This is a genomic window from Altererythrobacter sp. MTPC7 (assembly GCF_042851395.1).
Classification (GTDB): Bacteria; Pseudomonadota; Alphaproteobacteria; order Sphingomonadales; family Sphingomonadaceae; genus CAJXSN01.
The window spans coordinates 169,495-214,462 of the sequence record NZ_BTGS01000005.1; the positions used below are offsets into that span (position 1 = coordinate 169,495).

At 63.9% G+C, this 44,968-nt stretch carries 49 protein-coding genes, 1 tRNA gene and 1 pseudogene (1 of these 51 cut by a window edge); 32 read left to right on the top strand and 19 right to left on the bottom strand.

Features of this window, described 5'->3' with window-relative positions:
* Nucleotides 1-403, bottom strand: the 5' portion of a protein-coding gene (locus ACGHJ7_RS06260; RefSeq protein WP_390475500.1) for a sensor histidine kinase. It extends 1,136 nt beyond the left edge of the window; the window shows 403 of its 1,539 coding nt (coding positions 1-403); the start codon lies at nucleotides 401-403; the stop codon falls past the left edge of the window.
* A 184-nt stretch (nucleotides 404-587) separates the two neighbouring features.
* Between ACGHJ7_RS06260 and ACGHJ7_RS06265 the strand changes: the two genes are divergently transcribed.
* From ACGHJ7_RS06265 to ACGHJ7_RS06290, 6 genes are all read left to right on the top strand, one after another.
* A complete protein-coding gene (locus ACGHJ7_RS06265; protein ID WP_390475501.1) occupies nucleotides 588-1,754 on the top strand; it encodes an isovaleryl-CoA dehydrogenase in 1,167 nt (388 codons plus the stop codon).
* Complete coding sequence (locus ACGHJ7_RS06270; protein WP_390475503.1) at nucleotides 1,751-3,361, top strand: carboxyl transferase domain-containing protein; 1,611 nt, start codon at nucleotides 1,751-1,753, stop codon at nucleotides 3,359-3,361. The genes ACGHJ7_RS06265 and ACGHJ7_RS06270 overlap by 4 nt, the downstream gene beginning before the upstream one ends.
* A gap of 584 nt (nucleotides 3,362-3,945) precedes the next feature.
* A complete protein-coding gene (locus tag ACGHJ7_RS06275) occupies nucleotides 3,946-4,572 on the top strand; it encodes a 1-acyl-sn-glycerol-3-phosphate acyltransferase (protein WP_390475505.1) in 627 nt (208 codons plus the stop codon).
* Nucleotides 4,569-5,375 (top strand): DUF1295 domain-containing protein, encoded by an 807-nt coding sequence (locus ACGHJ7_RS06280; protein WP_390475507.1) that lies wholly within the window; start codon nucleotides 4,569-4,571, stop codon nucleotides 5,373-5,375. The genes ACGHJ7_RS06275 and ACGHJ7_RS06280 overlap by 4 nt, the downstream gene beginning before the upstream one ends.
* 95 nt (nucleotides 5,376-5,470) lie before the next feature.
* Entirely contained in the window at nucleotides 5,471-5,926 is a 456-nt protein-coding gene (locus tag ACGHJ7_RS06285) for a hypothetical protein (RefSeq protein ID WP_390475509.1), read from the top strand.
* A gap of 112 nt (nucleotides 5,927-6,038) precedes the next feature.
* Complete coding sequence (locus ACGHJ7_RS06290) at nucleotides 6,039-6,671, top strand: hypothetical protein (protein ID WP_390475511.1); 633 nt, start codon at nucleotides 6,039-6,041, stop codon at nucleotides 6,669-6,671.
* A gap of 26 nt (nucleotides 6,672-6,697) precedes the next feature.
* On the opposite strand, the gene ACGHJ7_RS06295 is transcribed toward ACGHJ7_RS06290, so the two are convergent.
* Genes ACGHJ7_RS06295 through gyrB form a run of 4 tightly spaced genes read right to left on the bottom strand, consistent with a single transcriptional unit; the run spans nucleotide 6,698 to nucleotide 12,343 of the window.
* Nucleotides 6,698-7,891: an NAD(P)/FAD-dependent oxidoreductase gene (locus ACGHJ7_RS06295; protein WP_390475512.1), complete on the bottom strand. Its 1,194-nt coding sequence runs from the start codon at nucleotides 7,889-7,891 to the stop codon at nucleotides 6,698-6,700.
* Nucleotides 7,892-7,904: 13 nt separating this feature from the next.
* The gene (locus tag ACGHJ7_RS06300; protein ID WP_390475514.1) at nucleotides 7,905-9,011 is read right to left on the bottom strand and encodes an AI-2E family transporter; all 1,107 of its coding nucleotides are present in this window, start codon (nucleotides 9,009-9,011) and stop codon (nucleotides 7,905-7,907) included.
* Nucleotides 9,008-9,772, bottom strand: a complete 765-nt coding sequence (locus tag ACGHJ7_RS06305; protein ID WP_390475517.1) for a M50 family metallopeptidase — start codon at nucleotides 9,770-9,772, stop codon at nucleotides 9,008-9,010. The genes ACGHJ7_RS06300 and ACGHJ7_RS06305 overlap by 4 nt, the downstream gene beginning before the upstream one ends.
* 15 nt (nucleotides 9,773-9,787) lie before the next feature.
* On the bottom strand, nucleotides 9,788-12,343 hold the full coding sequence (gyrB, locus tag ACGHJ7_RS06310; protein WP_390475518.1) for a DNA topoisomerase (ATP-hydrolyzing) subunit B: 2,556 nt from the start codon (nucleotides 12,341-12,343) through the stop codon (nucleotides 9,788-9,790).
* 123 nt (nucleotides 12,344-12,466) lie between these two features.
* Here gyrB and ACGHJ7_RS06315 point away from each other — a divergent pair, with 123 nt between their 5' ends.
* The 5 genes from ACGHJ7_RS06315 to nth (ACGHJ7_RS06335) all read left to right on the top strand — a co-directional run bounded on the left by ACGHJ7_RS06315 (nucleotide 12,467) and on the right by nth (ACGHJ7_RS06335) (nucleotide 18,242).
* The gene (locus ACGHJ7_RS06315; protein WP_390475520.1) at nucleotides 12,467-13,171 is read left to right on the top strand and encodes a ZIP family metal transporter; all 705 of its coding nucleotides are present in this window, start codon (nucleotides 12,467-12,469) and stop codon (nucleotides 13,169-13,171) included.
* Between the two features lie 58 nt (nucleotides 13,172-13,229).
* A complete protein-coding gene (locus ACGHJ7_RS06320) occupies nucleotides 13,230-14,789 on the top strand; it encodes a class I adenylate-forming enzyme family protein (protein ID WP_390475523.1) in 1,560 nt (519 codons plus the stop codon).
* Between the two features lie 642 nt (nucleotides 14,790-15,431).
* A complete protein-coding gene (guaA, locus tag ACGHJ7_RS06325; protein ID WP_390475618.1) occupies nucleotides 15,432-17,006 on the top strand; it encodes a glutamine-hydrolyzing GMP synthase in 1,575 nt (524 codons plus the stop codon).
* A 73-nt stretch (nucleotides 17,007-17,079) separates the two neighbouring features.
* Entirely contained in the window at nucleotides 17,080-17,523 is a 444-nt protein-coding gene (locus tag ACGHJ7_RS06330; RefSeq protein ID WP_390475525.1) for a CHRD domain-containing protein, read from the top strand.
* 11 nt (nucleotides 17,524-17,534) lie between these two features.
* Nucleotides 17,535-18,242, top strand: a complete 708-nt coding sequence (nth, locus tag ACGHJ7_RS06335) for an endonuclease III domain-containing protein (protein ID WP_390475526.1) — start codon at nucleotides 17,535-17,537, stop codon at nucleotides 18,240-18,242.
* Here the strand turns inward: nth (ACGHJ7_RS06335) and gloA are convergent.
* Nucleotides 18,239-18,727: a lactoylglutathione lyase gene (gloA, locus tag ACGHJ7_RS06340; RefSeq protein WP_390475528.1), complete on the bottom strand. Its 489-nt coding sequence runs from the start codon at nucleotides 18,725-18,727 to the stop codon at nucleotides 18,239-18,241. The two genes, nth (ACGHJ7_RS06335) and gloA, sit on opposite strands and share 4 nt — an antisense overlap.
* A gap of 62 nt (nucleotides 18,728-18,789) precedes the next feature.
* Here gloA and nth (ACGHJ7_RS06345) point away from each other — a divergent pair, with 62 nt between their 5' ends.
* Entirely contained in the window at nucleotides 18,790-19,446 is a 657-nt protein-coding gene (gene nth, locus ACGHJ7_RS06345) for an endonuclease III domain-containing protein (RefSeq protein WP_390475529.1), read from the top strand.
* Between the two features lie 3 nt (nucleotides 19,447-19,449).
* Here nth (ACGHJ7_RS06345) and ACGHJ7_RS06350 read toward each other — a convergent pair whose 3' ends face one another.
* The 5 genes from ACGHJ7_RS06350 to ACGHJ7_RS06370 all read right to left on the bottom strand — a co-directional run bounded on the left by ACGHJ7_RS06350 (nucleotide 19,450) and on the right by ACGHJ7_RS06370 (nucleotide 22,258).
* On the bottom strand, nucleotides 19,450-20,001 hold the full coding sequence (locus ACGHJ7_RS06350) for a DUF924 family protein (RefSeq protein ID WP_390475531.1): 552 nt from the start codon (nucleotides 19,999-20,001) through the stop codon (nucleotides 19,450-19,452).
* 8 nt (nucleotides 20,002-20,009) lie between these two features.
* Complete coding sequence (locus tag ACGHJ7_RS06355) at nucleotides 20,010-20,456, bottom strand: hypothetical protein (RefSeq protein WP_390475534.1); 447 nt, start codon at nucleotides 20,454-20,456, stop codon at nucleotides 20,010-20,012.
* Between the two features lie 89 nt (nucleotides 20,457-20,545).
* Nucleotides 20,546-20,806 carry a zinc-finger domain-containing protein gene (locus tag ACGHJ7_RS06360; RefSeq protein ID WP_390475537.1) on the bottom strand — a complete coding sequence of 87 codons (261 nt, stop codon included), beginning with the start codon at nucleotides 20,804-20,806 and terminating at the stop codon, nucleotides 20,546-20,548.
* A 52-nt stretch (nucleotides 20,807-20,858) separates the two neighbouring features.
* Complete coding sequence (locus tag ACGHJ7_RS06365) at nucleotides 20,859-21,416, bottom strand: DUF4402 domain-containing protein (RefSeq protein ID WP_390475543.1); 558 nt, start codon at nucleotides 21,414-21,416, stop codon at nucleotides 20,859-20,861.
* Between the two features lie 167 nt (nucleotides 21,417-21,583).
* On the bottom strand, nucleotides 21,584-22,258 hold the full coding sequence (locus ACGHJ7_RS06370) for a DUF4402 domain-containing protein (protein ID WP_390475546.1): 675 nt from the start codon (nucleotides 22,256-22,258) through the stop codon (nucleotides 21,584-21,586).
* 116 nt (nucleotides 22,259-22,374) lie between these two features.
* On the opposite strand from ACGHJ7_RS06370, the gene ACGHJ7_RS06375 reads away from it, so the two are divergent.
* From ACGHJ7_RS06375 to ACGHJ7_RS06410, 8 genes are all read left to right on the top strand, one after another.
* Nucleotides 22,375-23,313, top strand: coding sequence for an ABC transporter ATP-binding protein (locus ACGHJ7_RS06375; RefSeq protein ID WP_390475548.1), 939 nt, complete (start codon nucleotides 22,375-22,377; stop codon nucleotides 23,311-23,313).
* 4 nt (nucleotides 23,314-23,317) lie between these two features.
* Entirely contained in the window at nucleotides 23,318-24,895 is a 1,578-nt protein-coding gene (gene nadB / locus ACGHJ7_RS06380; protein WP_390475551.1) for an L-aspartate oxidase, read from the top strand.
* A 40-nt stretch (nucleotides 24,896-24,935) separates the two neighbouring features.
* Entirely contained in the window at nucleotides 24,936-25,823 is an 888-nt protein-coding gene (locus tag ACGHJ7_RS06385) for an alpha/beta fold hydrolase (protein ID WP_390475553.1), read from the top strand.
* A 365-nt stretch (nucleotides 25,824-26,188) separates the two neighbouring features.
* Entirely contained in the window at nucleotides 26,189-26,362 is a 174-nt protein-coding gene (locus ACGHJ7_RS06390) for a hypothetical protein (protein WP_390475555.1), read from the top strand.
* A gap of 241 nt (nucleotides 26,363-26,603) precedes the next feature.
* Nucleotides 26,604-28,646, top strand: a complete 2,043-nt coding sequence (locus tag ACGHJ7_RS06395) for a ribonucleoside-diphosphate reductase subunit alpha (protein WP_390475620.1) — start codon at nucleotides 26,604-26,606, stop codon at nucleotides 28,644-28,646.
* Nucleotides 28,647-28,658: 12 nt separating this feature from the next.
* Nucleotides 28,659-28,922 (top strand): hypothetical protein, encoded by a 264-nt coding sequence (locus tag ACGHJ7_RS06400; protein WP_390475556.1) that lies wholly within the window; start codon nucleotides 28,659-28,661, stop codon nucleotides 28,920-28,922.
* Nucleotides 28,919-29,092: a hypothetical protein gene (locus ACGHJ7_RS06405; protein ID WP_390475558.1), complete on the top strand. Its 174-nt coding sequence runs from the start codon at nucleotides 28,919-28,921 to the stop codon at nucleotides 29,090-29,092. Before ACGHJ7_RS06400 ends, ACGHJ7_RS06405 begins: the two co-directional genes overlap by 4 nt.
* A 110-nt stretch (nucleotides 29,093-29,202) precedes the next feature.
* Nucleotides 29,203-30,561, top strand: coding sequence for a GntP family permease (locus tag ACGHJ7_RS06410; RefSeq protein WP_390475560.1), 1,359 nt, complete (start codon nucleotides 29,203-29,205; stop codon nucleotides 30,559-30,561).
* 114 nt (nucleotides 30,562-30,675) lie between these two features.
* Here ACGHJ7_RS06410 and ACGHJ7_RS06415 read toward each other — a convergent pair whose 3' ends face one another.
* Together ACGHJ7_RS06415 and ACGHJ7_RS06420 are read right to left on the bottom strand one after the other, a co-directional pair.
* The gene (locus ACGHJ7_RS06415) at nucleotides 30,676-30,918 is read right to left on the bottom strand and encodes a DUF2171 domain-containing protein (RefSeq protein WP_390475562.1); all 243 of its coding nucleotides are present in this window, start codon (nucleotides 30,916-30,918) and stop codon (nucleotides 30,676-30,678) included.
* 131 nt (nucleotides 30,919-31,049) lie between these two features.
* Complete coding sequence (locus ACGHJ7_RS06420; protein WP_390475564.1) at nucleotides 31,050-31,292, bottom strand: hypothetical protein; 243 nt, start codon at nucleotides 31,290-31,292, stop codon at nucleotides 31,050-31,052.
* 188 nt (nucleotides 31,293-31,480) lie between these two features.
* On the opposite strand from ACGHJ7_RS06420, the gene ACGHJ7_RS06425 reads away from it, so the two are divergent.
* Nucleotides 31,481-32,545 carry a ribonucleotide-diphosphate reductase subunit beta gene (locus tag ACGHJ7_RS06425; RefSeq protein ID WP_390475566.1) on the top strand — a complete coding sequence of 355 codons (1,065 nt, stop codon included), beginning with the start codon at nucleotides 31,481-31,483 and terminating at the stop codon, nucleotides 32,543-32,545.
* Complete coding sequence (locus tag ACGHJ7_RS06430; protein WP_390475568.1) at nucleotides 32,545-33,927, top strand: hypothetical protein; 1,383 nt, start codon at nucleotides 32,545-32,547, stop codon at nucleotides 33,925-33,927. The genes ACGHJ7_RS06425 and ACGHJ7_RS06430 overlap by 1 nt, the downstream gene beginning before the upstream one ends.
* A 137-nt stretch (nucleotides 33,928-34,064) precedes the next feature.
* On the opposite strand, the gene ACGHJ7_RS06435 is transcribed toward ACGHJ7_RS06430, so the two are convergent.
* Entirely contained in the window at nucleotides 34,065-34,652 is a 588-nt protein-coding gene (locus ACGHJ7_RS06435) for a thermonuclease family protein (protein WP_390475570.1), read from the bottom strand.
* A 255-nt stretch (nucleotides 34,653-34,907) separates the two neighbouring features.
* On the opposite strand from ACGHJ7_RS06435, the gene ACGHJ7_RS06440 reads away from it, so the two are divergent.
* The 3 genes from ACGHJ7_RS06440 to ACGHJ7_RS06450 all read left to right on the top strand — a co-directional run bounded on the left by ACGHJ7_RS06440 (nucleotide 34,908) and on the right by ACGHJ7_RS06450 (nucleotide 36,406).
* On the top strand, nucleotides 34,908-35,483 hold the full coding sequence (locus ACGHJ7_RS06440) for a hypothetical protein (RefSeq protein WP_390475571.1): 576 nt from the start codon (nucleotides 34,908-34,910) through the stop codon (nucleotides 35,481-35,483).
* Nucleotides 35,480-35,770 carry a PRC-barrel domain-containing protein gene (locus ACGHJ7_RS06445; RefSeq protein WP_390475573.1) on the top strand — a complete coding sequence of 97 codons (291 nt, stop codon included), beginning with the start codon at nucleotides 35,480-35,482 and terminating at the stop codon, nucleotides 35,768-35,770. The genes ACGHJ7_RS06440 and ACGHJ7_RS06445 overlap by 4 nt, the downstream gene beginning before the upstream one ends.
* A gap of 222 nt (nucleotides 35,771-35,992) precedes the next feature.
* Entirely contained in the window at nucleotides 35,993-36,406 is a 414-nt protein-coding gene (locus ACGHJ7_RS06450; protein WP_390475575.1) for a hypothetical protein, read from the top strand.
* A 277-nt stretch (nucleotides 36,407-36,683) separates the two neighbouring features.
* Here ACGHJ7_RS06450 and ACGHJ7_RS06455 read toward each other — a convergent pair whose 3' ends face one another.
* Both ACGHJ7_RS06455 and ACGHJ7_RS06460 read right to left on the bottom strand, forming a co-directional pair.
* Complete coding sequence (locus ACGHJ7_RS06455) at nucleotides 36,684-37,163, bottom strand: thermonuclease family protein (protein ID WP_390475577.1); 480 nt, start codon at nucleotides 37,161-37,163, stop codon at nucleotides 36,684-36,686.
* Between the two features lie 79 nt (nucleotides 37,164-37,242).
* Nucleotides 37,243-37,911, bottom strand: coding sequence for a hypothetical protein (locus ACGHJ7_RS06460; protein ID WP_390475579.1), 669 nt, complete (start codon nucleotides 37,909-37,911; stop codon nucleotides 37,243-37,245).
* Nucleotides 37,912-38,071: 160 nt separating this feature from the next.
* On the opposite strand from ACGHJ7_RS06460, the gene ACGHJ7_RS06465 reads away from it, so the two are divergent.
* The 6 genes from ACGHJ7_RS06465 to ACGHJ7_RS06490 all read left to right on the top strand — a co-directional run bounded on the left by ACGHJ7_RS06465 (nucleotide 38,072) and on the right by ACGHJ7_RS06490 (nucleotide 41,981).
* A complete protein-coding gene (locus ACGHJ7_RS06465) occupies nucleotides 38,072-38,347 on the top strand; it encodes a hypothetical protein (RefSeq protein ID WP_390475581.1) in 276 nt (91 codons plus the stop codon).
* 53 nt (nucleotides 38,348-38,400) lie between these two features.
* Complete coding sequence (gene argB / locus ACGHJ7_RS06470; RefSeq protein WP_390475583.1) at nucleotides 38,401-39,327, top strand: acetylglutamate kinase; 927 nt, start codon at nucleotides 38,401-38,403, stop codon at nucleotides 39,325-39,327.
* A 92-nt stretch (nucleotides 39,328-39,419) separates the two neighbouring features.
* A complete protein-coding gene (locus ACGHJ7_RS06475; RefSeq protein WP_390475584.1) occupies nucleotides 39,420-39,719 on the top strand; it encodes a YggT family protein in 300 nt (99 codons plus the stop codon).
* Nucleotides 39,716-40,609, top strand: coding sequence for a bifunctional methylenetetrahydrofolate dehydrogenase/methenyltetrahydrofolate cyclohydrolase FolD (gene folD / locus ACGHJ7_RS06480; RefSeq protein WP_390475586.1), 894 nt, complete (start codon nucleotides 39,716-39,718; stop codon nucleotides 40,607-40,609). Before ACGHJ7_RS06475 ends, folD begins: the two co-directional genes overlap by 4 nt.
* A 17-nt stretch (nucleotides 40,610-40,626) precedes the next feature.
* Complete coding sequence (locus tag ACGHJ7_RS06485; protein ID WP_390475588.1) at nucleotides 40,627-41,352, top strand: hypothetical protein; 726 nt, start codon at nucleotides 40,627-40,629, stop codon at nucleotides 41,350-41,352.
* 5 nt (nucleotides 41,353-41,357) lie between these two features.
* On the top strand, nucleotides 41,358-41,981 hold the full coding sequence (locus ACGHJ7_RS06490; protein WP_390475590.1) for a MarC family protein: 624 nt from the start codon (nucleotides 41,358-41,360) through the stop codon (nucleotides 41,979-41,981).
* Nucleotides 41,982-41,989: 8 nt separating this feature from the next.
* Here the strand turns inward: ACGHJ7_RS06490 and ACGHJ7_RS06495 are convergent, their stop codons facing one another.
* A complete protein-coding gene (locus ACGHJ7_RS06495; protein WP_390475592.1) occupies nucleotides 41,990-42,595 on the bottom strand; it encodes an LON peptidase substrate-binding domain-containing protein in 606 nt (201 codons plus the stop codon).
* 15 nt (nucleotides 42,596-42,610) lie between these two features.
* On the bottom strand, nucleotides 42,611-43,522 hold the full coding sequence (locus tag ACGHJ7_RS06500; protein WP_390475622.1) for a tetratricopeptide repeat protein: 912 nt from the start codon (nucleotides 43,520-43,522) through the stop codon (nucleotides 42,611-42,613).
* Nucleotides 43,523-43,779: 257 nt separating this feature from the next.
* Here ACGHJ7_RS06500 and ACGHJ7_RS06505 point away from each other — a divergent pair.
* A tRNA-Gly gene (locus tag ACGHJ7_RS06505) sits at nucleotides 43,780-43,854 on the top strand.
* A 378-nt stretch (nucleotides 43,855-44,232) separates the two neighbouring features.
* On the opposite strand, the pseudogene ACGHJ7_RS06510 reads toward ACGHJ7_RS06505, so the two are convergent.
* Nucleotides 44,233-44,961: pseudogene (locus ACGHJ7_RS06510) on the bottom strand (aspartate/glutamate racemase family protein).
* Nucleotides 44,962-44,968 lie beyond the last annotated feature (7 nt).

The following is a 44,968-nucleotide window of genomic DNA, read 5'->3' on the forward strand; positions in this document are numbered from 1 at the left end:
GAGCGCCTGCGTAGAACCGGATCTTCGGCGCGCCTGTGACCAGCGCGTTGTCGGCGAAGCGGGGATCTTCCTTCGCATCTGGCACGACCATGATCGTATCGCCCAGCATGGCATGACCGCAGAAGCTGACCGAGCGATCCGTTTCGCGTTCCTCTATCCCGTCGCGGGCGAGGAACCACTGTCGCCGTTCCTCCAGGATGGAGACGGTGGATGTGGGGGCATCGCACAGTTTTGCGGCAAACCGCACGATTCGCTGAAGCTCGTCGTCATCCTCCAGCACGTCGAGCCCGAACCCCGCCAGGAGCGGCAGGCGCACGGCATCCTCCTGTTTTGCAGGATCGGGCGCCGTATCTTGCGGCCACGGTGCGGTCGGTATCATCATCACGCCTGAAGAATCCTTCATTCATCGCGGCATACAGGATTGGCGGTAATGGGCAAGATGCCCCGATTGATCCTTATAAAAAGCTTCGCGATTTTAACAAGTTATCCTTTGATAATGGCGCGAGGTTTGCGCGCGCTGCGTGCCTTGCTATGCGCAGGCGCAACAAACACGGCCATCGTCATGGCCGGTATCCCCAGGAGAGACCATGCGCGCGACCCCCGATTTCGATTTCCAGCTCGGCGAAACCGCCGACATGATCCGCGAGACCACAGGCCGCTTCGCCGACGAGGTCATCGCCCCGCTGGCGGAGAAGATCGACCGCGAGGACTGGTTCCCGCGCGAATTGTGGGAGCAGATGGGCGAGCTGGGCCTGCACGGCATCACGGTCGAGGAAGAGTTCGGAGGGCTTGGGCTCGGCTATCTCGAGCACGTGATCGCGTGCGAGGAAATCGGCCGCGTCAGCGCGTCGGTCGCGCTCAGCTACGGCGCGCATTCCAACCTGTGCATCAACCAGATCCGCCGTTGGGGCAATGACGAGCAGAAGCGCAAATACCTGCCCAAACTCATCAGCGGCGAACATGTCGGCAGCCTCGCCATGTCGGAAGCGGCTGCAGGGTCCGACGTAGTCTCGATGAAGCTGAAGGCGCAAGGCGTGCAGGGCGGCTACCTCCTGAATGGTACCAAGTTCTGGATCACCAATGCGCCCGAGGCGGACACGCTGGTCGTCTATGCCAAGACCGATCCCGAGGGCGGGTCGAAAGGCATCACGGCCTTCCTGATCGAGAAGGGCATGAAGGGCTTCTCCATCGGCCAGAAGATCGAGAAAATGGGCAATCGCGGCTCTCCCACGGCAGAGCTGGTGTTCGACGATTGCGAGGTGCCGGAGGAGAACGTGATGGGCCCGCTGCATGGCGGCGTCGCGGTGCTGATGAGTGGTCTCGATTACGAGCGCATCGTGCTGTCGGGCGGCCCGCTGGGGCTGATGCAGGGCTGCCTCGACACAGTCCTGCCCTATGTCCGCGAGCGCAAGCAGTTCGGCAAGCCCATCGGCAGCTTCCAGCTGATGCAGGCCAAGGTGGCGGACATGTATGTCAGCCTCCAGCAGGCGCGCAGCTATGTCTATAACGTCGCGAAGGCAGCGGATGCCGGGCAGACGACGCGGTTCGATGCGGCAGGCGCGCTGCTCAACGCGTCGGAACGCGCGGTCGAGCTGTCGAACCAGGCGGTGCAGGCGCTGGGCGGGGCGGGCTACACCACCGACTGGCCGGTCGAACGGTTCTATCGCGATGCAAAGCTGCTCGACATCGGCGCGGGCACGAACGAGATCCGCCGCATGCTGATCGGCCGCGAACTGATCGGGGCGGCGGGGTGAGCGCACCCGTTCTCACCTCGACGCTCGATCGCGAGGCACCCGATGCCAAGGCGCGTTTCGAGCACAATAAGTCGCTGGCAGCCGACCTGCGCTTCACCGTCGCAGCTGCGGCTCTGGGTGGCTCGGAAGGCAGCCGTGAGCGGCATGTCGGGCGAGGCAAGCTGTTGCCGCGCGAGCGCGTCGAGCGGTTGCTCGATCCTGGCAGTCCTTTCCTCGAGATCGGCCAGCTTGCCGCAAATGGCATGTACGGCAAGGACGAGATCAACGGTGCGGGGCTGATCGCGGGGGTCGGGCGCGTGTCGGGGCGGCAGGTCATGATCGTGTGCAACGATGCCACGGTGAAGGGCGGCACCTACTATCCGATGACGGTCAAGAAGCATCTGCGCGCACAGGAGATTGCGCAGGAGAACCGGCTGCCCTGCATCTATCTCGTCGACAGTGGCGGGGCGAACCTGCCGCACCAGGCCGAGGTCTTTCCCGACCGCGACCATTTCGGGCGCATCTTCTTCAACCAGGCCAATATGAGCGCGCTCGGCATCCCGCAGATCGCCTGCGTGATGGGCAGCTGCACGGCGGGCGGGGCCTATGTGCCTGCCATGTCCGACGAGACGGTGATCGTGCGTAACCAGGGCACCATCTTCCTTGCCGGACCGCCACTGGTAAAGGCCGCGACGGGCGAGGAAATCAGCGCCGAGGACCTCGGCGGCGGCGACCTCCATGCCAAGAAATCGGGCGTGGTCGATCACCTCGCCGAGAACGACGAGCACGCGCTCACCATCGTGCGCGATATCGTCAGCCATCTAGGCGACAACCACGCGGCGGCGAAGGACATCGACCTGCACGACCCACGCCCGCCTAGGTTCGATGCCGACGACCTCTATGCGATCGTGCCCGAAGACGTGCGTGCGCCTTACGACGTGAAGGAAATCATCGCGCGGCTGGTCGACGGCAGCGAGTTTCACGAGTTCAAGCAGCATTACGGCAGCACGCTGGTCTGCGGCTTCGCCCACATCTGGGGCATGCCGGTGGCGATCCTCGCCAATAATGGCGTGCTGTTTTCCGAGAGCGCACAGAAGGGCGCGCATTTCATCGAGCTCGCGCAGCAACGCCGCATCCCGCTGCTGTTCCTGCAGAACATCTCGGGCTTCATGGTCGGCGGGAAATACGAGGCGGAAGGCATCGCCAAGCACGGCGCGAAGCTGGTGACGGCAGTGGCCACCGCCACCGTGCCCAAGGTCACCGTGGTGATCGGCGGCAGCTTCGGCGCGGGCAATTACGGCATGTGCGGCCGCGCCTATTCCCCGCGCTTCCTGTTCACCTGGCCCAATGCGCGGATCAGCGTGATGGGCGGCGAGCAGGCGGCATCCGTCCTCGCCACCGTCCACCGCGACGCGGATAGCTGGACCGAGGAGCAGGCCGAGGAGTTCAAGGCCCCGATCCGCCAGAAATACGAGGACGAGGGCAACCCCTATTACGCCACCGCCCGCCTGTGGGACGACGGCGTGATCGACCCGGCGCAGACCCGCGACGTGCTGGGACTCGCCTTCGCCGCGACGCTTGAGGCCCCCATTCCGGAGCGTCCGCAATTCGGCGTCTTCCGGATGTGATGGTCACTATTGTTGATTTTTTCGCGTCTAAAACGATAGTCGCGCTCGCTACGTTTGGAACGCTGTTCGCTCTCGGCCTTCAAGTTGCACGATACCTCTCGCGGCGAATCGATTGGATCTTCGCCAGAAGTTCGATCCTATTTGCCAATCGGTCTCGTAAGAATCTTTACTACTCGGCTATTGTTGGTCGTCGCTATCTCTATGACTCTTCCGGCCTCGCAAAGGCTTTGCATCACTATGTGAATATAGTGATGTTTGGATTGTTACCTACCTTCATGGGAGCGGCGTACCCTTTTTTGACTAGCTTGACTGTAAAGGTGATGGGGCCAAATCTATACTTGGATACACTGGAAGGGTTGCTTGCCGTTGGGCTGTTTTTTTCAGGGATGTGGATAATTTCGCGAGCCACTCTTACGCTCGTTACTCAACTTGAATGGATGGCGTACCCTGAGACAACCAGAAGTGAGTTTCTGCGTCGAGCATCGATTCTTCGAAGAAGGCTCCGCAAAAAATAGTTCGGCAGCTTGGACAAATTTTCGCATTCCCTATCGTAACTGCTAGGGCAGTGTTTCGGGGGAGAGAGAATGTCTGACAGGCCGCGCCGAAAGCCGTCGATCCTGTCGCGTATCGTGCGGCGCATTATCTGGTGGATCTATCGTTTCCAGGGCTGGAAAATCGATAGCGGGCTGCCCGATATTCCGAAATTCGTGATCGCGGGCGCGCCCCATACCTCGAACTGGGACTTCGTGTTCTTCACGGGCGCCACGGCGGAAGAAGGCATCGCACCCAGCTTCATGGGCAAGCACACGCTGTTCACCGGTTTCATGAAGAACTTCATGTATGACATGGGCGGCGTGCCCGTGGACCGGACGCGGCGCGCCAACTACGTCGAACAGGTGGCAGACGCGTTCGCTGCGGCGGACCACCTCGCCCTCGTCATAGCGGCGGAGGGCACCCGCTCGTCAGACGGGGAATGGAAATCGGGGTTCTGGCATATCGCGCGCGCCGCCGAGGTGCCGGTCGTGGTGGCATGGGTATCGTGGGACAGCCGCACCCTGGGCTTCAGCGAACCGATCTGGCCCCGCGACGATTATGCTGCGGACCTTGGCCGGATTGCCGACTTCCTACGGTCGAAGCGCCCCGAATACGAGCGCTACAAGGTGCTGGAGGCGCAGGCCGAACGCTTGAGGATAGAAGGGGAGACGACATGATCGATGCGCTGCTGCTGAATGCCGCGATACTGGTGGGGATCGTGCTGGTCCTGTGGGCCCTGTCCGTCGCAATCGACGACGTGTCGTTCATCGACGCCTTCTGGGGCGCCGGGATGGCGGTCATGGCCATTACCAGCTGGCTCCAATTGCCGGACCGCGGACCTGCGGCGAACCTCCTGCTCGCCATGACCTGCGCATGGGGCTTTCGCCTCGGCATCTATCTCTTCGCGCGCTGGTGGAAGGACGGGGAAGACCAGCGATACAAGCGCATGATGCGAAAGGCGCGCGAGAAAGGACGCGCCGCCTTCGCCCTGTCGGCCCTGTTCAAGATATGGCTGGGGCAGGCGCTGCTGCTGTTCCTGGTGTCCAGCCCGGCACAGGTCGGCATCCTCGCCGCCGGGAACGACAGCGGGATTACCGGCCTCGCATGGGCAGGCCTTGCCCTGTTCCTGGTCGGCATCTTCTTCGAATGGGTCGGGGACTGGCAATTGCAGCGGTTCAAGTCGAACCGCGACAACGAGGGCGAAATCCTCGATACCGGCCTGTGGCGCTACACCCGGCATCCGAACTATTTCGGCGACGCCTGCGCGTGGTGGGGTATCTGGCTGGTGACCGCCTCGGTTGGCTGGGAATGGGCGCTCTACACGATTGCCGGTCCGATCTTCCTGACCTTCACCCTGACGAAGTGGTCGGGCGCCGCCCTGCTGGAAAGCGGCATGAAGAAGAAGCGCGGCGGGAAGTACGAAGACTACATCGAACGGACCAGCGCCTTCATCCCGTGGCCTCCGAAGGAAGCAGGCTGAGCTTTTCCTGTGCATCCACTTTCGCACGGTTTGCCTGAAACTTTGGGCCCGGCTGGCCGTTGGTCAGGCAATCACTTGCAACAGAGGATACCTGAATGAAAACCCTGACACGCCTTGGCCTTGCCGCCCCGCTCGCCCTTGCCCTTGCCGCATGCGGCGGCGCCGAAACGGACGAGCGGGTGGTCGATGACGGCACGACTGCCGGCGTCGATGTCGATGTTCCGGAAGTGGACGTCGAATATCCCGAAGTGCCCGTCGATGCGCGTGGCACCGTCGATTACCAGCGCACCTACACCAATGCGGACAGCGCAGGCGGCGCGTCCTCGATCACGCTCGGCGCGAACGACAGCTATACCATGGTCGGCGCCGACGGGACGGAGACGACCGGCACGTTCAACTGGTATTCGGACAACAGCCGCATCCTGATCCGCGAGAACGGCGAAAGCCAGGTCTACGCGGTCGCCGATGGCGCGCTCTACCGCCTGGCGGACGAGAATGCCGATCCCAATGGCGCACGCGATGCCGGCACGACCTACATGGCCGCCCAGTAAGCGGGCGCCGCTCCTTTCGGGGAGACGGTAGAAAGGGCCGCCGGTTCGTTCCGGCGGCCCTTTTCTTATGCCGCATCGCCGCCTAGATCGGCGGCATGACAGAGGATGGACAATGAACGCGCCGATGAACGATGCAGGCGAGCGCGCGCACCTGGTCGCGCAGGCGCTGGAACTGACGCGGACGGAAGGCAAGGTAGTGACCCGCGCCGATCTTGCCCGGGCAACGGGTTCTTCCCGCAGCAAGATCGACCGGTCCTTCCCGGAAGAGGACATGCTGTTCGACGGCGTGGCGGAGGCGTTCTACCAGCCCCAGATAGAGGTCATGGAGAAGGTCGTCGACAGCGATCTGCCACCGCGCCGCAAGCTCTATGAATTCATCGCCCGCCGCTACCTGATGCTGCGCGACGATTTCCGCCGCGATCCGGCCGGTTTCCGCGCCTTGTGCGAAGCGGGCTCGGACGCGGCCGAGCGAGTCAGAGGCTATGTCGACCTTGCCGACCATTACCTCGCCATGATCGTTGCCGAGGCTCAGGGCGAAGGTGCTCTGCCCGGCCTCAAGATCGACGAGGCGCTTTCGGTCATCAACCAGATGGTGCTGTGCTATACCATGCCCGACATGATCGCCCTGATCGACCAGCGGCTGAGCGAGCGGAAGCTGGCCCGGATCGTCGACACGATCTTCGACGGCCTGTCCGGCAGGGATGGCGGCGCGGCGCCTGTCGCGGGACTGCGCGCGGCGGACTGAGCCGCCGCGACTGGTGCGCCCGGGGCCTAGAGGTCCTGCGCCGCGGCCCAGGCCGATGCCCACGCCCACTGGAAATTGTAGCCGCCCAGCCAGCCGGTGACGTCCACCGCCTCGCCGATGGCATAAAGGCCGGGCACCGATTTCGCCTCCATCGTGCGGGACGACAATTCGCCGGTGCTGATGCCGCCTGCGGTCACTTCCGCCTTGGCATAGCCTTCCGTGCCGTTCGGCATGAATTGCCAGCGTTTCAGCCTCTCGCCCGCCTGGCGTAGTGCCTTGTCCGAAAGGCCCTGCAGCGGGCCGGACAGGCCCAGCCGTTCGGCCAGCACGCGGGCGAGGCGTTCCGGCAGGTGTTCGCGAAAGAGCGCCGCGATATCGGTCTGGCTGGCCTGCTGCTTGCGCTCCAGCAGCCAGTCCGCGCGTTCGTCCGGGAAGAAATCGACCGCCACCGGCTCGCCGTGCTGCCAGTAGCTGGAGGCCTGCAGCATGGCCGGGCCGGACAGGCCGCGATGGGTCAGCAGCGCCGCCTCGCGAAACGACGCGCCGGTCTTGCCCTTGCCGGCAGAGGCGACGACCTCGGCGGATACGCCCGACAATTCGCGGAACAGCACGTCTTCCCCGCCGAGGGTAAAGGGCACGAGGGCGGGTCGGGGCTGCACGATCTTCAGCCCGAACCGCCGCGCCAGGGTGTAGGCAAAATCGCTCGCCCCCATCTTCGGGATGGACGGTCCGCCGGTGGCGATGACCAGACGGTCCGCGGTCAGCGCGCGGCCATTCGCCATGACCGCGAACCGTCCGCCGTCCTGCACCACCTCGGTGACGTCCTGCCCGGTCATGATCTCGGCCGCGCCGCCATCCTTTGCCGCACCGCATTCGGCCATCAGCATGTCGACGATCTGTTTCGACGGGCCGTCGCAGAACAGCTGGCCCAGCGTCTTTTCATGCCAGGCGATCCCGTGCGCTTCCACAAGCGCCAGGAAGTCGCGCGGGCGATAGCGGCTGAGCGCGGATTTCGCAAAGTGCGGATTGGCCGACAGGTAATGCTGCGGGCCTGCGCCGATATTAGTGAAATTGCACCGGCCTCCGCCGGAGATCAGGATCTTGCGGCCGACCTTGTCCGCTTTCTCCAGCACGGCGACGCGGCGCCCGCGCTGGGCCGCCTGCGCGGCGCAGAACAGGCCTGCCGCGCCTCCGCCCAGGATGATGGCATCGTAGGACATGGCCCGGCTGCGCTCAGCGATCCCCGGGTTCCAGCGGTACGGAATGGACCTCGCCGTTGGACAGTTCGCGATATTCGCGCAGCACTGTCCAGCCGGCAATGAACAGTCCGGCGACCAGCGGGCCGATCACGATGCCCGACAGACCGAACGTGGCCAGCCCGCCCAGCGTCGTCAGCAGGACCACCCAGTCGGGAATCCCCGTGTCGCGCCCCACCAGGATCGGGCGCAGCAGATTGTCCGCCATGCCGATCACGAACACGCCGGAGGCCAGCACGACCAACCCCTCCCAGATGCTGCCCGTGGCCAATAGCCAGATGGCCGCCGGGCCCCACACGATGGCGGGACCGATGGCCGGCAGCAGCGAGAACATGCCCATCAGCACCGCGAACAGGACGACGGACGGAAGGCCCACGATCCAGAAGGTCAGCCCGCCGAGAATGCCCTGCACTATGCCGACGACAAACGTGCCCTTGATTGTCGCGCGCACGATGTTGAGGAAGCGCTCGCCCAGCCGCTCTGCAATGTCGTGATCGACCGGCATGGCGCGCAGGATTTCTCCGCCCAGCCGCGTGCCGTCGCGCAGCAGGAAATACATGACATACAGCATGACGCCGAGCGCGAGGAACCAGCCGAGCGCGCTGCCGCCGATGGACACGGCCTGCCGCGCAATCAGCCCGGCGCTTTCCGCGACCAGTTGCTGCAGGCGGTCCTGGATTTCGGCGAGATTGGTCAGGCCGCTGCTTTCCAGCTGGGCCTGCATTCCTTCGGGCAGGGCTGCGATGATGTCGCGGAACCAGCCGACGATGTCGATGCGCCCTTCGCGAAAGGCGACGACGATGCGCGCCGCCTCGCGCACGACGACGCTGCCGACCCACAGCGCCGGTAACAGCACGGCAAACAGGATGACCACCAGCGCTGCCGCCGCCGCGCGGTTCGGATAGGTCGGCATTCGGGCCAGCATCCAGTCGTAGAGCGGGCGGAAGATGATCGCCGCCATCGCCGCCCACAGCAGGGGCGAGATGAACGGCCAGACGATATAGACCAGGCCCGCCGTCAGCAGGAGCAGCAGCAGGACGAAGCCGCCCTGTTCGATATCGATGATGCGTTCGCGGTGGTTCATGGCCGTCTCTTCACTCTGCGCGGCGTCCAGTCGCTGGGGGTCCGCCGGTCCGACAATGCATAGCGCAGGCTGGCCCCGATCATGAGCGCGGCCAGCGCGATGATGCCGATGGCCCAGACCCAGTGCGGCAGCAGCAAGGCAGCCTCCAGCTGGCCGGTGTCGGACAGCATCGTGCCGCCTCCGATATCGGCCTGTTCCATCAGCAGGTAATCCCACTGCGCGAACATGGACAGCGCCGCCTGCAGGCCCAGCAATTGCAGGGCGAAACGGTCGAGCCACGGCGTGCCTTTCAGACCGATCGCGACGAGGGCGGTCGCAATCAGCGGTAGGACAATCCAGCCGGTCAACCCGTCGACCCAGATGACGGTCGACAACGCGATGGCAGCGGCCAGCAGGAACAGGGCCGGTTTCCACGCGCGCGGATGGGCCGAGGCGATGATCAGCAGGGAACCGATAATGGCGGGGCCGATGGGACCGGCCGCGCTGATGGCCGCTTCCTTCAGCCGCGTGCCGCGCAGGGGGCCGTAGGATTCGGCAACCCCCGACCCGTCGGGGAAAAGGACCAGCCGCTCGAAATCGTAACCCACCATGACCGCCGCCATGCCGTGGCCCATTTCATGGAACCAGGTCGACAGGATCATGAAGGGGTAGAGCACCAGATTGCCGAGCGGCAGCAGCGGCAGCACGATCAGGATCGCGCCCGCCAGAACCAGCGCCTTGATATGCTCTTCCCGAGAATGGATGGCCGGCGTCAGGCCCACATTCGTCCCGCAGGATCAGACATCCAGGTTCGCCACGTTCAGCGCATTGTCCTGGATGAATTCGCGGCGCGGTTCGACAACGTCGCCCATCAGGCGGGTGAAGATCTCGTCGGTCACGTCGGCATCCTCGACCTTCACCTGCAGCAGCACGCGGTGATCGGGATCGAGCGTGGTCTCCCACAGCTGCTCCGCGTTCATCTCGCCCAGACCCTTGTAGCGGGCGATGGACAGGCCCTTGCGGCCCGCGGCCAGCACGGCATCGAGCAGCTGCGTCGGGCGCGTGATGGCATCGTCGTCGGTGAAGGACGGGCTTTCACTGTCGACTTCTTCGTTGCTTTCGGGATCGGGAGCGGCGGTTTCCCCGCTGGAAGACCGCACGAGGCGCGCAGCGGTGTCGTAGTTGTCCGCTTGCTCCTGAGCGACGGCGTGCAGCTTGCGCGCCTCGGCGCTGTCGAGGAACTTCGCCTCGATCAGGTGGACGTCGGTCACGCCGCGCCAAAGGCGTTCGAACCGCACCCCGCCGTCATCGGTCACCGAGGCGGTCCATTCCGCCTCCAGATCGCCCATGTTCAGGCGCCGTGCGGCCTTTTCCATCGCTGCGGCACTGGCCGTGCCTTCGGGGTCGAGGACGCCGGCGAGCGCCATTTCCTCAATGATCTTGTCGCTGTACTTGCGCGGGGCGAAGGCGATCAAATTGCGCATCCTCAGGCCGTGCTCGACCAGCGCGCGCAGGTCGTCCCCGGCGCGCTGCGTGCTGCCGTCGTCCAGCATGCGCCCCTGCAGGCCGCCGTCGATCAGGTAACGGTCCAGCTCGCGGTCGTCCTTCAGATAGACTTCGCTGCGGCCCTTGGCGACCTTGTAGAGCGGCGGTTGAGCGATGAAAAGATGCCCGGCCTTCACGATGTCCGGCATTTGCCGGTGGAAGAAGGTCAGCAGCAACGTGCGGATATGCGCGCCGTCGACATCGGCGTCGGTCATGATCACGATCTTGTGATAGCGCAGCTTTTCAAGGTTGAATTCGTCGCGCAGGCCGGTCCCCATCGCCTGGATCAGCGTGCCCACTTCCTTGGACGAGATGATCCGGTCGAACCGGGCGCGTTCCACGTTCAGGATCTTGCCCTTGAGCGGAAGGATGGCCTGCGTCTTGCGGTCGCGGGCCTGCTTCGCGCTGCCCCCTGCCGAATCGCCCTCCACCAGGAACAGCTCGCAATTGGCGGGATTGCGGTCCTGGCAATCGGCCAGCTTGCCGGGCAGGCTGGCGACACTCATCGCGCCCTTGCGGCTCATCTCGCGGGCGCGGCGCGCAGCCTCGCGGGCGGCAGCGGCGTCGATGATCTTCTGGATAATGGCCTTCGCGTCGGCCGGGTTTTCCTCCAGCCATTCGGTCATTTTCTCGCCCATCAGCGATTCCAGCGGCTGGCGCACTTCGGAAGAGACCAGCTTGTCCTTCGTCTGGCTGCCGAACTTGGGATCGGGCAGCTTGACGCTGACGATGGCGGTCAGGCCTTCGCGCATGTCCTCGCCCGACAGGCTGACCTTTTCCTTCTTCATCAGCCCGCTGGTGGTCGCATAATTGTTCAGCGTGCGGGTCAGCGCGGAGCGGAAGGCCGCGAGGTGCGTACCGCCATCGCGCTGCGGAATATTGTTCGTGAAGGTGAGGACGTTCTCGTAATAGCTGTCGTTCCATTCCAGCGCGACGTCGATACCGATGCCGTCCTTCTCCGCGGAAACGGAGATCGGCTCGGAAATCAGCGGCTGCTTGTTGCGGTCGAGATATTTGACGAAGGCCGCGATGCCGCCTTCGTAGAACAGGTCGTGCTCCAGCGCTTCCTCGGGCCGGTTGTCGCGCAGCAGTATGCGCACGCCGGAATTGAGGAAGGCCAGCTCGCGGTACCGGTGCTCCAGCTTGTCGAAATCGAACTCGGTCACGTTCTTGAACGTGTCGTGGCTCGGCATGAAGGTGACGCGGGTCCCCTTCTTGAAGCCATTGTCGTCGGGGTTCTGTTCAACCTTCGGGGCATCGCCGGTGACTTCGAGGCTCTTTACCGCGTCGCCGTCCTCGAACCGCATCTCGTGGACCTTGCCGTCGCGCCAGATGGTTAGTTCCAGCCATTGCGACAGGGCGTTCACCACCGACACGCCCACGCCGTGCAGACCGCCCGACACCTTGTAGGCATTGTCGTCGGAGGTGTTCTCGAACTTCCCGCCGGCGTGCAGCTGGGTCATGATAACCTCCGCCGCCGACACGCCTTCTTCCTTGTGCATGTCGACCGGGATGCCGCGGCCATTGTCCTCGACCGAGACGCTGCCATCGGGGTTGAGCTCGATCAGCACCAGGTCGCAGTGACCGGCCAGCGCCTCGTCGATGGCGTTGTCCGACACCTCGAACACCATGTGGTGCAGGCCGCTGCCGTCGTCGGTGTCGCCGATATACATGCCGGGCCGCTTGCGCACGGCGTCCAGCCCTTTCAGAACCTTGATGGAATCGGCGCCGTATTCGCCCATCCGCTTCGCCCCGTTATCGGGAGTGGCGGCTGCGTTTTCCGGCTGCTGGGAAGTGTTTTCGTCCATCCCCTGCATATAGTCGCAGACGGGCGGAATCCCAAGCAATAGGCGGCATTTTGCCAGCTATTTTCCACCGCCCGAATTTCCCCCTGCCTGCAACCCTTTCGCGGGGCCGTGCGTTCGCGCTTCATGGTAATGATGCTGGTCGTGGTGGGGGTGGTGTCGGGCGCGCTGGTCGCCGGGGCGGCATGGGGCGTCTTCGGGCGGATGAAGCCTGCCACGGAAGGGTTCCTGATCGCGCTGGCGGGCGGGGCGTTGCTGGTATCCGTGGTGAGCGAGCTGGTCGAACCCAGTATCGAGGCAGGCTCCGTCTGGATCGCGATGGCCGGGCTTGCCGCAGGCGCAATCGTGTTTTCGCTGCTCGACTATTTCGTCGACGAGAAATGGGGCAGCGATTCAGGCGGCGGCCTGCTGGCGGCCATTACACTGGACGGTGTGCCGGAGAACCTGGCGCTGGGCGTCGCGCTGATCGGCGCTGGCCCGGCGGAAGTCGCAGCGCTCGCCGGGTCCATCCTGCTCTCCAACCTGCCCGAGGCGGCCGGCGGCGCACGGGAAATGGCGAGCGGAGGGCGTTCGCGCGGGCGGGTCATCGCCCTGTGGATCGCGACCGCTATGCTCCTGTCCGCAGCAGCCGTCGTGGGGAATGTCGCCCTTGCCGGTGCGGGCGACGAAACGCTGGCCGCCATCCGCTGCTTTGCCGCAGGGGCGGTGGTCGCCAGCCTCGCGACGGAGGTGTTTCCCAAGGCCTTCCGCGAAGACCGGCACTGGGCCGGCGTCGCGACGGCGCTGGGGGTAATCCTCGCCTTCGCCCTCGGCTCCCTTTCCGGAGGCTGAGGCGGCGCAAGGCCTGCGTGCTCTCGACACGGGGTCGGTGCGCCCTAAAAGAAAGCGCATGACCGATCACGACATCGCCGGACAGGCATTCCTCGAAAAGCCCTTCCATTCCTTCAGCGAAATGCTGGGTTTCTGGGTCAGACGCCAGCCGGACGCGATTGCCCTGCGCGATACCTCGGCAGAGCTGAGCTGGTCCGCGATGCATGCCCTGATAGAACGCATTGCAGCGCGCCTGGTCGAAACCGGCCTGGAGCGCGGGCAGTCGGTCGCCATCCTCGGCACGTCGGGCGTTCCCTATGCGCTCGTCTTCCTCGCCGCGGTGCGCGCGGGCGGGGTGGCGGCCCCGCTCACCACCAGCGCCAGCCCGCAGCAGCTGGAGGGCATGGCCAGCGATTCGGGCGCGGCGCACCTGTTCATCGACCGGGCCAAGCTTGGTGAACTGGGCGAGGATTTCATGCCCGGCCTGCAGCGCATCGTGCTGGACGAGGAACTGGACGCCTGGATGGCGCCCGAAGGGACTGCGGCCCCGCCAGTCACGCCGGAGAAATCGGACCCCTTCAACATCATCTATTCCAGCGGCACGACCGGTACGCCGAAGGGGATCGTTCATTCGCACGCCATGCGCTGGACGCAGTTCGCGGCTACGGGTCTGTCCTACCTGAAGGCCGGCGTCGATCCCGTCAGCCTTGCCTCCACGCCGCTTTATTCCAACACCACCATGGTCGCCTTCCTCCCCATCCTGCTGGCCGGCGGGACGGTGAACATCATGGGCAAGTTCAAGACGGTGGACTGGCTCGCCACCGCGCAGCGGTTTGGCGTCGCCATCACGATGCTGGTGCCGGTGCAATACCAGCGGCTGATGGACGAACCGCGCCTGGACGAATTCGACCTGTCCGCGCTGAAGCTGAAATATTGCACCAGCGCACCGTTCCCCGCCGCGCTGAAGCGACAGGTGCTGGACAGGATGCCCGGCGCCCTGATCGAGATTTATTCCATGACCGAAGGCGGCGTCGTCTGCCTGCTGCAGGCGCATGAATTCCCGGACAAGCTGCATACGGTGGGCCGCCCTGCGCCCGGCAGCGAGCTGATGGTGCTGGACGACGACGACCGGCCCGTACCCGCAGGCGAGCCGGGCAACCTGATCGGACGCTCCCAGACGATGATGGCGGGATACAAGAACCAGCCCGAAAAAACGCGCGAGGGATACTGGATCGATCCCGCATCGGGCGAGGTCTGGCAGCGCATGGGCGATATCGGGCGGGTCGATGCCGACGGCTTCGTGGAGCTGGTCGGCCGCGCGAAGGACATGATCATTTCCGGCGGCTTCAACATCTTCCCCAGCGACCTGGAGGCGGAACTGGAAAAGGATCCGCGCGTGGCGGAGGCGGCCGTGATCGGCGTGCCCAGCCCGCAATGGGGCGAAACGCCGCTGGGCTTCGTCCGGCTGGAGGCAGGTGTGAGCCGGGACGAGGTTGCCGATATCCTTGCCGGCGTGAACGGCAATGTCGGCAAGACGCAGCGCCTGTCGGGCCTTCATGCCATCGACGAGATGCCGCGCAGCCATATCGGCAAGCTGCTGAAGACCGAATTGCGGGACATGGCGGACCGGCGGGCCTGATCGAATCATGCCCGGCTGTCTTTGCGCGGCTTTCGCGCATGGTCCGCCGGTCTTGGGGGAGGGGGGTATACCGGCGGACCACACGCTATCGCCCCTTCATGAGGGGCGGCGACCCGGAAGGACCGGGTAAGGCTGTTATCCTGATCCCCGAGCAATACGGCCGGCAGGGCGGCGCGGTTACAGCAGGGTGCAGGGAAATCCATGAAACTCGAAACCGCGCGGGATATGGACCCGGTCGAGGGGGGAGAGAGGAGAAAGGGTCTCACACCACCGCGCGGCCTGTTCGAGTGAATGCCGCCCGCTCCGCCCGGCAGTCCCGGATTTCGCGGCAGCAACACCTGGCCGGGAGAAATGTCTCGCCGGGCCTGCAGGAAGCCGGCCTTGGGAGCCGGTTTTAAACCTGCTGAAGGGCCGGACGGGGTGTCTAGGGAGGGAGAGAGGACTGCCACCGCCCGGCTTCGAGGGGCTATCTAGCGTTACATGGCAGTAACCAAAAGCGAGATAATCGCATCTTCTGTGCAGTTTTTTGCAACATATAAGGGGTTGTCGTCGTCATGGTGATGCGCCGCTGCCGCCTTGCGCCACATCCATGTGCCGCGCCTCGCTGGACAGGAATTGCACCCGCCCGTAACGCACATGGCCATGCAGCCAGACCATCTCCCCGATTCCATCCTCATCGTCGATTTCGGCAGCCAGGTGACCCAGCTGATCGCGCGCCGCGTGCGCGAAGCGGGAGTCTACTCCGAGATCGCGCCCTTCACGCAGGCGGAAGAAGCGTTCGAACGCCTCCGGCCCAAGGGTATCATCCTGTCCGGTTCCCCCGCAGGCGTACCCGAGGAAGGCAGCCCGCGCGCGCCGGGCGCCTTTTTCGAGGCAGGCATCCCGATCCTGGGCATCTGCTATGGCCAGCAGGTGATGACGCACCAGCTCGGCGGCGAGGTGAGGCCGGGTCACGATACCGGTGAAGGCGGCGAATTCGGCCGCGCCTTCCTGACCGTGACGAAGGACTGCGCGCTGTTCGACGGGCTGTGGCAGGAAGGCGAGCGGCACCAGGTCTGGATGAGCCACGGCGACAAGGTCACGCGCTTCGCCGACGGGTTCGAGATCGTCGCCACCAGCGACGGCGCGCCCTTCGCGGTCATCGCCGACGAAAGCCGCAAGTTCTACGGCACGCAGTTCCACCCCGAAGTCGTCCATACGCCCGACGGGGGCAAGCTGATCGCCAATTTCGTGCGCCATGTCTGCGGGCTGGCCGGTGACTGGACGATGGCCGCCTATCGCGAAACGAAAGTGCGCGAGATTCGCGAACAGGTCGGCGACAGGAAGGTCATCTGCGGCCTGTCCGGCGGCGTCGACAGCTCTGTTGCGGCGATCCTGATCCACGAGGCGATCGGCGACCAGCTGACCTGCGTCTTCGTCGATCACGGCCTGCTGCGCCTGAACGAACGCGAACAGGTCGAGACGATGTTCCGCGACCATTACAACATCCCGCTGGTCGTGGTGGATGCGGAAGAGATGTTCATGAGCGGCCTTGCCGGGGTCACCGATCCCGAGGCCAAGCGCAAGTTCATCGGCAAGACCTTCATCGACGTGTTCGAGGCCGAGGCGAAGAATGTCGGTGGTGCCGATTTGCTGGCGCAGGGCACGCTCTATCCCGACGTTATCGAGAGCGTCAGCTTCACCGGCGGGCCCAGCGTCACGATCAAGAGCCACCACAATGTCGGCGGCCTGCCCGAACGCATGAACATGGCGCTGGTCGAACCCTTGCGCGAATTGTTCAAGGACGAGGTGCGCGAGCTGGGCCGCGAACTGGGCCTGCCCGACATGTTCGTCGGCCGCCACCCGTTCCCGGGGCCCGGCCTCGCCATCCGCATCCCGGGCGAGGTGACGAAGGAGCGCTGCGACATCCTGAGGAAAGCCGACGCGATCTATCTCGACGAGATTCGCAAGGCGGGCCTGTACGATGCGATCTGGCAGGCCTTCGCCGTGCTGCTGCCGGTCAAGACCGTCGGCGTGATGGGCGATGCACGCACCTATGACAGCGTCTGCGGCCTGCGCGCCGTGACCAGCACCGACGGCATGACGGCCGACGTCTACCCCTTCGACGCCGCCTTCCTGACCGGCTGCGCCACCCGCATCGTGAACGAAGTGCAGGGCATCAACCGCGTGGTCTACGACTATACGTCGAAGCCGCCGGGGACGATTGAATGGGAGTGAGCGCGGCTGGCGGAACGTAGGTCGGTCCGTCCCGTTTCCCACACGACATCTACCGTCGCCACAGGGGAAAACCATGATCCGCCAGTCGCTCATTCTCGCCGCATCCGCATTCGCGCTTTCCGGGTGCGAGACCGTCCAGCAAACGTATACCGAAGCGATCTCGTCGACCTATACGGCGGAATTGTCCGGAGCGAACGAGGTCGATGCGGGCGATCCGAATGGCTCGGGGACGGCGGAAATCAGCTTCGCCGATGAACTTACACGCGTATGCTGGGATTTGAATGACCTGCAAAACCTCGCTCCGATAACCGGTGCGCATATCCACCGCGGTCCGGCGGGCGTGGATGGCCCGGTGGTGCTCCCGCTCAAGCAGGCGACCGAAGGCGGCTGGCGCGGATGCAGCAGCGACACGTCTTGGGTCGAGGCAGCATTCGCCGAAGGGATCGGCAATTATTACGTCAACGTCCACACGGCCGAATATCCGAAGGGAGCGATTCGCGGACAGCTTCGCCAGTAAGCCAGACGGCGATGCAACTCCCCTTATGCCCGGACCCGCGCACCGAAACGCTGCGGCGCCTGCAGCCGCTGCTGGTCCAGCGGTTCGGGCGGATCGAGCGGGCGGCGGCTGAGTGGCGGGCGCCGGAATGGGTGCTGGTGCAGGGGGTCATCGGGGCGCGCACCAAATCCGAAATTTCCAATGCTGCCACCCAGGGCCTGCTGGACCGGCATGGCAGCTGGGAAGCGGTGGCCGCGGTGCCGCTGGAGCAATTGCAGGACGAGCTTTCCACCCAGACCTATCCCAATATCGCGGCGGAGCGCCTGAAGGCGAGCCTTAGCGCGCTGATCGAACGGCGCGGGCGCGTGGACCTGTCGCATCTTGCGGACATGGCGACGGGCGAGGCGATGCGCTGGCTGGAGCAATTGCCCGGCATCGGGCGCAAAATCGCTGCGGGCGTCATGAATGCCAGCACGCTCGATCGCCGCGCCATCGTGCTGGACGGGCATCACACCCGCATCCTTCAGCGCATGGGACTGGTCCCGGCCAAGGCCAGCAATGACCGGGCTTTCGAGGCGATCATGCCTGCGATGCCGCCCGAATGGAGCGCGGCCGATTTTGACGAGCATCACCTGCTGATGAAGAAGGTCGGGCAGACTTATTGCCGCCCCTCCGCTCTCCACTGCGGGGACTGCCCGGCGCAGGCGCTGTGCGCGACGGGCCGGGGACGCGCCCCCTAGAGCCCGGCCATCGCCTTTGCGCTCAAGATCTCGATCCAGTAGCCGTCCGGGTCCTTGATGAAGGCGATTTGTTTCATCATGCCGTCTTCCGGCCGTTTCTGAAATTCGACGCCGTGCTCGTCGAAATGCGCGACCGCTGCTGCAAGGTCCGGCACGTCGAGCGCGATGTGGCCGAAGCCCTGCGGCTGCGCGTTGCCATCGTGATAGACCGGGCCGTCCTCGTCTTCCGTGCCCCAATTGTGGGTCAGCTCCAGAACGCCTTGCCGGCTGAAGACATATTCGGTCGCTTCCGCATCGCCCTGCGGGACTTCGTCGTCGCTATCCGTGAAGCCGAGGAAATAGAGCGAGAACTCGCCCGCCTCCACATCCGCCTTGCGCAGCAGGGTCATGCCCAGCACGCCGCAATAGAAGGCGAGGCTTTTCTCCGGATCCTTCACCCGCAGCATCGTGTGGTTGAGGGTGAAATCGTGCGGATTGGCTGTCATCGTTCGGCTCCCGTTGGAATACATGCCCGCAACCATCGGCTGCGCCCGTGCGTTCCCTATCCATGCTGAGCGAAGAGCAGACCGAGACGGTGTATCAGCGGCTGGCGCAGGCCATGCCGGGGCGCACGAAGAATGCCAAGGGACCCAAGGGGCAGCCCGACGCCTTTCGCAGCTGTATCTCCTGCATGCTCAGCGCCCAGTCGCTCGACACCAATACCGCGAAGGCGGCGCGCGCCCTGTTCGCGCTGGCGACGACGCCGGAAGACATGCTGGTGCTGGACGACCGCGCCATTGCTGCGGCGATAAAGCCGTGCGGCCTCTACAACATGAAAACGCGCAATATCCGCATGTTCTGCGAGGCGCTGCTGGCGGAGCATGGCGGCACGGTGCCGGACACGCGCGAGGGTCTGTTGTCGCTGCCCGGCATCGGGCGCAAATGCGCCGATATCGTGCTGAGCTTCACCTTCGGGCAGGACGTGATCGCGGTCGACACCCACGTCCACCGCGTGTGCAACCGCATCGGACTGACGCAGGCGAAGACGGCGGATCGGACGGCGCAGCAGCTTGAGGAACGCAGTCCCGGCTGGACGATGCGCGACGGACATTTCTGGCTGATCCAGTTCGGCAAGCGCGTGTGCACGGCGCGCAGCCCGAAATGCGCCGAATGCCCTGTGTCGGACTTTTGCGAATGGTATGCGGCCAACGTCGCTGCGGCCTGATCGCTACCAGCTGAAACCGGCGTCGATCGCGCGCTGCTCTGCCGGGGTGGTATTGCGGCCGAGCGTTTCGTTGCGATGGGGGAAGCGCCCGAAGCGGTCGATCATCGCCTTGTGACTGCGGGCGAAGGACAGCGCGCCGGGAACGTGGCGGGCGAAGATTTCCACGCACAGGCGCTGATCGGCCCGGTCCTCGCTATGCATCAGCGGCATGGCGAGGAACTGGATTTCCTCGCTGGCCATGGCGCGGTGCCAGCCCCGGCGAAGCGCCGCATGGCTGAGCGCCAGCGCGAGCGGGTCGGAGGCGAACGCTTTCGCAGTGCCGCCGAACAGGTTGCGCGGCACCTGGTCGAACAGGATGATTGCGCCCAGCGTCGTGGGAGGATCGATCAGGAATTCGCCCGGCGGACGATGCCTCAGCCGCTGCCAGTCGGATGAAAACCGCCGTTCCAGCAAACGATCGACCGCATCGGCGCCGCCGAACCAGTCGGCGGGGCCAAGCACGCCGAACCAGATGTGCAGGACCTCGCTCGCCCAATCGCGCCGCGTGAGCGCCATCCGCCGACTTACCCCTCGTCCGACGCGCGGGTGAAGGGGATGAAGTCGCCTAGGAACAGGTTCCCGGTGGGGTGTCCGCTGGAGCGATCCTCGGTCCGGATCAGGTGGTTGCTGCACAGGCCGCCGAAGCTGCGCCGGGTGACCAGCCGGTCGCGCTTGCTCAGCAGTTCGGGCTGGGCGGGGTAGCTCACATAGATCGTGCTGCCGTAATCGAACACGACGGCCGTATCCTCGATGATGGTCATGTTGCGCAGGCCCCGGCGCGGCAGGCAGGTCTGCGGCTCGCCCTCCACGCGGTTTTCGGTCAGGCGGACGAGACGTTCCTCGCCTTCTGTCAGGAGGCTTTGTTCTTCGAGCAGATTGCCCTGCGTGGGCACGTCCTGCGCCGCGGCGGGAATGGCCGGCGAGAGAGCCAGCGCGAAGGCGGCAATTACTGCGGGATAGGAGTTGGTCATGGAAACGGTCCTCGATCTGGGCGGCCATGATAGCATGGCTTCATGAACCCGGATTGAGCGGGCCGCATGCCCATTCCGACCGGCGGCGCTTACCGGTGGCCGGGATCGGCGCCTTCGGAAATGTCCGTCAGCTGCGACTGGTCGACCCCGTCCGCCGGGCCGCCTTCCAGCACGAAGCGCCGGTCGCAATAGCCGCAATCGACATAACCATGCTCGTCGATCTGCAGGTAGATCTTGGGATGGCCGAGAGCCGCGGGGCGATAATTCTCTCCGCTGCGGATGTCGGTCGCGCCATCGCACCACACGCGGGTGGTGGTGACCTTGCTTACTTCGGGAGGGGCGATGCTCATGATGCGATTGCCCATACTGCGCCCACGGGCGGGTGGCAATGCAATCGGCAGCCTACTGGAAGTCGACCTGCACGGTGAACGTGCCGGTATAAACGCCCGGCAACTGGTCCGCCGCAACCTCCAGGGTTCCACCCACCCGGAAATCATACTCGGTCAAGCCCCACCAGCCCGGCACGGTAAAGATGAAGATCTGGCGTGTGCGATCGAAATCCGAAGTCAGGTCGCGGATCGTCATTGTCGCGGACGGATCGGTCTCGTGCGTAATTTCGACCGTGCTCGGAAGAATGGGCGAATAGCCGGTGGGATACTGGATCCCGACATCGCGTTCCAGCAGGAAACTGGCCGCCCGCGACCCGCCCATCGGAATCGTCCCTCCGGTATTGGTGACGGTGCCGTCCGGCGCGATGCTGACGGTTCCGGCGACGCCGGTTGCTATGATGCTGCCGAAATCGAGGTCCCCGGTATTGGAAAGGGAACTGGCGGTACTGATTGTGACGGCGGTTTCGGCCGTCGATGCGTTGGCATTGGCATTGGCCGAGGTCTGCGCGCTCGCTCCGGAGGACGCGAACAGCATGGCCAGCATGGCAAGAACGGCAATGGGCGCGCGCATTCCGGCACGCAGCGCCTGACGCGCGCGCGACGCAAGAGGCGCGAAGACACCTGCCACCGGTATTGCCGGAAAACGTGAATGGAGCGATCCCATGTCCGCACCCTTACCTAGCCAGCCGTTAACCCTCGTCATCCGGACATGGTTAAGGGCGCGCTAACGAAGTCCGCTCACGCTGTGCGGGCCTTACTGGAATTCGACCACGACTTCGAACGCGCCTTCGTAGAGGCCGGGCGCTGGCCGTCGGGCACGGTCAGGGTTCCGCCGATCCGGAAATCGTATTCGGTCCGGCCGAGCCATGCGGGCACGCGGATGGGCGGCAGGAACGGCAGGCTGACCTGAAGAATCGTGCGGCCGAAATCGCTGGTCATGTCGCTGACCGTCATGCTGTGCGAGGGGTCGGCGACGTGGACCAGCGTGATCGTATCGGGCAGGTCCGGTTCGTAACCGGCGGGAAATTCGATCAGGATTCGCCGATCCAGCCGGAAAGCCGCCGGATAATTCTCGCCCACGGGTACCAGATTGCCGGTCATGGCGCTGGTCCCGTCCGGCCGCACGGTAAACGTGCCTCCGCCCGGCCCGGCGACGATCGAGCCGAGTTCCAGGTCCTGCGTCGAACGCAGCGCAGCGCCTGCGGAAATGCCAACCGATGCATCGGCATTCGCGGCATTCGCCGCCGGATCGCCGGCGGTCTGGGCATGGGCGGGGCTGGCGGCAAGGGATGACAGCGCGAGGGCACCGGCAAGCGCCCTGCCAAGCGCTCTTTCAAGCGTCGCGCCCGGCAATGCAGCGGCGCGGGGCCTTGATATGCGGTCCCGCCGGCTTCGAGCTGTTTCGCTTTTCATCGCGTCGACCGATACTTGGGCAGGTATTAACCCTTTCCCGCCGGAACAGGCTTTCGTGCGGGTTAATGCCGCTGGGCACTGGACGCAGCGGCCCCGCCCGGCGTAGGCGCATGGCCATGACCGATACGCCTCCCGCCATTGCGATCCGCGACCTTGTCAAACGCTATGCCGGGGAAAAGGGCGCCGAGGGAAAGCTGGCGCTGAAAGGCGTCAGTTTCGATGTTCCGCAGGGCGGGGTCTTCGGCCTGCTGGGCCCCAATGGCGCGGGCAAGTCGACCCTGATCAACATCCTTGCCGGCCTGGTTTCCAAGTCATCGGGCAGCGCGGAAATCTGGGGCTTCGACATCGACGCCCAGCGCCGCAACGCGAAACGCGCCATCGGTATCGTGCCGCAGGAAATCGTCTTCGATCCGTTCTTCACCCCATACGAAGTGCTGGAGAACCAGGCAGGCTTCTACGGCATTCCCAAGGCCGATCGGCGGAGCGAGGAATTGCTGGAAGCGGTGCGCCTGTCGGACAAGCGCGATGCCTATGCCCGCACGCTGTCGGGCGGAATGAAGCGCCGCCTGCTGATTGCCAAGGCGATGGTGCATTCGCCCCCGATCCTCGTGCTCGACGAACCCACCGCCGGGGTGGACGTGGAACTGAGGCGGCAGCTGTGGGAACTGGTGACGCAGCTGAACGAACAGGGGGTCACCATCGTGCTGACCACGCATTACCTCGAAGAGGCGGAGGAGCTGTGCGACCGCATCGCCATCATCGGCAATGGCGAACTGATCGCGAACAAGCCGACGCAGGACCTGATCGGCATGGCGCGCGAGAAGATCGTGCGCGTCACCGTGGACAAGGATCTGGGCGGCCCGGTGATGGAGGAAGGCTTCCTGAAGGCCGAGACGATCGAACCGCGCACGCTGGAAGTGACCTACGACCGCGACGCGATGAGCGCAGGCCAGGTGCTGGGCGTGATCCAGAGCCACGGCTATACGGTGGAGGACGTCACCACGCGCGAGGCGGACCTGGAGGACGTGTTCGTGCAACTGACGGGCGGGGGCTAGGGCGATGGAACACGATATCCTGATCATTGGCTCCGGCGCCGCCGGACTCACCGCCGCGCTGGCGCTGGCCGAACACAAGCGCGTGCTGGTGCTGGCCAAGGGCTCGCTGACCGGCGGCTCCACCGCATGGGCGCAAGGGGGGATCGCTGCGGTCCTCGACGCAGGCGACACTTTCGAGAACCACGTGCGCGACACGATGGTGGCAGGCGCGGGCCTGAACGACCGGGAGACGGTCGAATTCGTGATCGAGCGTGCGCCCGAAAGCATCGACCGCCTGTGCGAGCTGGGCGTGCCGTTCAACCGGGATTCGGGAGACCTCCACCTCACCCGCGAAGGCGGGCATTCCCACCGCCGCATCGTCCATGTCGACGATGCGACCGGCTGGGCGGTGCAGGAGGCGCTGCTGAAGGCGGCGGAGGCCAATGGCAACATCACCCTGCTGCCGGGCCGCACCTGTGTCGATCTCATCACCAGCCGCAATGGCGAGAAATATTCGGGCGACGGGCGCGTGTGGGGCGCCTATGCGCTGGACGAGGCGACCGGCCGGGTTGAGGCGCATGTCGCCCGCGCCACCGTGCTGGCGGCAGGCGGCGCGGGCCGGGTCTACCAGTTCAGCACCGCCCCGCGCGGCGCGACGGGCGACGGGATTGCGATGGCGTGGCGGGCAGGCGCGCGCGTCTCCAACATGGAGATGATGCAGTTCCACCCCACCTGCCTTTACAATCTGGAGGTCAAGAACTTCCTCATCACCGAGGCCGTGCGGGGTGAAGGGGGCCACTTGCTGCACCCGGAGACCGGGCACCGCTTCATGGCGGATTACGATCCGGAACGCATGGAACTGGCCCCGCGCGACGTGGTGGCCCGCGCGATCGACGACCAGATCAAGCGCTACGGCCTCGATTACGTCCATCTCGATATCAGCCACAAGTCGGCCGATTTCGTGCGCGCCCATTTCCCCACCATTGACGAGAAACTGTCCGGCCTCGGCATCGACATGACGACGCAGCCGATACCGGTCGTGCCGGCGCAACACTATACCTGCGGCGGGGTGATCGTCGGGCTGGACGCGGCCACCGACCTGCCTGGCCTGTGGGCGGCGGGCGAATGCACCGAGAGCGGGCTGCACGGCGCGAACCGCCTCGCCTCCAACAGCCTGCTCGAATGCTTCGTCTATGGCGAGGCGGCGGCCAAGGACATCCTCGCGCGCTGGGACGAACTGCCGGAACCGCCTGCGATCAAGTCGTGGGACGAGAGCCGCGTGACCGATTCCGACGAGGAAGTCGTGATCAAGCAGAACTGGACCGAGATGCGCCGCTTCATGTGGAACTATGTCGGCATCGTGCGCACGACCAAGCGGCTGGAGCGCGCCCGCCACCGCATCCGCCTGCTGGGGCGGGAGATCGACGAATATTACGGCAGTTTCCGCGTGACGACCGACCTCATCGAACTCAGGAACCTGCACCAGGCGGCCTACCTGATCGTCGAGAGCGCGCTGCAGCGGCACGAGAGCCGGGGGCTGCACTTCACGCTCGACCATCCCGAAACGGATCCGGTCGCGCGCGACACGGTGCTGGTGCCCTAGCGGCGCCGCGCAAGAACAAGGACCAAGGAGAGAGACCAGCATGCCCGAAGCCACCGCCAACAACCTGACCCTCCATTACGACGACCACGGCGATCCGGCGAACCCGCCAGTGCTGCTGGTCATGGGGCTGGGCGCGCAGATGACGATGTGGCCGATGGAGCTGGTCGAGGCGCTGGTGGCGCGCGGTTTCCGGGTCATCCGCTACGACAATCGCGATATCGGGCTCAGCCAGAAAATGGGCGGGGCCAAGGCGCCGGGCATGGTGCGTCACATCCTGTTCCGCCGCATCGGTCTGCGCCCGCGCGTGCCCTATACGCTGTCCGACATGGCGGATGACGGCATGGCGTTGCTGACCAGCCTCGGCATAGAGAAAGCGCATGTCGTGGGCGCCAGCATGGGCGGCATGATAGCGCAGCTGATGGCGGTGAACCATGCGGACCGCCTGCTTAGCCTGACCTCGATCTTCTCCACCACCGGCAATCCGAAACTGCCACAGGCGGAGAAGGCTGCGATGCAGGCGCTGACGAAGCGGCCCGAATCGATGGAGGAGGAAGTGCTGGTCGAGCACGGGCTGAACGTCACCCGCGCCATCGGCAGCCCCGGCTATCGCCCCGATCCGGAAGCGCAGCGCGAGCGTGTTCGCGAAAGCGTGCGGCGCAGCGTCTATCCCGAGGGCATGGTGCGCCAGATGGCCGCGATCATCGACGATGGCGACCGCCGCGACCGGCTGAAATCGGTGAAGGTTCCAACGCTGGTCCTGCATGGCGAGGACGACCCGCTGGTGAAAGTCGAGGGCGGGCGCGATACCGCCGCCGCGATTCCCGGTGCGAAGCTGAAGACCTATCCCGGCTGGGGCCACGACCTGCCGGTAGAACTGGCGGAACCGATCGCGGATGACATCGCGGCCCACGCGCGCTCTGCCGCCTAATCGCCCGGACACCTGACCGGTTGCGGGGGCGCGCTCGAGGGAGCGCGTTCGAGGGAGCGCGTTCGAGGGAGCGTGCGCGCCCCTTACCGCGAAGCAAAATTGCGCGCCTCGATTCGATTGATTCAAAGCCCCTGCAGGCGCTTTTTCCCGCGAAAAATTTTTGCCGTTTTTTATTTTCGGCCTTGCGCCTCGCGCCAGCCCAGCTTTGTCCACGCGTCGCAGCAGGGGGGTGAGAACATATCGACAACCTTGTCCCCGCTACAAATGACGATTCGGCGTTAACCATCTTGCCGAGGCACAAGATTTGGTGTCCGTTGGCCGCAAGAGGCACTTCATGTTGAAATGCCCTGACGGAGATCTAGAAAATGAAAACACGTCGCGTGCCGGTTGAGATCGCGGGCTATGTGAACCAATCTCGCTGGGTTGTGGATATCATTCGGGGGACAGCCGATTGGAAATGGCACTCGGTCGTCAACGATAACGTCAGGGAGAGCGACTTCCTGCCTCGTCGCAAAGATTCAGGAAGTGGCTCTCCCTGAATATACTGTTCTAGATTGACATATCGCATTCCATCTCAGGTTCAGATTCGCGTCGTTGACAACAGCGGTTAAACGAATCATTAACTCAAGCCTTAGTTGAGACCATATCCATGGCGCACAACATGATGTGTCGATGGAGCGCACAGTCTGACGGGTTTTCTCGCTTTGATCGCATCTGCTTTCGAAGGCGAGAGAGGACTCAACGCACGCGTTTGTTCGGGTTATTAACGGGGAAGAGATGATGGAGTTTCGGGATGATGGCGTGCAACAGACAACAATCGACGATAATATCGACGATGCGCAGAAAACCGAAGATACAAGTCAGCAAAGCATCGTAACGATGGACAAGAGCGACCCCGGCACCGACGCACTGGCACAGGACATTGCCGGCGCGACCGCTGGCGCCATGGGCGAAGCGGCGAAGGCGATGGCCTCCGTCGCCGCGGCGAAGGATGACAGCAAGAAGGTCAACGACCGCCGCTTCACGATCACGACCAACGCAGAGCGGGATGCGAACCTGACCGAATTCGGCAAGGAAACGCTGATCGACCGTTACCTGCTGCCCGGCGAAAGCTTCCAGGACCTGTTCGCCCGCGTGGCCGACGCCTATGCCGACGATCAGGACCATGCCCAGCGCCTGTACGATTACGTCAGCCGCCTGTGGTTCATGCCGGCAACGCCGGTCCTGTCCAATGGCGGGACCAATCGCGGCCTGCCCATCTCGTGCTACCTCAATTCGGTGTCCGACAGCCTGAACGGCATCGTCGATACCTGGAACGAGAACGTCTGGCTGGCGTCCAAGGGCGGCGGCATCGGCACATATTGGGGCAATGTGCGCGGCATCGGGGAACCGGTCGGCCTGAACGGCAAGACCAGCGGCATCATCCCCTTCGTGCGCGTGATGGACAGCCTGACGCTGGCCATTTCGCAGGGGTCGCTGCGGCGCGGCAGCGCGGCCTGCTATCTCGACGTATCGCATCCGGAAATCGAGGAGTTCCTCGAAATCCGCAAGCCCAGCGGCGACTTCAACCGCAAGGCGCTGAACCTGCATCACGGCGTGCTGCTGACCGACGAATTCATGGAAGCGGTCCGCGCAGGCGACGATTTCGAGCTGAAATCGCCCAAGACGGGCGAAGTCCGTTCCACCGTCAATGCGCGCAGCCTGTTCCAGAAGCTGGTCGAAACGCGGCTGGCCACGGGCGAACCCTACATCGTGTTCAGCGACACGGTGAACCGCATGATGCCCAAGCATCACCGCGACCTGGGCCTGAAGGTGTCGACCTCGAACCTGTGCAGCGAGATCACCCTGCCGACCGGCATCGACCACCTCGGCAACGACCGCACGGCGGTGTGCTGCCTGTCCTCGCTCAACCTGGAAAAATGGGACGAGTGGAAGGACGACAAGACCTTCATCGAGGACGTGATGCGCTTCCTCGACAACGTCCTGCAGGATTATATCGACCGCGCGCCGGACGAGATGGCACGGGCGAAATATTCCGCGCACCGCGAACGCAGCGTGGGCCTGGGCGTCATGGGCTTCCACTCCTTCCTCCAGTCGAAGGGCCTGCCGATGGAAGGCCCGATGGCGAAGGCGTGGAACGAGAAGATGTTCAAGCATATCAGCGCCCGCGCCGAAGAGGCGTCGCTGATGCTGGCCAAGGAACGCGGCCCCTGCCCCGATGCCGCCGACATGGGCGCGATGGAACGCTTCAGCTGCAAGATGGCGATCGCGCCGACCGCGTCGATCAGCATCATCTGCGGCGGCACCAGCGCCTGCATCGAACCGATCCCGGCCAATATCTACACCCACAAGACGCTGTCCGGCAGCTTCGTGGTGAAGAACCCCTATCTGGAAAAACTGCTCCAGAAGAAGAGCAAGGATTCCAACAATATCTGGAACTCGATCCTGGAGAAGGGCGGCAGCGTCCAGCACCTCGATTTCCTGACGCCGGACGAAAAGGCGGTGTTCAAGACCAGCTTCGAGATCGACCAGCGCTATCTGCTCGAATTCGCCGCCGACCGCGCGCCCTATATCGACCAGGCCCAGTCGCTGAACCTGTTCATCCCGGCCGATGTCGACAAGTGGGACCTGATGATGCTGCACTTCCAGGCGTGGGAGAAGGGCATCAAGTCGCTTTACTATCTCCGCTCGAAGAGCGTGCAGCGCGCAGGCTTCGCCGGCGGTGTCGAGGCCGACAACACGTCGGGCGCCAAGGAAATCGAGCTGAAGGCCGAACTGGGCGAACAGCAGACCGATTACGAGGAATGCCTGAGCTGCCAGTGAGGCATCTTCGACATGGCCGAAAACTTGGGATTGGGAGCGCTGGTGCTGATTGCACTGGCGCTCTCGGTCTGGTGGCTCTTCGACGGCCTTAGAAGTTTCATCGCGCCGGACGTGGTCGATCAGGAGGACATCGAAGACAAGCATGGGCGCGATACACCCGCAGCGCTGGAAAAGCTTGTCGAGCGGTTTGGCCCGGACCAGCACTGGTACGATGGGAAAACGGGGCTGATAGGTTTGGTTAGCCTTGTCGTGCTTGGCTGGTTCGTTTTCTCATGACAGCCTATCTCATCTTCCGCATCGGCGGCACGGTGCTGCTGCTGATCCTCGCCTTCGTGTTCTGGAGCGGGGTCGGGCGCAGGCGGCGCACGATGGGGCGCGGATTTGCCGCTGCCATGGCCGCGCTGGCCGCGATCTTCATCTGGCCGGTGATCGACCTGATGATCTAGCCGTGCGGGTCCGCCCGGCACCCGGGTCCCCAACCGGTTACGCCGCATCCATTCCGCGCTTCCCATGATGCCTTCGCTGTGGTGTATTTCATGGCGAGGGGAGAGGGCGGATGCTGGGAATCATGGGACTGCTGGCGGGGCTCGGCCTGCTGATCTGGCTGGCGCTGCGCGATGTGAACATCATCTTCGCATCGGTCCTGTGTTCGCTGCTGGTGATTGCCACGAACGGCCTGCCGCTCGCCGCCAGCCTGACCAATGCCTACACTTTCGGCGATCTGGGCGCCTTTACCTTTGCCGGGCGGTTCTTCCTTCTGTTCGCCGCCGGGGCCATGTTCGGGCGCGTGATGGGTGAAAGCCATGCCGCGACCTCCATCGCCATGGCCATGGTCCGCGCGCTGGGGGCGCAGCGGGCGCTGTGGATCACGGTGCTGTCCTGCGCGCTGCTGACCTATGGCGGGGTGGTGGTGTTCGTGGTGATCTTCGCCATGTACCCGCTCGGCCTGCGCCTGATGAAGGAAGCGGACATTCCCAAGCGCCTGTTCTGCGGCGCGGCGGCGCTGGGCGCAGGGACATTCACGCTGACCGCGCTGCCGGGCACGCCGTCCATCCACAACGTTATCCCGACCCTGACCTTGGGGACGGACCTCTTCGCCGCCAGCGGGCTGGGCCTGTTCGGCGGGGCGCTGATGTTTATCCTGGGCATGACCTATCTCGAGCGGGAGCGGGTCCGGGCGCAGGCCGCGGGCGAGCGGTTCGAGCCCGGTCCGCGCGATGTCATTCCCGACCTGGACAGCATCGCGCAGGACGTGCCGCCCTGGTGGCTGGCGGTGTTGCCCCTGGTGCTGGTGATCGGCACGATCCTGGCTCCGCGCCTGCTGGCGCTGGCCGGGACGGGCGGGGACATCGCCTTGCTGCAATTCGCCAATGCCCAGCCGGTGCTGTGGCCCTCCATCGCGCTGCTGCTGGCGAGCGTGGTGGCGCTGGGGCTGTTCCCTGCAGTCAGGCGCGCACCACTAAGAGCCTTGGGGGAGGGAACGCAGGACGCGATCATGCCGCTGATGGCGACATCGGCAGTGATCGGCTTCGGCGGCGTGGTCGCGCAGACGGGCGGGTTTGCACTGTTCACGCAGACGGTGCTCGGCCTCGACCTGCCCCCGCTCGTCTCCATGTTCGCCGCTGCCAGCGCGGTGTCGGGCATCACCGGATCCTCGTCCGGCGGCCTGCAGATCTTCATGGCGACGCTGGCGGAGCCCTACCTCGCGCTGGGTATTGCGCCGGAAAAGCTGCACCGGCTGGTCGCCATGGCCAGCGGAGGCCTCGATTCCCTGCCGCATTGCGGCGCGGTCATCGCGATGCTGACCATTACCGGCCTGACGCATAAGCAGGCTTACAAGGATATCGGCATGGTCACCGTGGTCGTGCCCGTCACCGCCACGATTGCGACGATCGCGCTGGCCATGCTGACCTGAACGCCCACCTGAACGCAAGAAGCCCGGCCCTCGCATAGCCTCCTTGAGGCTTTTGCGAGGAGCCGGGCTCCTGCTGCTACCACGCGGGGCGCGGCAGTAACGTCTAGTCGGTTCTTACGAGGCGGCGGTCGCCTTGTTGCCGAGACCTTCCGGAATGCGCGCATCCTTCTTCAGCACGACGCGGTTCTCGGTGATTTCCTCGACATCGTCGACCATCAGGAAGTGGTGCATGTCGTCCATGCTGTCCGACTTGGTCAGCTTGATCTTGTCGCCGGTGACTTCATCCACCGTGCCGACATGCAGGCCTTCCGAATTGGCGACTTCCATGTGTTCCTTGATACGGATCTTCTCAAACATAGTGTTCTTTCTGGCCGGATTTCCCGTGCCTTTCTAAGTGGTTATGCCTTATTAACGGGCGGGCCGGACTTGCGTTCCCCGGTTCGTCGATGGTGCGAAACGCCTTGTGGAGCCGGCTCTTGGTGCGGGCCTTATTTCGCCGCGTCCTGCTCGCGCTTGCCGTGTTCGGTTCGGCTGTTGCCATAGCCGACCTGCGCGCCGTCGACCTCGGCATCGGTCGTCTCCTTGCCCATGGCGTTATCGCGCAATTCGGCGTCCTGGTCCTCGCCCCGGCGTTTCTCGACCTCGGGGCCGGTGCGGGTCGGTTCGATCGGATTGGTGGAGGGCTCCAGCGCAACGTCGCGCTGGTCGTGCTCGGTGGTGTTCTTGGTCATGGCCGTTCCTATATTGTGCGTGTACACAGGTAAGAACGGGTCCCGCGCCCCTGCCGTTCCCACCCGCTTTGGTCCGGGGTCGGCAGTATCACCGGTCTTATCCCCGACCCTTTGGTCAGGCTTGCTATCGAATCACCGCTATGATTCTGTAACAAGATAGACCACGCCCAATCCCACGGAGATACAAGATGTCGTTGCTCGAAGCCCGCAAGACCTACAAACCCTTCGAGTATCCGTGGGCCTATGATTTCTGGAAACTGCAGCAGCAGGTCCATTGGATGCCGGAAGAGGTGCCGCTGGGCGAGGATTGCCGCGACTGGGCGCAGAAGATTTCCGAGCACGAGCGCAACCTGCTCACCCAGATCTTCCGCTTCTTCACGCAGGCCGATGTCGAGGTGCAGGATTGCTACCACGACAAATATGCCCGCGTGTTCAAGCCGACCGAGGTCAAGATGATGCTGACCGCGTTCAGCAACATGGAAACGGTCCACATCGCGGCCTATTCCCACCTGCTCGACACGATCGGCATGCCCGAAAGCGAATACAGCGCCTTCCTCGAATACGAGGAGATGAAGGACAAGCACGACTACCTGCAGATCTTCGGCGTCGACACGGACGAGGATATCGCCCGCACGCTGGCGGCCTTCGGGGGTTTCACCGAAGGGATGCAGCTGTTCGCCAGCTTCGCCATGCTGATGAACTTCCCGCGCTTCAACAAGATGAAGGGCATGGGCCAGATCGTGAGCTGGTCGGTCCGCGATGAAAGCCTGCACTGCGAAGGCATCATCAAGCTGTTCCACGAATTCGTGCGCGAGCGGGACTGCTATACCAAGGCGGTGAAGGAAGACATCATCGACATCTGCCAGAAGTCCGTCCGGCTGGAGGACAACTTCATCGACCTGGCGTTCGAGATGGGCCCCGTCAGCGGCATGACGCCCAAGGAAATCAAGAAATACATCCGCTATATCGCCGACTGGCGCCTGGGCCAGCTGGGCCTGCAGCCGATCTACATGGTGGAAGACCACCCCCTGCCCTGGCTCGCCCCGCTGCTGAACGGCGTGGAGCACGCCAACTTCTTCGAACAGCGCGCGACCGAATATTCCAAGGGCGCGACGAAGGGCAACTGGCAGGACGTGTGGAGCACCTTCGACAAGCGCAAAGGCGCAGGCAAAGCCGCCAACGCCGAAGACGAGGCCGCGGATGACGGTCCGTGTCTGTTCGGGGATGAGAGCGGGAGTGTGGCGGCGGAGTGATGGTTTCTTTACCTTCTAGATACGAGGATCTCGATCATTCATTCCGCGGTCGCCTGCAGCCGAATAAAGCATTGATCCAGGAGACGCAGCGAGCTTTCGCATCCATGGCTAGAAGTGGTGGCGTGCGCTTCTTACCAATCTTTGGAGATTCTGGTATTGGGAAGACATCTGCATCGTTAGAATTGAACACTCATCTGCCCGAGGTGCATGTCTTTCAGCTTACTGATGAAGAAATCCGAGATCGCTTTGAGCTAGTTAAGCGGCTTAATTACGAGCGCCAGCACAACCCTCATAAATCCTTGGTATGTGTCGTTGATCAATATGAGGAAGATGTTGCTCGACGAGAAGATGTGCCAACTGCATTCGTCGAAACCATTTCACGCCTTGATAGAGATAGAGCGAATTCTTTTAAAGTTCTTTTTCTCTGGTTGACCACTGATCAAGATTTTCAAAGCTCGCTTGAGCAAGCGACTTCTCGAAACAGGAGGGTACTACAGAGTTCAGGATTCGAAATAAACGGCCCACCGAAAGAGGAATGGGCAGATATTATCGAAGAGACATTTTCGTTTCATAACGAATCTCGAAAGCTTTCTGATTACGATGTTCTCAGGGGAGACATTGAGAAGTCAGCAATTGACGCTAACTCACTGGGTACAGCAATCGAGGTAGTTGGGAAGAACCTCTATAAGGAAACTCCAGGGCTCAAGGACCTCTCGCGATATAAAGTCATCATGCTCTGGCCAGTCACTGACTCGACCCGCATAGCGAGAATACACCAGTTCGTAGATGCCCAGCGTGGGTACAAACTAGATTGGGATTCTTGGTATCGAGAACTAAGCGATGACGACAAATCCAGTTTGCCCTTGCATGCCTACAATCGAGCGCGATTGTACTACGACTTGAGGCTTGTGCCCATTCAAGCAGCCGATCTAAAAGATGTCTGTAAAGACTTGGACGAAAAGTCACCAAATATTGCTGCAAGCTATCTCGGTCATTTCAAAAGCACTCACTTTTTCAATATCGTTGCGGGAAACTGGGGAAGTGTCAAATACGCTCCGTTGAAAGAAAGAACCTCTAAGCGAGCGACTGAAGCAAAGGATTGGTATCAAACAGTAACGCGCGACCCAACTAAAATAGGTCGTCGACTTGCTCATACTTTAAACAAATTAGGTCTTCAGGCGCAGCATGAAAAGAGTATAGTATCGCCGCACTCGAAGGTTCGTGCGGATGTTTTCATCGAAGACAGCGTTGATAACAGCGATTTCATCGTTGAAATTAAGGCATATTCGACCGAAAACACAAGACCGTCCTCAATACGCGATGCAGTTCGGGAAACTATGAAACGCCATGCACAGCTCGCCGGATTTATGCCAAGATCATAAGTTGCGCGAGCTAAAAGAGTAACCTGCTTTCTTGAATTATTTAAAGCGAAGTTTGCTGATCGTAAAAAGTAAAGATTGTCCGGGTAACGAAGCGGAGCGGCCTCGTAATGGCTTCGCCGGAACCGGCCTCTTTCCCCTCAACACCACTCCCGCCGATAGCCTTCCCATTCATGCGCCAGTCCTTCCGCAACCAGCGTATCGCCGACGCTGCGGCCATCCACCCTTACCACGCGCAGGGCCCGGCCATATTGGTCGGTGTCGCGGCCGCCTTCGGCGTGTAGCGTCACCTCTCCGGAATTGAGCAGTTCGGTCAGCCTGGCCGTAGCGCGCTCCCCCAGTTCGCGTTCGCTTTCGCAGCCGGGGCTGCCGGTTTCGGGCGTGTTGTAATCGGCCATGCGGATCTTCGTCCCCTCGGCCCAGATCGTGTCGCCGTCCACCACGCAGGTCGTCCGCGACCCGCCGATGCACGGATTGAAGAAGGCGGTGACCGTCCGGCCGGGCGGCGACCCGCCCTGCACGTCTACGGGCGTGGCCGCCTGCCCCTCCGGACCCTGGCCGTTCCAGGCGAACACCGCCGTGAACACGCCGAGGAACAGCGCCGCCACGATCAGCGGGAAACCGAGGGCCGAGCGCCCTTGCGCGCCACCTTTTCCCCGGCCTCGCCCGGATTTGCGGCGGGCAGGCGGGCGGCGGAAGGGTATGACGGAAGGCATGGTGCCTGTCATAGCCGCCCTGTCGCTTTCGAGCGGTTAAGGGTTCGCCCGTAGAATCCGTTTTCCAATCGCGCGCGCGATCTGCTTCATCCTGTCGGATGAGCACCGACACGCCGCTTTGGGCGGATGCCCCTTACTGCGCCGCATGTGTCATTTATCAACGGAACTTTAAGTGCCTGAACCCGCTGTTCTCGTGCGGGCGAACCTGCCCGCGCAGAAGGTGGGGAAATTATGGCAGAAATTCCGGTAGAGAAAAAATCGGGGGGGATGGCCTGGTTCTGGTGGCTCTTGCTGCTGGCAGGCATCGCGGCCCTTCTGTGGGCGATCTTCGACAATGACGACGATACGCCCGACATGTTGGACAACGATATGGCGGAGGTCACGACCGACGGCCCGATCGTTGAAGAGGACGATCTGACGCTCGACGCGCCGGGCACCGACGCCGATGCGGCCGATGCAGATACCGACACCGGTGCGGCCGCTGCCGCGGGCGGTGCGGTAACGACGCTTGCCGCGCTGTCATCGCTCGGCGACCGGATCGGCAATGAAGTCGAACTGGACACCGTGGCCGTCAACCGCGTGATCGGCGACATGGCCTTCACCATTGGCGAAGGCGATAACGAAACGCTGGTGCGCTTCGACGAAGTGCAGACGCCCGATACGGCCCGCGAAGGCCTGATCGACGTCAATCCCGGCTCGACCGTATCGCTGGCCGGTACCGTTCGGCGGCTGGACCTGTCCAGCATGCCGCAATCGGTACAAGACGACATGGAAGGCGGCAGCGACGCCTACATCCGCGCCGCGCGCGTCAATGTTCAAGATGGTGGAGTAAACCCGCGATGAAAACCGACGATCGATTCAAGAGCCTGCACGGTCTTTCCGACTGGCAACTCGTCAACGAAGACCAGGACATTCGTGGCTATCCCGTCCGCTCGATTACTGGCGAGGAATACGGCAAGATCGACGACATGCTGGTCGACAAGGATAACGAGCACGTACTCGCCGTGCGCATGGAAGATGGCCGCCTCGTCGGTGTCGAGCATCTCGACATCAGGGACGATCACGTCATTTACACGGACGACCATGCCGCTTCGCCGGTCGAATATCGCAAGGTGCGCCGCCATAGCTGAGGCGTAAGTTCTTCCGGTCGCCCATACGGCGATCGAACGCGAGACAGGAGGGGCGTGCTGCAAGGCGCGCCCCTTTCGTATTGGCGGATAATCGATTTCCTGCCGCGCGCGATGTCGCTCGGATTCGGCGGGTTGTGCTGCGGACCTCGTCAGGGCACGATCGCGTCTTCGAGGGGGGATGATATCATGCGACGATACGCGATTTTGCTTGGCCCGGCGATCATGCTGGGAGGATGTGCTACCGGCAGTGCCAGCCAGTCGGATAGGTTGGCTGCGATGATGGCCGGGGAATCCGCAGTCAGCGGTGCGGCGCTGGACGCTGCCGTCCAGGACGCGTCGGCCCAGCCGCTCGGTTCCATGGCCAATCCGGTCCGGGCCGAGATGCCGCGGGGCCAGCGCGCCTATCTGTCGCGCCTGCGCTGCGCCGATCTGAAGGCGCCGGAGTTCTCGCGCCTCGGATCGTTCGGCAATTCGCCTTACGGCAATATCATGGATGGCTACGAGGTCGTTTGCTCAGGCAGCGAGCCGGCCGAGCGCACGATCTACATGGACATGTATCACCGCGGTCATGTCGAGCAGGATGCCGTCGAAGGCTATGGCATCGTCGGCGGACGCGAGTCCGGGCCGGAGGGCTAGTCTGCGCGGCACGGGTTTGAGCCTGGCCGCGCTGTAGGAAATCTCCGGAAACTCGCGCGACATATTCGTGCGCGCTGCCCTGTTTTGCGATGGGCGGGTCGGGGACCCGAAAGCCGCTCCACCGGCGGCTTTGCGCCGGATGACGGTCTGCGGCGTCCTGTCACATCTGTCACCCTGGGCCTGCGAAAAGTGGCCTGCCGGTGGGCTTTCCGAAAAGGAGATCGGCGGCGCCAATCCAATTGTGCCATGTTGGACGCGTTCGCCGGCCGGTCGGGGGTCAGGCGCACCAGTCGATAGCCGCCGCGCCCCAGCCGGACCCTTGCGCCAGGCCGCTGTCGATCATGACATCCGCCAGCAGGCTTCCATCGGCCCGCGATGCGGCGCGCAGTTCGCGGCCATAGCGGTCGCGCGGCGGCTGCTCCCCGCCATCGACAAAGGCGCGCTCGGCATTGAGCCATGCCAGCAATGCGAACCGCGCCCTCTGCGCCGCCTCCCGCTCGCCCGCGCAGGCGGCGTTCATTTCCGGGGCGTCGAACCCGGTCAGGCGCACGCGCCGCCGCTGCTCGAAAGGGCCAAGGGCGATGGTGTCGCCGTCGATGACGCAGGCGCTCGCACTACCCCCACCGCACAGGACGAAGCGCTGCGGCAGGGCCTGCGGATCGGGCGCGGGGGTGGTCGTGCGGGTGAGCAGCCAGCTCGCTGCCAGTATCGCGGCAAGCACCAGCGGCAGGCGGACCGTATGCCACCATGCGGTCAAGCGCCGCTTCGCATGCCACCTTGCATCGAAGCGTGGGGGTTGGTGGCGGCGGCTCACGCGGCGGACTGTGGGCGAGGGGTCAGGAGCCTTCGAAGCCCCACGGCGCCGGGGGCGGGGAAACCTCGTCCTCAAAATCGAACTCGGCGCGGAAGAGGCGCGGTGCGGGCGCGCCGCCTTCGACCGTGCGGCGCAGCTGGTAGGCGAACTGCCCGCCCGCTGTGCCGGCGGGGTCGACCTCGACCGACCAGACATTGGTGACCGAGGCGTCCAGCCCCTCGGTCAGGAAGAGCGCGACGCTTTCCTCGTCCACCGGGAAGGCCTGCGCGGTGGCGCTGCCGGGGGTGGCGGTGTCGCCGCCATACAGGGTGACAGCATCGGGCTCGCCATCCTCGTGGCGGTGGTCGTGCTTCAGGCGCAGGCCTCCGGGCGTTCGGGTAAACACCCAGGTGCGGCTGCGGTCCCACTCGGCACCGGCCGGGCGGATGTGGAACGGCACGGCGATGCGGTTCGCCGAGCAGTCGCGGACATGCATCACCATCTTAGCGCCCGCGAGGTCGCTATCGGCGGCATCGTTGCTGACCAGCGCGCCCGAATATGCCTTGCCGCAATGGCTGGCGAGATTGGCGAAGAACGCATCCTGCGGCGTCTCTGCTACGCCAGACGGCCCGGAGGACGCGTGCTCGCAGCCTGCCAGCAGGATCACGGCGAGAGCGGGGAGGATGGCGATGCGCGGGACGTAAAGGGTCATGACCGCCCTCATGGCAAAGCGCATGCGCGGCGGCAATCGCTTCGCGTCGCAGCGGTCCAGGGAAGGCCGGACGCGTGGACGAATGCGGAACGGCTTGGCGAACAGGATGTTGGATGAAGGAAGCGCGTTTGCAAATGCGCGTGCAACAGGAGAATATTCGATGACCGATCCCGTCCCCGATTCAAAGCCGTCCACCCGCTGGTTCTGGGTCGGCGCGCTCGTCCTGCTGGCAGTGGTGCTGATCATCTTCGTCTTCAATGCCGATGGCGACGAGGACGACTTCACCGTCACCGATGCGGACATCACCACGACGGAGGAACGCCTCAATACCGATCTCGACGCCACCGACATGGACGAGGCGGCCGAACAGGTGAACGGCGCCGAAGCCGGCGATACGGCCGAACCGATGATGACGACGCCGACCGAAGGCGAATAACTACGCAGGCGCAGCCGCTTTCCAGTCGGCTGCGCTTGCGCTAGGCGCGGCGCATGACCGACAAGAGCGCATCGCCCGGAACGCTGGCCAAGACACAGGTCCTCATCGAGGCCCTGCCCTATTTCCAGCGTTATGCCGGGCGTACCTTCGTGGTGAAATATGGCGGCCATGCCATGGGCGATGCGAAGGCCGCCCGCGAATTTGCCGAGGACATCGTCCTGCTGAAGGCGGTCGGCATCAACCCGGTCGTCGTACATGGCGGCGGTCCGCAGATCGGTGACATGCTGAAACGGCTGGGGGTGGAAAGCACCTTCGTCGATGGCCTTCGCGTAACCGACCAGGCGACGGCGGAAGTCGCCGAAATGGTGTTGTCGGGCGCGATCAACAAACAGCTCGTCAGCTGGATCGCGAGCGCCGGCGGCAAGGCGATGGGCATTTCGGGCAAGGATGGCGGTCTCGTCACCGCGACCAAGCTGGAGCGCACGACCAGAGACCCCGACAGCCAGATCGAGCAGGTGCTGGACCTGGGCTTCGTCGGGGAACCGACCCATGTCGACACCACCATCCTCCAGACGGCGAGCGCGGCGGGCATGATACCGATCGTGGCACCGATCGGACGGGGCGAGGACGGGGAAACCTACAACATCAACGCCGATACGATGGCCGGTGCGATTGCCTCTGCCCTGGGTGCGGCGCGCTTGCTGCTGCTGACCGACGTGCCGGGCGTGCTGGACAAGGAAGGGGCGCTCATGACCGACCTGACGCCGGAAAGGATCGCCGCGCTGCGGCAGGACGGCACGATTTCGGGCGGGATGATCCCGAAGCTGGAAACCTGCACCGCCGCGGTGGAGGCCGGGTGCGAGGCGGCGGTCGTTCTCGACGGGCGGGTTCCGCACGCCATGTTGCTGGAATTCTTCACCTCGCGCGGGGCCGGTACGCTCATCAGCCTTGCGGCACCCGGCGGGGATGCCGGCGATTGAGCCTTGCGCCGCCGTCCATGCGTATTAGTTTGTTGATACACCTGTGCGCCGACGCTAGATCGGCGCTACTCCTACCGGCCTGAAAGGCGACCATGTCCAACCTCCTGTTCACCCTGATCCAGATCGTCGACCTGTTGACCACGGCGCTCATCACGCTGGTCATCATCCAGTTCGTCATCGGGCTGCTGTTCGCATTCAACGTCATCAACCAGTCGAACGAGTTCATGGCCTCGGTCTACCGCTCCATCAACGCCTTGCTGGAGCCGATCCTGGCCCCGATCCGCCGGCTGATACCCAGCGCGGGTGCGATCGATTTCTCGCCCCTGGTGCTGATCATCCTGCTTCAGGTTCTGATGATCGTCCTGACCGGCGTTGCGCGGTCCGTCGTATGACCGCGCGGATCATCGACGGGAAGGCTTTCGCGGCCGGCCTGCGCGAGCGGGTGGCGAAGGTCGCGGCCGAGTTCGAAGAGAAAGCGGGCCGCAAGGCAGGCCTCGCCGTGGTGCTGGTGGGCGAGGATCCGGCAAGCCAGGTCTATGTCCGGTCCAAGGGCAAGGCGACCATCGCGGCAGGCATGGAAAGCTTCGAGCACCGGATGCCGGAAAGCACCTCGCAGGAGCTGCTGCTGGCGAAGGTCGACGAACTGAACGCCGATCCGTCCGTGGACGGTATCCTGGTCCAGTTGCCCCTGCCCAAACATCTCGACGAACAAGCGGTGGTCGACCGGATCTCGCCGGCAAAGGATGTGGACGGGCTGACCCCGGTCAGCACCGGTCAGCTGGCCCTGGGGCAGGCCGGGCTGGTTCCGTGCACCCCGCTCGGCAGCCTGATGCTGCTGAAGGACCAATTGGGCGACCTGTCGGGCATGGACGCGGTCGTCATCGGACGCTCCATCCTGGTGGGCAAGCCGATGGCGCAATTGCTGCTGGATGCGAATGCAACCGTCACGATTGCGCACAGCCGCACCAAGAACCTGCCGGAGGTCGTCGGCCGCGCCGATATCGTCGTGGCAGCGGTCGGCCGCGCAGAGATGGTCAAGGCCGACTGGCTGAAGGAAGGCGCGACGGTAATCGATGTCGGCATCAACCGGCTGTCGCCCGAACCGGGCGCGGAAAAGGGGCGCCTTGTCGGCGACGTGGATTTCGCCGGGGCCTCGCAGAAGGCCGGGGCGATCACTCCCGTGCCGGGCGGGGTCGGGCCGATGACGATCGCGGTCCTGCTGAGGAATACCGTCGTTGCCGCTCACCGGCGCGAGGGGATGGAGGTGCTCGGCGGTCTCTGACCGGGCCGGGCTCTGTCATGCGCACATTCGCAATCTTGGCTGTCGCCATTGCTTCCCTTGCCGGCTGCGCTTCCGGCCCACCGCGACCGGGCAAGGCCGAAATACAGCGCATCGACCGGATGCTGAGCAATGCACCGGGCAAGGCGCAGCCGAGCGTGGTGGTCGCGGCAGAAATGGCCTTCGCCCGCTCCGTACGCGAGGACGGCACTGCGGACGCACGGCGGGAATTCGCTGCCATGGGTGCAAGCGAGCCGAGCATGGCGCTGGCGAGCGTCTACGATACCAAGACGGTCTGGATCAGCTGCGACGGAACACTGGCCATCACGCGCGGGCAGTTCGAGACGCCGCAGGGCGAGGCGGGAACCTACGTCACCACGTGGCAATGGCAGACCGACCGCAGCTATCGCTGGATCGCGCACGACATGATACGCGATGCGGCAGCCGAGCGCAGGCTGGTCGCAGCGCGTGACGCCGACCCCGACGACGGCGCAATCGTCGTCGAGGGAACGCCGACCGTCGAAGGGATCGTGTCGGAATGCATTCCATCGACCGAGGGACCGGTGCTCAATCCTGCAATGCAATCCGGGGCGAGCAGGAAAGGCGCCATGACTTCGTCCGACTATACGCTGCGAACCTATTGCGACGAGGCGGACGGGGTGCGCACGCAGACCGCATGGTACCTCGAAAACGCGCAGTGGACGCAGGCGCTGGAGCTTGCCGTGCCGACGGATGAAAGGTGCTAGGCGGGATGGTCGATCTCTTCATCTCCGCATTCGTGACCCTGTTCGTGGTCATCGATCCGCCCGGTTGCGCGCCGATCTATGCCGGGCTGACCCATGCCGCCGATGCCCGCGCGCGGCGGATCATGGCGACCCGCGCCGTGCTGATTGCCGCGGCGATCCTTGTCGGCTTTGCAGCCTTTGGCGAGGAATTGCTCGGTGCGCTGCATATCGAACTCGACAGTTTCCGGATCGCTGGCGGGCTGATGCTGTTCTGGATCGCGTTCGAGATGGTGTTCGAGAAACGCACGCAGCGGCGCGAGGAACGTGCCGACCGCGTGCGCGCGACGCCCGAGGTGGAGGATGTCTCGGTCTTCCCGATGGCGATGCCGATGCTGGCCGGACCGGGCGCGATTGCCGCCATCATGTTGCTGACGAACGAGGCGGACGGGCTGAGCGGCACGATGGTCGTGCTGGGCGCGCTGGCCACCGTGCTGGTGCTGACGCTGGGTGCGCTGATCGCGGCGGGCCCGCTGATGCGGCTGCTGGGCGACAAGGTGGAAGCTGCGATCACGCGGCTTCTCGGCGTGCTGCTGGCCGCACTTGCCGCGCAATATGTGATCGACGGTATCAGGGGCAGCTTCGGGATCTGAGCCCGGCCTTACTGCAAGGTGACCTTGTCGTCCTCGCCATCGGTGCGGCCGTAGAAATACATCAGCTGGATCAGCAACTCGCAACGCGCCGCCAGGTCGGGCGCTTCCAGCAGGGCCTGTTTCGAGGCCGGATCGAAGGGCGCAATCTGTGACACCCCGTTGATGAGCGACTGGTCGTCCAGCCGCTCCACATTGTCCCAGTCGACCTTGTAGCCCTGCGCATCGGCAAATCGCCGCGCTTCCCGTTCGAAGCCCGCACGCTCTACCGCGGCAAGGACTTCGTCGCCGTCGTCGGCGATGGGTTCTGCCTCCACTTGGCGAAAGGCGGTTTCGACCTCGCGTTCCTCGATCAGGCGGAACCGGGTCTCGCCGGTCAGTATGAGGTTGTAACGCCCGTCATCCAGCGCCTCGATCTCCTCGATCTTCCCGATGCAGCCGACCTTGTAGAGTGGCGCGCCCTCGCGCGGCTCCTGCGGCTGGATCATCCCGATGCGCCGGTCGCGCGCCAGCGCATCGCCGATCAGGGCGCGGTAGCGCGGCTCGAAGATGTGGAGGGGCAATTGCAGCCCCGGGAACAGGATCGCACCGGGCAGGGGGAAGATGGAGAGGCGCAAAAGCAGGGGCCCCGCTTATCCGAACAGGATCTTGGACAGGCGTCGCCGCGTCGAGACGACCCATTCGTCCTCAAGGCCGACCGCCTCGAAAATCTGCAGCAGCTTCGTGCGGGCCGCGCCCTCGTTCCATTCGCGGTCGCTTTCGACCATGGCCAGCAGGGTATCGGCGGCATCGTCGCGCTGACCGGCGGCATAGGCGGCTTCGGCGAATGCGAATTGCGCATCCATATCGGCCGGCTTTTCCGCAGCAGTGGCGCGGAGCATGGCAAGTTCGCCGTCGTCGACCTGCGTTCCGGCAAGTTCCAGCGCGCTTTTCGCCTGCTGGACCAGCGGATCGTTGGCAACCTCTTCCGGCAGCGAAGCAAGATGCGCCTGCGCAGCATCGGCCTTCCCGCCCGCGACAAGCGCGCGGATGAGCCCGGCATGGGCCGCCGCGCTGGTCGGCGCCATTTCGGCAACCTGCGAGAAAACACCTGCCGCGCGTTCAGCGTCGCCTTCGGCGAGAACCTGTTCGCCCATGGTGATGAACTGCTCGATGTCCGGCTGCTGCTGACCGCCGCCGGTCGCTGCATCGCCGATGGGTTTCTGCGCCAGGATCTGGTCGAGCGCTTCCTTAAGCTGGCTTTCCGTGCGGGCCGGGGTGAGGTCCGCGACCGGCTGGCCTTGGAACATCGCATAGACGGTGGGGATCGATTTCACCTGGAACTGGCCGGCGATGAACTGTTCTTCATCGACATTGACCTTCTCCAGGATCACGCCCTTGTCGGCATATTCCGCGGCGACTTTCTCCAGCGTCGGGGTCAGCGCCTTGCACGGCCCGCACCACTCGGCCCAGAAATCGAGAATCACGAGCTTGGTCATGGACGGTTCCACCACCTGTGTGCGGAAGCGGTCCACCGCCTTTTGCTCGTCGAGATTGAGACCCATGCTGGCCACGGCGTATTCCCCTGATCGAATCCAGTGTCGTGCCACCCGCGAAGGGGGCTTAGCGTAGGTCCTATGTGGACCATTGCGGCGCGATGTGAAGGGGTGGGCGCGAATTGAATCGGGCGGGTCCGCCCATGCGGGGACCGCAAATCGGCATTTCATGCAATTAGGGCTTGCCGGGCACAAAAGCCCCTGCTAACCGCGCGCTTCCCCACCGATACGGGCCGAACGGAACGTCATCGGGGAGCGTCTAGTGAGCGGGCGTAGCTCAGGGGTAGAGCACAACCTTGCCAAGGTTGGGGTCGGGCGTTCGAATCGCCTCGCCCGCTCCATTTTTCTTTCGAAAATTGAACCGCTTAAGCGGATCGCAAGTTGGCGGATCCTGCTTCCCCGGTCTGTCGGTTACTCCGGGGAAGCACGGGGGAAGCACAATTCGGAGTTTCGTGGCGCACTCTGGCGTTTGCATTGCGGCATTCTGAACCACCCGATTCCAAGGTGCAAGGGTTGGCTTGGCGTATGCCCAGCTTGGAGTGCGGTCGGTGAAAGTATCCAATCTAATTGCCCACTTCGCTTGTCATTTGAAGCGGCGGAATTGGGGCCGGTTGCGGACTGGCGGCTCCCGGGTGACGGAGCGCCCCAAGCTGCCATTCCGCTTGCGACCCCATTTCGGTCGTTAATAGGATCGTAGAATCTGCCCAAAACCGGTCACGTCAAATCTCGGCAACAGTTGCGGCATGGTCGTCGTTGCCAGCCAAGGCCACGTCAATCGCTGCTGCCGCATGTAAGGCAGTCGTATCGAAGATTGGCACCGGGCTGTCTTCTGGCCGAACCAACAGCATGATCTCGGTACAGCCCAAGATCACCGCCTCGGCGCCGCGCTCGTCCAACCGCTCGATGACCGCGCAATAGGCATTCCGCGATGCCGGCAAAACCTTACCACTGACCAGTTCCTCGTAGATTATGCGATGGACGGTAGCCCGATCATCCTCGTCCGGAACGACGACATTTAGGCCATGCCGATCGACGAGCCGTCCTTTGTAGAATTCATGCTCCATCGTGAACGCGGTACCAAGCAGCCCGACTGTTTTGAGATCTGCCGCTTTGATATTAGCGGCTGTCGGATCGGCGATGTGGAGCAGGGGTATGCACACAGCAGTCTGCACGTCTGCTGCCATGCGGTGCATGGTGTTGGTACAAATCAGCAATATGGCCGCACCGCCCGCTTCAAGGCGTTTTGCCGCATCCACCATTCGCGCCGTCAGGCCCTTCCAATCGCCCTTGTACTAGAATTCCTCGATCTCTGAGAAGTCGAAGGACCACAAAAGGCAGCGGGCCGATGCGGTTGATCCAAGCCGGTCTCGAATTCCTTCGTTGAGAATGCGATAATACGCGGCGGAACTCTCCCAACTCATACCGCCAATCAGGCCGATCATCTTCATGCCGCAC

Coding starts and splice junctions, on each gene's coding strand:
- ACGHJ7_RS06390 (WP_390475555.1), top strand. CDS start 26,189: ATGAAAACACGTCGCGTGCCGGTTGAGATCGCGGGCTATGTGAACCAA.
- gloA (WP_390475528.1), bottom strand. CDS start 18,727: ATGACAGCCAATCCGCACGATTTCACCCTCAACCACACGATGCTGCGG.
- ACGHJ7_RS06280 (WP_390475507.1), top strand. CDS start 4,569: ATGATCGATGCGCTGCTGCTGAATGCCGCGATACTGGTGGGGATCGTG.
- ACGHJ7_RS06365 (WP_390475543.1), bottom strand. CDS start 21,416: ATGCGCGCGCCCATTGCCGTTCTTGCCATGCTGGCCATGCTGTTCGCG.
- ACGHJ7_RS06370 (WP_390475546.1), bottom strand. CDS start 22,258: ATGAAAAGCGAAACAGCTCGAAGCCGGCGGGACCGCATATCAAGGCCC.
- ACGHJ7_RS06405 (WP_390475558.1), top strand. CDS start 28,919: ATGACAGCCTATCTCATCTTCCGCATCGGCGGCACGGTGCTGCTGCTG.
- ACGHJ7_RS06300 (WP_390475514.1), bottom strand. CDS start 9,011: ATGAACCACCGCGAACGCATCATCGATATCGAACAGGGCGGCTTCGTC.
- ACGHJ7_RS06275 (WP_390475505.1), top strand. CDS start 3,946: ATGTCTGACAGGCCGCGCCGAAAGCCGTCGATCCTGTCGCGTATCGTG.
- guaA (WP_390475618.1), top strand. CDS start 15,432: ATGCAGCCAGACCATCTCCCCGATTCCATCCTCATCGTCGATTTCGGC.
- ACGHJ7_RS06290 (WP_390475511.1), top strand. CDS start 6,039: ATGAACGCGCCGATGAACGATGCAGGCGAGCGCGCGCACCTGGTCGCG.
- ACGHJ7_RS06435 (WP_390475570.1), bottom strand. CDS start 34,652: ATGACAGGCACCATGCCTTCCGTCATACCCTTCCGCCGCCCGCCTGCC.
- argB (WP_390475583.1), top strand. CDS start 38,401: ATGACCGACAAGAGCGCATCGCCCGGAACGCTGGCCAAGACACAGGTC.
- ACGHJ7_RS06375 (WP_390475548.1), top strand. CDS start 22,375: ATGACCGATACGCCTCCCGCCATTGCGATCCGCGACCTTGTCAAACGC.
- gyrB (WP_390475518.1), bottom strand. CDS start 12,343: ATGGACGAAAACACTTCCCAGCAGCCGGAAAACGCAGCCGCCACTCCC.
- ACGHJ7_RS06500 (WP_390475622.1), bottom strand. CDS start 43,522: ATGGGTCTCAATCTCGACGAGCAAAAGGCGGTGGACCGCTTCCGCACA.
- ACGHJ7_RS06350 (WP_390475531.1), bottom strand. CDS start 20,001: ATGGCGCTCACGCGGCGCGATTGGGCGAGCGAGGTCCTGCACATCTGG.
- ACGHJ7_RS06355 (WP_390475534.1), bottom strand. CDS start 20,456: ATGACCAACTCCTATCCCGCAGTAATTGCCGCCTTCGCGCTGGCTCTC.
- nth (WP_390475529.1), top strand. CDS start 18,790: ATGCTGAGCGAAGAGCAGACCGAGACGGTGTATCAGCGGCTGGCGCAG.
- ACGHJ7_RS06485 (WP_390475588.1), top strand. CDS start 40,627: ATGCGCACATTCGCAATCTTGGCTGTCGCCATTGCTTCCCTTGCCGGC.
- ACGHJ7_RS06395 (WP_390475620.1), top strand. CDS start 26,604: ATGGAGTTTCGGGATGATGGCGTGCAACAGACAACAATCGACGATAAT.
- nadB (WP_390475551.1), top strand. CDS start 23,318: ATGGAACACGATATCCTGATCATTGGCTCCGGCGCCGCCGGACTCACC.
- ACGHJ7_RS06315 (WP_390475520.1), top strand. CDS start 12,467: ATGGTAATGATGCTGGTCGTGGTGGGGGTGGTGTCGGGCGCGCTGGTC.
- ACGHJ7_RS06445 (WP_390475573.1), top strand. CDS start 35,480: ATGAAAACCGACGATCGATTCAAGAGCCTGCACGGTCTTTCCGACTGG.
- ACGHJ7_RS06460 (WP_390475579.1), bottom strand. CDS start 37,911: ATGACCCTTTACGTCCCGCGCATCGCCATCCTCCCCGCTCTCGCCGTG.
- ACGHJ7_RS06385 (WP_390475553.1), top strand. CDS start 24,936: ATGCCCGAAGCCACCGCCAACAACCTGACCCTCCATTACGACGACCAC.
- ACGHJ7_RS06490 (WP_390475590.1), top strand. CDS start 41,358: ATGGTCGATCTCTTCATCTCCGCATTCGTGACCCTGTTCGTGGTCATC.
- ACGHJ7_RS06440 (WP_390475571.1), top strand. CDS start 34,908: ATGGCCTGGTTCTGGTGGCTCTTGCTGCTGGCAGGCATCGCGGCCCTT.
- ACGHJ7_RS06450 (WP_390475575.1), top strand. CDS start 35,993: ATGCTGGGAGGATGTGCTACCGGCAGTGCCAGCCAGTCGGATAGGTTG.
- nth (WP_390475526.1), top strand. CDS start 17,535: ATGCAACTCCCCTTATGCCCGGACCCGCGCACCGAAACGCTGCGGCGC.
- ACGHJ7_RS06295 (WP_390475512.1), bottom strand. CDS start 7,891: ATGTCCTACGATGCCATCATCCTGGGCGGAGGCGCGGCAGGCCTGTTC.
- folD (WP_390475586.1), top strand. CDS start 39,716: ATGACCGCGCGGATCATCGACGGGAAGGCTTTCGCGGCCGGCCTGCGC.
- ACGHJ7_RS06330 (WP_390475525.1), top strand. CDS start 17,080: ATGATCCGCCAGTCGCTCATTCTCGCCGCATCCGCATTCGCGCTTTCC.
- ACGHJ7_RS06410 (WP_390475560.1), top strand. CDS start 29,203: ATGCTGGGAATCATGGGACTGCTGGCGGGGCTCGGCCTGCTGATCTGG.
- ACGHJ7_RS06320 (WP_390475523.1), top strand. CDS start 13,230: ATGACCGATCACGACATCGCCGGACAGGCATTCCTCGAAAAGCCCTTC.
- ACGHJ7_RS06360 (WP_390475537.1), bottom strand. CDS start 20,806: ATGAGCATCGCCCCTCCCGAAGTAAGCAAGGTCACCACCACCCGCGTG.
- ACGHJ7_RS06430 (WP_390475568.1), top strand. CDS start 32,545: ATGGTTTCTTTACCTTCTAGATACGAGGATCTCGATCATTCATTCCGC.
- ACGHJ7_RS06400 (WP_390475556.1), top strand. CDS start 28,659: ATGGCCGAAAACTTGGGATTGGGAGCGCTGGTGCTGATTGCACTGGCG.
- ACGHJ7_RS06465 (WP_390475581.1), top strand. CDS start 38,072: ATGACCGATCCCGTCCCCGATTCAAAGCCGTCCACCCGCTGGTTCTGG.
- ACGHJ7_RS06425 (WP_390475566.1), top strand. CDS start 31,481: ATGTCGTTGCTCGAAGCCCGCAAGACCTACAAACCCTTCGAGTATCCG.
- ACGHJ7_RS06415 (WP_390475562.1), bottom strand. CDS start 30,918: ATGTTTGAGAAGATCCGTATCAAGGAACACATGGAAGTCGCCAATTCG.
- ACGHJ7_RS06475 (WP_390475584.1), top strand. CDS start 39,420: ATGTCCAACCTCCTGTTCACCCTGATCCAGATCGTCGACCTGTTGACC.
- ACGHJ7_RS06420 (WP_390475564.1), bottom strand. CDS start 31,292: ATGACCAAGAACACCACCGAGCACGACCAGCGCGACGTTGCGCTGGAG.
- ACGHJ7_RS06265 (WP_390475501.1), top strand. CDS start 588: ATGCGCGCGACCCCCGATTTCGATTTCCAGCTCGGCGAAACCGCCGAC.
- ACGHJ7_RS06285 (WP_390475509.1), top strand. CDS start 5,471: ATGAAAACCCTGACACGCCTTGGCCTTGCCGCCCCGCTCGCCCTTGCC.